Origin of the sequence: Streptomyces luteogriseus, assembly GCF_014205055.1 — a bacterium.
GTDB lineage: Bacteria > Actinomycetota > Actinomycetes > Streptomycetales > Streptomycetaceae > Streptomyces > Streptomyces luteogriseus.
The window spans coordinates 2,453,987-2,509,214 of the sequence record NZ_JACHMS010000001.1 but is presented as its reverse complement, the minus strand read 5'-3'; the positions used below and the strand labels follow the sequence as shown (position 1 = coordinate 2,509,214).

General features: G+C 70.5%; 61 protein-coding genes, 1 pseudogene and 1 riboswitch (2 of these 63 cut by a window edge). Of the genes and pseudogenes, 38 read left to right on the top strand and 24 right to left on the bottom strand.

Annotated features, from left to right (window positions below; genetic code table 11):
- Positions 1-597: the 5' portion of a methyltransferase domain-containing protein gene (locus BJ965_RS10885; RefSeq protein ID WP_184908478.1), read on the bottom strand. Its footprint begins 258 nt before the window's first position; the window shows 597 of its 855 coding nt (coding positions 1-597); it begins with the start codon at positions 595-597; the stop codon falls past the left edge of the window.
- Between the two features lie 199 nt (positions 598-796).
- Here BJ965_RS10885 and BJ965_RS10880 point away from each other — a divergent pair.
- The 18 genes and pseudogenes from BJ965_RS10880 (at position 797) to BJ965_RS10795 (ending at position 15,106) form a co-directional block, all read left to right on the top strand.
- Positions 797-1,858 (top strand): annotated as a pseudogene (locus BJ965_RS10880) (His/Gly/Thr/Pro-type tRNA ligase C-terminal domain-containing protein).
- 292 nt (positions 1,859-2,150) lie between these two features.
- Positions 2,151-2,753, top strand: a complete 603-nt coding sequence (locus BJ965_RS10875; RefSeq protein WP_184908477.1) for a hypothetical protein — start codon at positions 2,151-2,153, stop codon at positions 2,751-2,753.
- 295 nt (positions 2,754-3,048) lie between these two features.
- Positions 3,049-3,465 carry a 30S ribosomal protein S16 gene (rpsP, locus tag BJ965_RS10870; RefSeq protein ID WP_030852064.1) on the top strand — a complete coding sequence of 139 codons (417 nt, stop codon included), beginning with the start codon at positions 3,049-3,051 and terminating at the stop codon, positions 3,463-3,465.
- Positions 3,466-3,467: 2 nt separating this feature from the next.
- Positions 3,468-3,707: an RNA-binding protein gene (locus BJ965_RS10865; RefSeq protein WP_031107040.1), complete on the top strand. Its 240-nt coding sequence runs from the start codon at positions 3,468-3,470 to the stop codon at positions 3,705-3,707.
- 82 nt (positions 3,708-3,789) lie between these two features.
- Entirely contained in the window at positions 3,790-4,350 is a 561-nt protein-coding gene (rimM, locus tag BJ965_RS10860; protein WP_184908476.1) for a ribosome maturation factor RimM, read from the top strand.
- The gene (trmD, locus tag BJ965_RS10855; RefSeq protein WP_030852070.1) at positions 4,350-5,183 is read left to right on the top strand and encodes a tRNA (guanosine(37)-N1)-methyltransferase TrmD; all 834 of its coding nucleotides are present in this window, start codon (positions 4,350-4,352) and stop codon (positions 5,181-5,183) included. Before rimM ends, trmD begins: the two co-directional genes overlap by 1 nt.
- Before the next feature lie 134 nt (positions 5,184-5,317).
- Positions 5,318-5,668, top strand: a complete 351-nt coding sequence (rplS, locus tag BJ965_RS10850; RefSeq protein WP_030852073.1) for a 50S ribosomal protein L19 — start codon at positions 5,318-5,320, stop codon at positions 5,666-5,668.
- Positions 5,669-5,713: 45 nt separating this feature from the next.
- The gene (gene lepB / locus BJ965_RS10845; RefSeq protein ID WP_184908475.1) at positions 5,714-6,439 is read left to right on the top strand and encodes a signal peptidase I; all 726 of its coding nucleotides are present in this window, start codon (positions 5,714-5,716) and stop codon (positions 6,437-6,439) included.
- On the top strand, positions 6,432-7,526 hold the full coding sequence (gene lepB, locus BJ965_RS10840) for a signal peptidase I (RefSeq protein WP_184908474.1): 1,095 nt from the start codon (positions 6,432-6,434) through the stop codon (positions 7,524-7,526). The genes lepB (BJ965_RS10845) and lepB (BJ965_RS10840) overlap by 8 nt, the downstream gene beginning before the upstream one ends.
- The gene (gene lepB / locus BJ965_RS10835) at positions 7,414-8,376 is read left to right on the top strand and encodes a signal peptidase I (protein ID WP_184908473.1); all 963 of its coding nucleotides are present in this window, start codon (positions 7,414-7,416) and stop codon (positions 8,374-8,376) included. Before lepB (BJ965_RS10840) ends, lepB (BJ965_RS10835) begins: the two co-directional genes overlap by 113 nt.
- 51 nt (positions 8,377-8,427) lie before the next feature.
- Positions 8,428-9,207 carry a signal peptidase I gene (lepB, locus tag BJ965_RS10830; protein ID WP_184908472.1) on the top strand — a complete coding sequence of 260 codons (780 nt, stop codon included), beginning with the start codon at positions 8,428-8,430 and terminating at the stop codon, positions 9,205-9,207.
- A complete protein-coding gene (locus BJ965_RS10825) occupies positions 9,197-9,721 on the top strand; it encodes an NUDIX hydrolase (RefSeq protein WP_184908471.1) in 525 nt (174 codons plus the stop codon). The genes lepB (BJ965_RS10830) and BJ965_RS10825 overlap by 11 nt, the downstream gene beginning before the upstream one ends.
- Before the next feature lie 56 nt (positions 9,722-9,777).
- Complete coding sequence (locus tag BJ965_RS10820) at positions 9,778-10,086, top strand: DUF2469 domain-containing protein (RefSeq protein ID WP_003993268.1); 309 nt, start codon at positions 9,778-9,780, stop codon at positions 10,084-10,086.
- A 76-nt stretch (positions 10,087-10,162) separates the two neighbouring features.
- Entirely contained in the window at positions 10,163-10,564 is a 402-nt protein-coding gene (locus BJ965_RS10815; protein ID WP_184908470.1) for a YraN family protein, read from the top strand.
- Positions 10,565-12,187: a YifB family Mg chelatase-like AAA ATPase gene (locus BJ965_RS10810; RefSeq protein ID WP_184908469.1), complete on the top strand. Its 1,623-nt coding sequence runs from the start codon at positions 10,565-10,567 to the stop codon at positions 12,185-12,187.
- Positions 12,184-13,344 carry a DNA-processing protein DprA gene (gene dprA / locus BJ965_RS10805; RefSeq protein WP_184908468.1) on the top strand — a complete coding sequence of 387 codons (1,161 nt, stop codon included), beginning with the start codon at positions 12,184-12,186 and terminating at the stop codon, positions 13,342-13,344. Before BJ965_RS10810 ends, dprA begins: the two co-directional genes overlap by 4 nt.
- A 268-nt stretch (positions 13,345-13,612) precedes the next feature.
- Positions 13,613-14,455, top strand: coding sequence for an RNA polymerase sigma factor WhiG (whiG, locus tag BJ965_RS10800; RefSeq protein ID WP_030852111.1), 843 nt, complete (start codon positions 13,613-13,615; stop codon positions 14,453-14,455).
- A 93-nt stretch (positions 14,456-14,548) separates the two neighbouring features.
- Positions 14,549-15,106: a TetR/AcrR family transcriptional regulator gene (locus BJ965_RS10795; protein WP_184917051.1), complete on the top strand. Its 558-nt coding sequence runs from the start codon at positions 14,549-14,551 to the stop codon at positions 15,104-15,106.
- 504 nt (positions 15,107-15,610) lie between these two features.
- Here the strand turns inward: BJ965_RS10795 and BJ965_RS10790 are convergent.
- Entirely contained in the window at positions 15,611-16,210 is a 600-nt protein-coding gene (locus tag BJ965_RS10790; protein ID WP_184908467.1) for a M23 family metallopeptidase, read from the bottom strand.
- Between the two features lie 273 nt (positions 16,211-16,483).
- Here BJ965_RS10790 and rpsB point away from each other — a divergent pair, with 273 nt between their 5' ends.
- The 6 genes from rpsB to BJ965_RS10760 all read left to right on the top strand — a co-directional run bounded on the left by rpsB (position 16,484) and on the right by BJ965_RS10760 (position 21,835).
- Positions 16,484-17,461 (top strand): 30S ribosomal protein S2, encoded by a 978-nt coding sequence (gene rpsB, locus BJ965_RS10785; RefSeq protein ID WP_184908466.1) that lies wholly within the window; start codon positions 16,484-16,486, stop codon positions 17,459-17,461.
- Positions 17,462-17,634: 173 nt separating this feature from the next.
- Positions 17,635-18,471: a translation elongation factor Ts gene (tsf, locus tag BJ965_RS10780; protein ID WP_031103424.1), complete on the top strand. Its 837-nt coding sequence runs from the start codon at positions 17,635-17,637 to the stop codon at positions 18,469-18,471.
- 185 nt (positions 18,472-18,656) lie between these two features.
- On the top strand, positions 18,657-19,415 hold the full coding sequence (gene pyrH / locus BJ965_RS10775) for a UMP kinase (protein WP_030852122.1): 759 nt from the start codon (positions 18,657-18,659) through the stop codon (positions 19,413-19,415).
- Positions 19,416-19,581: 166 nt separating this feature from the next.
- Positions 19,582-20,139 (top strand): ribosome recycling factor, encoded by a 558-nt coding sequence (gene frr / locus BJ965_RS10770; protein ID WP_006136598.1) that lies wholly within the window; start codon positions 19,582-19,584, stop codon positions 20,137-20,139.
- Entirely contained in the window at positions 20,139-21,266 is a 1,128-nt protein-coding gene (locus tag BJ965_RS10765) for a phosphatidate cytidylyltransferase (protein WP_184908465.1), read from the top strand. Before frr ends, BJ965_RS10765 begins: the two co-directional genes overlap by 1 nt.
- Before the next feature lie 119 nt (positions 21,267-21,385).
- Positions 21,386-21,835, top strand: coding sequence for an SRPBCC family protein (locus BJ965_RS10760; protein WP_184908464.1), 450 nt, complete (start codon positions 21,386-21,388; stop codon positions 21,833-21,835).
- Between the two features lie 86 nt (positions 21,836-21,921).
- Here BJ965_RS10760 and BJ965_RS10755 read toward each other — a convergent pair whose 3' ends face one another.
- The 11 genes from BJ965_RS10755 to BJ965_RS10705 form a co-directional block, all read right to left on the bottom strand.
- The gene (locus BJ965_RS10755; protein ID WP_184908463.1) at positions 21,922-22,110 is read right to left on the bottom strand and encodes a hypothetical protein; all 189 of its coding nucleotides are present in this window, start codon (positions 22,108-22,110) and stop codon (positions 21,922-21,924) included.
- A gap of 193 nt (positions 22,111-22,303) precedes the next feature.
- Complete coding sequence (locus BJ965_RS10750) at positions 22,304-23,539, bottom strand: tyrosine-type recombinase/integrase (protein ID WP_184908462.1); 1,236 nt, start codon at positions 23,537-23,539, stop codon at positions 22,304-22,306.
- Complete coding sequence (locus BJ965_RS10745) at positions 23,539-23,736, bottom strand: helix-turn-helix transcriptional regulator (protein WP_184908461.1); 198 nt, start codon at positions 23,734-23,736, stop codon at positions 23,539-23,541. The genes BJ965_RS10750 and BJ965_RS10745 overlap by 1 nt, the downstream gene beginning before the upstream one ends.
- Before the next feature lies 1 nt (position 23,737).
- Positions 23,738-25,129 carry a replication initiator protein RepSA gene (gene repSA / locus BJ965_RS10740; RefSeq protein ID WP_313666788.1) on the bottom strand — a complete coding sequence of 464 codons (1,392 nt, stop codon included), beginning with the start codon at positions 25,127-25,129 and terminating at the stop codon, positions 23,738-23,740.
- Positions 25,130-25,136: 7 nt separating this feature from the next.
- Positions 25,137-25,325 carry a hypothetical protein gene (locus BJ965_RS10735; RefSeq protein WP_184908460.1) on the bottom strand — a complete coding sequence of 63 codons (189 nt, stop codon included), beginning with the start codon at positions 25,323-25,325 and terminating at the stop codon, positions 25,137-25,139.
- A 93-nt stretch (positions 25,326-25,418) separates the two neighbouring features.
- Positions 25,419-25,709 carry a SpdD protein gene (locus BJ965_RS10730; protein ID WP_184908459.1) on the bottom strand — a complete coding sequence of 97 codons (291 nt, stop codon included), beginning with the start codon at positions 25,707-25,709 and terminating at the stop codon, positions 25,419-25,421.
- 21 nt (positions 25,710-25,730) lie between these two features.
- Positions 25,731-25,886 (bottom strand): hypothetical protein, encoded by a 156-nt coding sequence (locus BJ965_RS10725; protein WP_184908458.1) that lies wholly within the window; start codon positions 25,884-25,886, stop codon positions 25,731-25,733.
- A 12-nt stretch (positions 25,887-25,898) separates the two neighbouring features.
- Positions 25,899-26,087 carry a mobile element transfer protein gene (locus BJ965_RS10720; protein ID WP_097221057.1) on the bottom strand — a complete coding sequence of 63 codons (189 nt, stop codon included), beginning with the start codon at positions 26,085-26,087 and terminating at the stop codon, positions 25,899-25,901.
- 19 nt (positions 26,088-26,106) lie between these two features.
- A complete protein-coding gene (locus tag BJ965_RS10715) occupies positions 26,107-26,781 on the bottom strand; it encodes a DUF2637 domain-containing protein (RefSeq protein ID WP_184908457.1) in 675 nt (224 codons plus the stop codon).
- 23 nt (positions 26,782-26,804) lie between these two features.
- Positions 26,805-28,145: an FtsK/SpoIIIE domain-containing protein gene (locus tag BJ965_RS10710; protein ID WP_184908456.1), complete on the bottom strand. Its 1,341-nt coding sequence runs from the start codon at positions 28,143-28,145 to the stop codon at positions 26,805-26,807.
- 2 nt (positions 28,146-28,147) lie between these two features.
- Complete coding sequence (locus tag BJ965_RS10705) at positions 28,148-28,477, bottom strand: SCO3933 family regulatory protein (RefSeq protein WP_097221062.1); 330 nt, start codon at positions 28,475-28,477, stop codon at positions 28,148-28,150.
- Between the two features lie 162 nt (positions 28,478-28,639).
- Here BJ965_RS10705 and BJ965_RS10700 point away from each other — a divergent pair, with 162 nt between their 5' ends.
- Complete coding sequence (locus BJ965_RS10700; RefSeq protein WP_184908455.1) at positions 28,640-29,431, top strand: GntR family transcriptional regulator; 792 nt, start codon at positions 28,640-28,642, stop codon at positions 29,429-29,431.
- On the top strand, positions 29,431-30,099 hold the full coding sequence (locus tag BJ965_RS10695; protein ID WP_184908454.1) for a YdcF family protein: 669 nt from the start codon (positions 29,431-29,433) through the stop codon (positions 30,097-30,099). Before BJ965_RS10700 ends, BJ965_RS10695 begins: the two co-directional genes overlap by 1 nt.
- 540 nt (positions 30,100-30,639) lie before the next feature.
- Here BJ965_RS10695 and BJ965_RS10690 read toward each other — a convergent pair.
- Complete coding sequence (locus tag BJ965_RS10690) at positions 30,640-31,374, bottom strand: hypothetical protein (protein WP_184908453.1); 735 nt, start codon at positions 31,372-31,374, stop codon at positions 30,640-30,642.
- Between the two features lie 214 nt (positions 31,375-31,588).
- Between BJ965_RS10690 and rlmN the strand changes: the two genes are divergently transcribed.
- From rlmN to BJ965_RS10665, 5 genes are all read left to right on the top strand, one after another.
- A complete protein-coding gene (gene rlmN / locus BJ965_RS10685; protein WP_031103416.1) occupies positions 31,589-32,695 on the top strand; it encodes a 23S rRNA (adenine(2503)-C(2))-methyltransferase RlmN in 1,107 nt (368 codons plus the stop codon).
- A gap of 53 nt (positions 32,696-32,748) precedes the next feature.
- Positions 32,749-32,855, top strand: a riboswitch (TPP riboswitch).
- A 76-nt stretch (positions 32,856-32,931) separates the two neighbouring features.
- Entirely contained in the window at positions 32,932-34,017 is a 1,086-nt protein-coding gene (locus tag BJ965_RS10680) for a thiamine ABC transporter substrate-binding protein (protein ID WP_184908452.1), read from the top strand.
- 38 nt (positions 34,018-34,055) lie between these two features.
- Entirely contained in the window at positions 34,056-35,657 is a 1,602-nt protein-coding gene (locus BJ965_RS10675; protein ID WP_184917045.1) for an ABC transporter permease, read from the top strand.
- Complete coding sequence (locus tag BJ965_RS10670) at positions 35,657-36,676, top strand: ABC transporter ATP-binding protein (protein WP_184908451.1); 1,020 nt, start codon at positions 35,657-35,659, stop codon at positions 36,674-36,676. The genes BJ965_RS10675 and BJ965_RS10670 overlap by 1 nt, the downstream gene beginning before the upstream one ends.
- Positions 36,677-36,701: 25 nt before the next feature.
- On the top strand, positions 36,702-37,502 hold the full coding sequence (locus tag BJ965_RS10665; protein WP_184908450.1) for a maleylpyruvate isomerase family mycothiol-dependent enzyme: 801 nt from the start codon (positions 36,702-36,704) through the stop codon (positions 37,500-37,502).
- Positions 37,503-37,639: 137 nt separating this feature from the next.
- Here BJ965_RS10665 and BJ965_RS10660 read toward each other — a convergent pair whose 3' ends face one another.
- The 7 genes from BJ965_RS10660 to BJ965_RS10630 all read right to left on the bottom strand — a co-directional run bounded on the left by BJ965_RS10660 (position 37,640) and on the right by BJ965_RS10630 (position 44,693).
- A complete protein-coding gene (locus tag BJ965_RS10660) occupies positions 37,640-38,329 on the bottom strand; it encodes an LAETG motif-containing sortase-dependent surface protein (RefSeq protein WP_184908449.1) in 690 nt (229 codons plus the stop codon).
- A 146-nt stretch (positions 38,330-38,475) separates the two neighbouring features.
- Positions 38,476-39,597, bottom strand: coding sequence for an LOG family protein (locus tag BJ965_RS10655; protein WP_184908448.1), 1,122 nt, complete (start codon positions 39,595-39,597; stop codon positions 38,476-38,478).
- 24 nt (positions 39,598-39,621) lie between these two features.
- Positions 39,622-40,029 carry a VOC family protein gene (locus BJ965_RS10650; protein WP_184908447.1) on the bottom strand — a complete coding sequence of 136 codons (408 nt, stop codon included), beginning with the start codon at positions 40,027-40,029 and terminating at the stop codon, positions 39,622-39,624.
- Positions 40,030-40,164: 135 nt separating this feature from the next.
- Positions 40,165-41,835, bottom strand: coding sequence for a hypothetical protein (locus BJ965_RS10645; RefSeq protein ID WP_184908446.1), 1,671 nt, complete (start codon positions 41,833-41,835; stop codon positions 40,165-40,167).
- The gene (locus tag BJ965_RS10640) at positions 41,817-42,566 is read right to left on the bottom strand and encodes an ABC transporter ATP-binding protein (protein WP_184908445.1); all 750 of its coding nucleotides are present in this window, start codon (positions 42,564-42,566) and stop codon (positions 41,817-41,819) included. Before BJ965_RS10640 ends, BJ965_RS10645 begins: the two co-directional genes overlap by 19 nt.
- A gap of 206 nt (positions 42,567-42,772) precedes the next feature.
- Positions 42,773-44,134 (bottom strand): aspartate aminotransferase family protein, encoded by a 1,362-nt coding sequence (locus tag BJ965_RS10635; protein WP_184908444.1) that lies wholly within the window; start codon positions 44,132-44,134, stop codon positions 42,773-42,775.
- A 19-nt stretch (positions 44,135-44,153) separates the two neighbouring features.
- The gene (locus BJ965_RS10630; protein ID WP_184908443.1) at positions 44,154-44,693 is read right to left on the bottom strand and encodes an Lrp/AsnC family transcriptional regulator; all 540 of its coding nucleotides are present in this window, start codon (positions 44,691-44,693) and stop codon (positions 44,154-44,156) included.
- A 164-nt stretch (positions 44,694-44,857) separates the two neighbouring features.
- Between BJ965_RS10630 and BJ965_RS10625 the strand changes: the two genes are divergently transcribed.
- The 3 genes from BJ965_RS10625 to BJ965_RS10615 all read left to right on the top strand — a co-directional run bounded on the left by BJ965_RS10625 (position 44,858) and on the right by BJ965_RS10615 (position 48,721).
- On the top strand, positions 44,858-46,297 hold the full coding sequence (locus tag BJ965_RS10625; RefSeq protein WP_184908442.1) for a gamma-aminobutyraldehyde dehydrogenase: 1,440 nt from the start codon (positions 44,858-44,860) through the stop codon (positions 46,295-46,297).
- 107 nt (positions 46,298-46,404) lie between these two features.
- The gene (locus tag BJ965_RS10620; RefSeq protein ID WP_184908441.1) at positions 46,405-46,929 is read left to right on the top strand and encodes a hypothetical protein; all 525 of its coding nucleotides are present in this window, start codon (positions 46,405-46,407) and stop codon (positions 46,927-46,929) included.
- 127 nt (positions 46,930-47,056) lie between these two features.
- Positions 47,057-48,721 carry an RNA polymerase sigma factor gene (locus tag BJ965_RS10615; RefSeq protein WP_184908440.1) on the top strand — a complete coding sequence of 555 codons (1,665 nt, stop codon included), beginning with the start codon at positions 47,057-47,059 and terminating at the stop codon, positions 48,719-48,721.
- Here the strand turns inward: BJ965_RS10615 and BJ965_RS10610 are convergent.
- Positions 48,666-49,391 carry a glycerophosphodiester phosphodiesterase gene (locus tag BJ965_RS10610; RefSeq protein WP_313666786.1) on the bottom strand — a complete coding sequence of 242 codons (726 nt, stop codon included), beginning with the start codon at positions 49,389-49,391 and terminating at the stop codon, positions 48,666-48,668. The genes BJ965_RS10615 and BJ965_RS10610 overlap by 56 nt on opposite strands.
- A complete protein-coding gene (locus BJ965_RS10605) occupies positions 49,388-50,485 on the bottom strand; it encodes an adenosine deaminase (RefSeq protein ID WP_246546648.1) in 1,098 nt (365 codons plus the stop codon). The genes BJ965_RS10610 and BJ965_RS10605 overlap by 4 nt, the downstream gene beginning before the upstream one ends.
- A 202-nt stretch (positions 50,486-50,687) precedes the next feature.
- Here BJ965_RS10605 and BJ965_RS10600 point away from each other — a divergent pair, with 202 nt between their 5' ends.
- Complete coding sequence (locus BJ965_RS10600) at positions 50,688-51,332, top strand: DUF4190 domain-containing protein (RefSeq protein WP_184908438.1); 645 nt, start codon at positions 50,688-50,690, stop codon at positions 51,330-51,332.
- A gap of 68 nt (positions 51,333-51,400) precedes the next feature.
- The gene (locus tag BJ965_RS10595) at positions 51,401-51,865 is read left to right on the top strand and encodes a DUF4190 domain-containing protein (RefSeq protein ID WP_030852235.1); all 465 of its coding nucleotides are present in this window, start codon (positions 51,401-51,403) and stop codon (positions 51,863-51,865) included.
- 51 nt (positions 51,866-51,916) lie between these two features.
- On the opposite strand, the gene BJ965_RS10590 is transcribed toward BJ965_RS10595, so the two are convergent.
- Complete coding sequence (locus BJ965_RS10590; protein WP_184908437.1) at positions 51,917-52,492, bottom strand: NADAR family protein; 576 nt, start codon at positions 52,490-52,492, stop codon at positions 51,917-51,919.
- A gap of 199 nt (positions 52,493-52,691) precedes the next feature.
- Here BJ965_RS10590 and BJ965_RS10585 point away from each other — a divergent pair, with 199 nt between their 5' ends.
- Together BJ965_RS10585 and BJ965_RS10580 are read left to right on the top strand one after the other, a co-directional pair.
- On the top strand, positions 52,692-54,227 hold the full coding sequence (locus tag BJ965_RS10585; RefSeq protein ID WP_184908436.1) for a gamma-aminobutyraldehyde dehydrogenase: 1,536 nt from the start codon (positions 52,692-52,694) through the stop codon (positions 54,225-54,227).
- 56 nt (positions 54,228-54,283) lie between these two features.
- On the top strand, positions 54,284-55,228 hold the 5' portion of the coding sequence (locus tag BJ965_RS10580; RefSeq protein WP_184908435.1) for a polyamine ABC transporter substrate-binding protein. 303 nt of this gene lie beyond the right edge of the window; only the first 945 of its 1,248 coding nucleotides appear in the window; its start codon is at positions 54,284-54,286; its stop codon lies off the right edge, out of view.

Below are 55,228 nucleotides of genomic sequence, written 5' to 3'. Positions count from 1 at the left end.
GTCGCGGCAGGCCGGACGCCAGCTGCCCGTGTGGCGCAGCGGCTCCGCCAGCTTCGCGGCCACCCGCATCACGGACGCCGTGGCACACCGCTCCGGCGGACCCCAGCCGGCCAGCACCACGGCCGCGCCGCGCCGGGCCAGCGGTGCCGCCTCCGCGAGCAGCCCGCCCAGCCCCTCCGAGTCGCCCGCGAGGCACCCGATCGGCTCGAACGCGGTCACCAGGGTGTACCCCGGAGCGCCCGGCACCGCGGTGTCCCGGGGCGTTCCGTCGACCAGCCGGATGTCCGGCCGCGCACGCGTACCCGGCGTTTCGGGCAGCAGCCGCTCCCGCGCCAGGGTCATTCTTTCGGGGGAGACGTCGACACCGGTGACCGCCGCTCCCCGGGCGGCGGCCATCAGCAGGGAGAGTCCGGAACCGCAGCCGAGGCCGAGCAGCCGCGTGGCGGGACCCACTTCCAGTCGCTCGTAGACGGCCTCGTAGAGCGGTACGAGCATCCGCTCCTGGATCTCGGACCAGTCACGCGCGCGTGCACGCAGGTCCACGCGGGGTACGGAACCCGCGTGAGGCAGGTGCTGCCGCACGAGCGTAGGTGTCATAAGTAAGCGCCCCAATCCGCCGAGAGTTGCCTCTTGCCCGATTCCATGGCCCCCGTGACAGTGCGCTCGCACTACCCCCGTATGCCAGGAAACTCCCCCCTCGACCTGTCGTCCAGTGGAATGGGGCAGGGGTTGTGAGATGTCATGTGCCTATGGCGAGATTTCACATTCCGGCAACCCGGGCCCGTACGATCCCGCCATGGCCAGGGCACCCGTTCTCACCTCCCGGGCGGACGATTTCCCGCGCTGGTACCAGGACTTGATCACCAAGGCGGAGCTCGCCGACAACGGTCCGGTGTGCGGCACCATGGTCATCCGCCCGTACGGGTACGGGCTGTGGGAGGGGATGCAGGCGGAGATGGACGCCCGCATCTAGGAGACGGGCACCCGGAACGCGTACTTCCCGCTGCTGATCCCCGAGTCGTACCTCGCCAGGGAGGCCGACCACGTCGAGGGGTTCGCGCCCGAGCTGGCCGTGGTCACCCACAGCGGCGGCAAGGAACTCGAAGAGCCTGCGGTGGTCCGTCCCACCTCCGAGATGATCGTCACAGAACTTCGCGAAGGCCTTCTCCACCCGGTACCTGTCCAGGGACGGCCGACAGGAGCTGGTCTGGCAGACCTCCTGGGGCTCCACCACCCGCATGATCGGCGCCCTGGTGATGATGCACGGCGACGACGGTCTGCGTGTCCCGCCCCGGCTGGCGCAGATCCAGGCGGTCGTGCTCGCGATCAAGGGTGAGGAACCGGTTCTGGCCATGGTCCGCGAGCTCGGCGACCGGCTCGAGGCGGCCGGTGTCCGTGTCCACGTCGACGACCGCACCGACATCCCGTTCGGCCGCCGCGCGGTCGACTGGGAGCTCAAGGGCGTGCCCGTCCGGATCGAGATCGGCCCGCGGGACCTGGAGAAAGGCACCGCGATGCTGGCCCGCCGCATCCCGGGCGGCAAGGAGCCGGTCTCCCTGGACTCCCTGGTGTGTCGCTGTTGCCCGAGGTCCTGGAGGAGGACCAGGCGCTGCTGCTGAGGCAGTCGCGCGAGCGCCGCGAGTCCCGTACGGCCGAGGTCTCCACGTTCGAGGAGGCCGTCGAGGCGGCCTCCGCCGGCGGCTGGGCGCGCATCCCCTGGGCCACGCTCGGCGAGGAGGGCGAGTCCAGGCTCGCCGATCACGCGGTGACCGTACGGTGTCTGGTCGCCGAGGACGGGTCGGTGCCGGACGCCGACGACGCACCCGGTAACGTCGCGGTCGTCGCACGCGCTTACTGAGGTGGGGCATGCGCTTACCGGGGTGGGGCAGGCGCTTGCCGTGTGGGGCGCGAGGCGACCGAAACACCTCTTGCGCATCAGCGGACCCTTGGCATCCCGGCGCGCAGACAGGGCCTACGCGCCGGGGCGTACGCGGAGCTACGCACCACCTTGTGGTGAGCTGTGAGGCTTATCCGCAGATCGGCGCACCCGCCCTCGTCGGGACGCATCAGAGGCAACTGACGGGTACGTGCAAATTATTTGGGATGGCCCGGAATCGGAACACTGGGGCACCCCGGCTCGTTGTCATTACGTGAGCACGACACAGACACCACCTGTACTCGCCGCAGAGCTGGCACAGGCGTGGGCCGACATTCAGCGGTACCACCCCGAGCTGCCCGACCTTGCCGCGCCAGAGTCCCTGATCGGGGAGTCGTCGTCCGCGTGCGGTCACGAGCTCTCCTTCGAGCGACTGCTCCATGAGGCAGTCCATGGCATCGCCGCCTCGCGCGGCGTCCGCGACACCTCCCGTGCCGGCCGCTACCACAACCGCAGATTCCTCGCGATCGCCGAGGAGCTGGGCCTGGACCACCCCGAGGAACCGCATCCCAGCAGCGGCTTCTCCCTGGTCACGCTCACCCCCGAGGCGAAGCGGCGCTACCGCCCGACGATGGAGCGTCTCCAGCGCGCCCTGAAGGCGCACACCGCCGCGACCTCCTCCGACACCTCCCGCACCTTCCGGGGACCGGCCGCCCGGCACGGCTCCTCCGGCGGCGGCGTACGCGTCAAGGCCGTGTGCGACTGCGGCCGCAACGTCCGCGTCGTCCCGTCGGTCCTCGCCCAGGCCCCCATCGTCTGCGGCGGCTGCGGCAAGCCGTTCCGGATCCCGGACGTCGTGGGAGCGGCAGCGAGCTGACGCCCCGCACCGGCATCTCGTGGCTGCCGGTCCATGGCGCAGGGCTCGGGCCGTGACGCGCATTCGGTGTGCCCCACCTCTACGCCGGGTGCGCTCTCGGCATGCCCGCACGGCCGCCCGGGGCCCCGGCCCGGGGCAACCGCGGGGTGTGGCACAATGGCTAGCTGTACTCGACAGTCGCACAGGAACCCTCTCGCCTCCGGCTGACGCGTCCATCGGGCACTCGGGTACCGCAAATCCCCACGCGGCATTTCCGCCGTGCCCAACCACGTCAAAACCAGGAGAACCCACTCCCGTGGCAGTCAAGATCAAGCTGAAGCGTCTGGGCAAGATCCGTTCGCCTCACTACCGCATCGTCGTCGCCGACTCCCGTACCCGCCGTGACGGCCGGGCCATCGAGGAGATCGGCAAGTACCACCCGACGTACAACCCGTCGGTCATCGAGGTCGACGCCGAGCGTGTGGCGTACTGGCTCGGTGTCGGCGCCCAGCCGACCGAGCCCGTGATGGCCATCCTCAAGAAGACCGGCGACTGGCAGAAGTTCAAGGGCGAGCCCGCCCCGGCTCCGCTGCTGACGCAGCCCGAGAAGGCCGCGCGTCCGTCGTTCGAGGCCATCGGCGGCGACGACGAGGGCAAGGGTGAGGCGATCACCCAGAAGAAGAAGGCCGAGAAGAAGGACGAGGCCGCCGAGTCCGCTTCGACCGAGGCCTGAGCATGCTCGAGGAGGCTCTCGAGCACCTCGTGAAGGGCATCGTCGACAACCCTGACGATGTGCAGGTCGCCTCGCGCAACCTGCGCCGCGGGCAAGTGCTCGAGGTCCGGGTCCACCCGGACGACCTCGGCAAGGTGATCGGCCGCAACGGCCGCACCGCACGCGCCCTGCGCACCGTCGTGGGCGCCATCGGCGGTCGCGGCATCCGCGTCGATCTCGTCGACGTGGACCACGTCCGCTGACGCTTATCGCGCAACCGGCTCGGGCCGGGGAAGGCCTGAGGGCCGTCCCCGGCCCGCAGTCGTATGACAGGAGATTGCACACGTGCAGCTGGTAGTCGCACGGATCGGCCGTGCCCATGGCATCAAGGGTGAGGTCACCGTCGAGGTACGCACTGACGAGCCGGAGCTGAGGCTGGGCCCCGGCGCCGTCCTCACCACCGATCCCGCCGGCGCGGGACCGCTCACCATCGAGACGGGCCGCGTCCACAGCGGCCGCCTCCTGCTGCGCTTCGAGGGCGTCAGCGACCGCAGCGCCGCCGAGGCCCTGCGCAACACCCTCCTGATCGCCGAGATCGACCCGGAGGAAATGCCCGAGGGCGAGGACGAGTACTACGACCACCAGCTCATGGACCTCGACGTGGTCACCGCGGACGGCACCGAGGTCGGCCGGATCACGGAGATCTCCCACCTGCCCTCGCAGGACCTGTTCATCGTCGAGCGCCCCGACGGCAGCGAGGTGCTGATCCCCTTCGTCGAGGAGATCGTCACCGAGATCGACCTCGAGGAGCAGAAGGCCGTCATCAACCCGCCGCCCGGCCTGATCGACGACCGCGCCGAGATCGCCTCCAGCCGGGAAGACGCCCCCGGTCAGGAAGAGTCGTGATGCGCCTCGACGTCGTCACGATCTTCCCCGAGTACCTGGAACCGCTGAACGTCTCCCTCGTCGGCAAGGCACGCGCGCGTGGCCAGCTGAACGTGCACGTCCACGACCTGCGTTCCTGGACCTACGACCGGCACAACACCGTCGACGACACCCCGTACGGCGGCGGCCCCGGCATGGTCATGAAGACCGACCCGTGGGGTGACGCACTGGACTCCGTCCTGGCCGACGGCTACGAGACCGGCTCCCGGGCGCCCGCCCTCATCGTCCCCACCCCCAGCGGCCGTCCCTTCACCCAGGAGCTCGCCGTCCAGCTCTCCGAGCGGCCCTGGCTGATCTTCACCCCGGCCCGCTACGAGGGCATCGACCGTCGTGTCGTCGACGAGTACGCGACCCGGATGCCGGTCTACGAGGTGTCCATCGGCGACTACGTCCTGGCCGGCGGCGAGGCGGCCGTCCTCGTCGTCACGGAGGCCGTGGCGCGGCTGCTGCCCGGCGTCCTGGGCAACGCCGAGTCCCACCGGGACGACTCCTTCGCGCCCGGCGCCATGGCGAGCCTGCTGGAGGGGCCCGTCTACACCAAGCCGCCCGAGTGGCGCGGCCGGGACATCCCCGACGTGCTGCTCAGCGGGCACCACGGCAAGATCGCCCGCTGGCGCCGCGACGAGGCCCTGAAGCGCACCACCGCCCACCGGCCCGACCTCATCGAGCGCTGCGACCCCAAGGCCTTCGACAAGAAGGACCGCGAGATGCTCTCCATCCTGGGCTGGGCACCCGACCCGGCGGGGGAGCCGTACGGCCGATTTTGGCGCAGGACCGACGGCGTGGAAGAATAGCGAGCTGTTGTGCGTCCGTCCGGCGTGCGCCCCTGCCACAGGGGGAGACGACGTCCGCCCCGACCCGCACACCCCTGATCCGAAACACCTAGTTTCCGTTGATGACCTGTGGCATCAGCGAGGAAAGCAGACTCATGTCTCACCTGCTCGACACCGTCGACTCCGCGTCGCTGCGCAGCGACGTCCCCGCCTTCCGCCCGGGCGACACCGTCAACGTCCACGTCCGCGTCATCGAGGGCAACCGCTCCCGTGTGCAGCAGTTCAAGGGCGTTGTGATCCGCCGCCAGGGCTCCGGCGTGCGCGAGACCTTCACGGTCCGCAAGGTCTCCTTCTCCGTCGGCGTCGAGCGCACCTTCCCGGTGCACACCCCGATCGTGGAGAAGATCGAGCTCGTCACCAAGGGTGACGTCCGCCGCGCCAAGCTGTACTACCTGCGCGAGCTCCGCGGCAAGGCCGCGAAGATCAAGGAGAAGCGCGAGAACTGAGCGCCTTCCGGGGTTCACGTCGGGGCCGGATAGCATCTGGCTCCGATGGACACCGAAGCACAGCAGACGGAGCGCGACCGCTCCTCCCGCCCTTCCGGCTCCGAGGGAACGACCTCGGAACCCGCAGGGCCGGAGGACCGGTCGCGTTTCGCGTTGGTGTCGCGGGTCAGCGCCTGGGTCCCGGGCGGCCGGATCACCCTCACCCTGCTGGTCTGCCTGATGTTCCTGCTGTTGCTCAGCACGTTCGTGGTGCGCCCGTTCCAGATCCCCAGCGGATCCATGGAGCAGGCATTGAGGATCGGGGACCGGGTTCTCGTAAATAAGGTGGCATACCGTTTCGGTGCCGCGCCGCAGCGGGGAGACATCGTCGTGTTCGACGGAACCGGGTACTTCGGGCACGCGGACTACGTCAAACGCGTTGTCGGCGTGGGGGGAGACCACGTGGTCTGCTGTGACAGGGAGGGGAGGATCCAGGTGAACGGCCGGCCGGTCGACGAGTCGGGCTTCCTGTATCCCGGCGACAGCCCGTCCACGGTGCCCTTCGACGTCGTCGTGCCCGGCGGCACCCTGTTCGTCCTCGGCGACCATCGCAGCGACTCCAGCGACTCCCGTGACCATCTCGGCTCGCCGGGCGGCGGCATGATCCCCGTCGGCGACGTGATCGGCCGCGCCGACTGGATCATCTGGCCGTTCGGCCACGCCACCCGGCTGCACCGCCCCGACGCCTACGCGCGCGTGCCGGCCGCCGGAAGGGCGGGCGCCCATGGGTAACCGTGGCAAACCGCGCGGCGTCCCTGCGGGCCCCGCGGAGAATCTGCTGCCCACCGGCGCCCGGCGCGCCGCCGGGCCGTCCGGCGGTGGCCGTACGCGTGCCGAGCGCCGCAAGCTCCAGCGCAGGGTCAAGCGGCGCCGCAGGCGCAGCGCCGTCAAGGAGATACCGCTCCTCGTGGGCGTCGCCGTCCTGATAGCGCTGGTACTGAAGACGTTCCTCGTCCAGGCGTTCGTCATCCCGTCCGGCTCCATGGAGCAGACGATCCAGATCGGCGACCGCGTCCTGGTCGACAAGCTCACCCCGTGGTTCGGCTCGAAGCCGCAGCGCGGGGACGTCGTCGTCTTCAAGGATCCCGGCGGCTGGCTCCAGGACGAGCAGCCCACCACGCAGAAGGCCGACCCGGTCGTCATCAAGCAGGTCAAGGAAGGGCTCACCTTCATCGGCCTGCTGCCGTCGGAGAACGAGAAGGACCTCATCAAGCGGGTCGTCGGCGTCGGCGGCGACCGCGTCAAGTGCTGCGACACGCAGGGGCGCGTGACCGTCAACGGCGTCCCGCTGGTCGAGGACTACCTCTATCCCGGCGCCGCGCCCTCCGACACGCCGTTCGACATCACGGTCCCCCAGGGGCGGCTGTGGGTGATGGGCGACCACCGGAACAACTCCGCGGACTCCCGCGCCCACCAGGACACCGACTACGGGGGCACGGTCTCCGAGGACGAGGTGGTGGGCCGTGCCATGGTCATCGCCTGGCCCTTCGGACACTGGAACATGCTGGAGGAACCGAATACGTACGCCTCCGTGTCCGACTCGGCCCCCGGGTCGACCGCAGCTCCCGAACTGTCGCATAGGGTTGCCTCCTACGATTCGAACGAGACGATCCAGCTCCCGACCCCTGCGGAACTCCCGCTCGTTATGGGAGTGGTGGGCCTGCGCCGTGTATGGGGCAGGCAGCGGCACAGAGTGAGGAGTTGGCGTGGGGGATGTGGCGGTTGGCGCACGGTCCGGACACGACGGCGAGGAGCATCGCGGACGCCCCGCGGAATCCGCCGTCCCGGCCGCGGACAGCGCCGTGACCTCCGGGAGTGACTCCGGGGCGGCCGAGGACGACGGGGTGACGGGCGAGCACACGACAACCGGGGACCAGGGACCGGGCGGCACGGCCCGGACCCCGAAGAAGCCGCGCTCCTTCTGGAAGGAGCTGCCGATCCTGATCGGTATCGCGCTGGTGCTGGCGCTGCTGATCAAGACCTTCCTGGTGCAGGCCTTCTCCATCCCCTCCGACTCGATGCAGAACACCCTCCAGCAGGGTGACCGTGTCCTGGTCGACAAGCTCACTCCCTGGTTCGGCTCCGAGCCCGAGCGCGGCGAGGTCGTCGTCTTCCACGACCCGGACAACTGGCTGGCCGGCGAGCCGACCACGGACCCGAACGCGCTGCAGACGTTCCTCAGCTGGATCGGCCTCATGCCGTCCGCGGAGGAGAAGGACCTCATCAAGCGCGTCGTCGGCGTCGGCGGCGACACCATCGAGTGCAAGAACACCGGCCCGCTCACGGTCAACGGCAAGGCACTGAACGAGCAGTCGTACGTCTACGCCGGCAACACGCCGTGCAGCCAGGACGACCAGGGCGGCCAGTTCAAGGTGAAGGTCCCCGAGGGCTACATCTGGGTCATGGGCGACCACCGGCAGAACTCGCGGGACTCCCGCTACAACCAGGCCGACAAGAACCACGGCATGGTCCCGGTGAAGGACGTCGTCGGCCGCGCCGTCGTCGTCGCCTGGCCGATCAACCGCTGGAGCACCCTGCCGGTGCCGGACACCTTCGACCAGCCCGGGCTGAACGCCCAGCCGGCCGCCGCGGGCCTGCCCGCCGCGCCGCAGGGCCTGGCACTGGCCGGTGTGGTGCCGGTGGTGTGGTGGCGTCGCCGGAAGCAGTGATCCCGACCATGGGCTGACCCCGGCCGGTACCCCCGGGTAGGGTGCGGACCCATGGGTGGCGAGAGCATGACGCACACGGCCCCGCGCAGCGGCGGCCCGAGCACCGGCCCGGTGGGCAGCCGGACCGGACAGCGGTTGTCCGGTCTGGCCGTCGCACTGGGCCTCGTGCTGTTCCTGGGCGGATTCGCCTGGGGAGCGGTGGTCTACCGGCCGTACACCGTGCCCACCAGCTCGATGACCCCGACGATCGACGCCGGCGACCGGATCCTGGCGCAGCGCGTCGACGGCGGCGAGGTGCGCCGCGGTGACGTCGTCGTCTTCAAGGACGCGACGTGGGCCAACGCGCCGATGGTCAAGCGCGTGGTCGCCATCGGCGGCGACACGGTCTCCTGCTGCCAGGACGGCAAGCTGGAGGTCAACGGCAAGGAGATCGACGAAACGTACCTGCCCCAGGGCACGCCGGCCGAGATGAGCAATTTCCCGACCGTGACCGTCCCCAAGGGCCGGCTGTTCCTGCTCGGTGACGAGCGCGGCAACTCCGTGGACTCCACCGCCCACCTGACCGACGCCGCCAGCGGCACGGTCGCGCGCTCCGCCGTGGACGCCCGTGTCGACTCCGTCGTGTGGCCGATGAAGGGCATGCTGGAGCGCCCCACCGGCTTCGAGCCGCTCGGCGCCCTCTCCTCGCCCGGCCCGCTGCGGACGATCACCCTCCTGGTGATCGCCGGCGCCGTACTCGTCCTGGGCGGAGGCGCCTACGGACCCGTCGCCAAGCGCACCGGCGCCGCCCGGGCCCGCCGGGAGAGCGGGGAGCCCGCAGGTGTCGGCTGAGGCCGTCGGAGCGGGCCAGGACACCCACGAAGGCGGGTTGCGCAAGGTCGCCCGGGTCGTGCTGCTCGACCCGCAGGACCGCATCCTGTTGCTGCACGGGCACGAACCGGACGATCCGGCCGACGACTGGTGGTTCACCCCCGGCGGGGGCGTGGAGGGCGACGAGACCCGTGAACAGGCCGCCCTGAGGGAACTCGCCGAGGAGACGGGCATCACCGAGGTCGAGCTCGGCCCGGTGATGTGGCGACGGAGGTGCTCCTTCCCGTTCGCCGGCCGCCGCTGGGACCAGGACGAGTGGTACTACCTGGCCCGTACGGACCGCACGGCGGTGGCCGCCACGGGGCTGACCGAGCTGGAACGGCGCAGTGTCGCCGGAGCGCGCTGGTGGACGTGTCCGGAACTGAGCCGGGCACATGAGACGGTGTATCCGACCAGACTCGCCGGGCTGCTGCGCACGCTGCTCGACGAAGGTCCCCCGGCCAGGCCAGTGATCCTTGACCCGGAAATCGTCTAGGGGCTCACGGGACTGGCGCACAATGGGGGGATCGCACGGCTGAAGGGGAACATGCCATGAGCGCCGAGGACCTCGAGAAGTACGAGACCGAGATGGAGCTGAAGCTCTACCGGGAGTACCGCGATGTCGTCGGTCTGTTCAAATACGTGATCGAGACCGAGCGGCGCTTCTACCTGACCAACGACTACGAGATGCAGGTGCACTCGGTCCAGGGTGAGGTTTTCTTCGAGGTGTCCATGGCGGACGCCTGGGTGTGGGACATGTACCGGCCGGCGCGGTTCGTGAAGCAGGTCCGCGTGCTCACGTTCAAGGACGTGAACATCGAGGAGCTGAACAAGAGCGACCTGGAGCTGCCGAGCGGCTGAGGTTCCTCGAGTGGGTGACGGAGTTGTCCACAATCGCTGAGCCACCCACCAAGATCCACTTCTTGGGGGTCGGTGCGTGATCGTTGGCGCCGGAGGTGGTGCCGACATGGCCGCACAGCTGGCACGCAGTGCCATGGGGAAGTACGGGGAGAGCCTGGCCGCACGACGGCTGGCCGAGGCCGGTCTGACGGTCCTGGAGCGCAACTGGCGCTCCGGCCGGACCGGCGAGATCGACATCGTGGCCAGGGACGGGGACGTCCTGGTCGTCTGCGAGGTGAAGACCCGCAGGGAAGGCCCCTTCGAGCATCCTATGGCGGCCGTGACCCCGCAGAAGGCGGAGCGGCTGCGGGACCTGGCCGAGCGGTGGATCCAGACCCACGGGGGCGCGCCGCCCGGCGGGGTCCGCATCGACGTGGTCGGGGTGCTGCTGCCGGCCCGCGGCGCCGCCGTGGTCGAGCACGTGCGGGGGGTGGCCTGAATGGCATTCGCCCGTACGTGTTCGGTGGCCCTGGTCGGCGTCGAGGGCGTGGTCGTCGAGGTGCAGGCCGATCTCGAACCCGGCGTCGCGGCCTTCACGCTGGTGGGGCTGCCCGACAAGAGCCTCACGGAGAGCAAGGACCGGGTGCGCGCCGCGGTCGTCAACTCGGGCGCGGCCTGGCCCCAGAAGAAGCTCACGGTCGGCCTGAGCCCCGCCTCGGTGCCGAAGTCCGGCAGCGGCTTCGATCTGGCCGTCGCGGCGGCGGTGCTCGGCGCGGCGGAGCGGATCGACCCGCGCGTTCTCGCCGACATCGTGATGATCGGCGAACTGGGACTGGACGGGCGGGTGCGGCCCGTGCGGGGGGTGCTGCCGGCGGTGCTGGCGGCCGCCGACGCGGGATACGAGCAGGTGGTGGTGCCTGAGTGCGCCGCCGCCGAGGCGTCCCTGGTGCCCGGGGTGTCGGTACTGGGCGTCCGCAGCCTGCGGCAGTTGATCGCCATCCTGGCCGACGAACCCGTGCCCGACGAGGAACAGGACGACCAGGGCCGCCCGGACCCGCTCCTCGCCGGGTTGCGCGTGCCGGGGACCGGCGCGGCCACGGGCATGCACAGCGCTGGGACCGCCCACGACCACGGCCATGACCTTGCGGACGTCGTCGGACAGACCTCGGCGCGCACCGCCGTGGAGGTGGCCGCGGCGGGCGGGCACCACCTCTTCCTCGAAGGGCCGCCCGGCGCCGGCAAGACGATGCTCGCCGAACGGCTGCCGGCCATCCTGCCCCGGCTCGGCCGGCAGGAGTCGCTGGAGGTCACCGCGGTCCACTCGGTGGCGGGCCTGCTGCCCCCGGGCAAGCCACTGATCGACGTCGCCCCCTACTGCGCGCCGCACCACTCGGCGACGATGCAGGCCCTCGTCGGCGGCGGCCAGGGCATCGCGCGGCCGGGGGCGGTGTCGCTGTCCCATCGCGGGGTGCTGTTCCTCGACGAGACGCCGGAATTCAACAGCCAGGCCCTGGACGCCCTGCGCCAGCCGCTGGAGGCGGGGCATGTCGTGATCGCGCGCAGTGCGGGCGTCGTGCGCTTCCCGGCGAAGTTCCTCATGGTGCTCGCGGCCAACCCCTGTCCGTGCGGCCGGTTCTCGCGGCGGGACGACCTGTGCGAGTGCCCGCCCTCGGTGATCCGCCGCTACCAGGCCAGGCTCTCCGGCCCGCTGCTGGACCGGGTCGACCTGCGCGTCGAGGTGGATCGCATCACCCGCACCGAGCTGACCGCCCTCGGCGCCAGGGGCGAGTCGACCGCGACGGTCGCCGACCGGGTGCGGGCGGCCCGGGAGCGGTCCGTGGAGCGTCTCGCGGGCACCCCCTGGTGCACGAACAGCGAGGTGCCCGGCCGCGAGCTGCGCAGCCGCTGGTACGCCGTGCCCGGCGCGATGGACGAGGCCGAGCGGAACCTGGAGCGGGGCGTCCTGACCGCCCGCGGCCTCGATCGCGTCCTGCGCGTGGCCTGGACCGTCGCCGATCTCGTCGGCCACGACCGGCCCGACGCCACGGACGTCGCCCTCGCGCTCCAGCTGCGCACCGGTGTGCCGCGCGGCGTCCCCATGGCCATCGGGGCGCTGACATGAGCGTCGTCGGGGAACCGGACGACGAGCTGCTCGGCCGGGTGCTTCTCACCCGGGTCCTCGAGCCCGGTGACGACGTCGGCGGCCGGTGGGTGCGGGAGTTCGGGACCGGGGAAGTGGTGCGGCGGTTACGGGAGGGCGGGCCCGCCCTCCCGGGGGCGAGCGGGAAGCGGTGGGCCGGGCTCCTGGCCAGGGCGGAGGCCGCCCGGCCGGGCCGCGATCTGGCAGCCGCCCGGGATGCCGGGGTGCGGTTCGTCTCTCCCGGGGACGCGGAGTGGCCGGGGCAGCTCGACGATCTCGGGGATGCCCGGCCCCTGGGGCTGTGGGTGCGCGGCCGGCCCAGTCTGCGGATGTGGGCGCTGAAGTCGGTCGCCGTGGTCGGCGCCCGGGCCTGCACCGAGTACGGAGCCCACATGGCCGCGACCCTCGCCGCCGGCCTCGCCGAGCAGGGCTGGGTCGTGGTCTCCGGCGGTGCCTACGGGGTCGACGGCGCCGCCCACCGCGGAGCGCTCGGAGCCGGCGGCGCCACCGTCGCGGTCCTCGCCTGCGGCGTCGACCGGCCCTACCCCCGCGGCCACACCCAGCTGATCAGCAGGATCGCCGAACAAGGACTGGTGATCGGCGAGTTGCCACCCGGCGACCATCCGACGCCGAGCCGGTTCATCCTGCGCAACAGAGTGATCGCAGCCCTCACCCGCGGCACGGTGGTCGTCGAGGCCGCCCACCGCAGCGGCTCCCTGGTCACCGCCCGGGCGGCACAGCGCCTCGGCCGGCACACGATGGGCGTGCCCGGCCCGGCCACCAGCGGGCTCTCCGCCGGAGTGCACGATCTGCTGCGCGGGGAGGCCGCCCTGGTCACCGACGTCGCGGACGTCGTCGAACTGGTCGGTGACATCGGGGAGCTGGCCCCCGACCGGCGCGGCCCGGTCCTGCCCCGTGACCTGCTGGAACCGGCCGCACGGCAGGTGCTCGCCGCACTGCCGGGACGCGGGGTGGCCCGGCCCGATGAGATCGCGCGATCCGCACAGACCGCACAGGACGACGCGATCGCGAGACTGTACGAACTCCGAGCACTCGGTTACGTCGAACGACACGGCGACGGCTGGAAGTTGACACGCCAGGCGGTGATGTCGGTCCGCGACGGTCGCGGGCCGTGTTGACCGTGTGTGTTCGGCCGTCCGGGGGAACCCCGACAGCCCTTGGAATGCGGGAAGTTGGGGCCATCCGGTGATCACACGGAGCGACCGCGACCCCCCGCCGGGACGTCCTCGGGAACGTATCTGCGCCCGCCTTGGCCTCCGCTCTTCGCACACCGCGACACCACAGTCACGCTACGCTCACGAGGATCCCGACACGGACAGGCAACTCGACATCAGACAGACAGCCCACCCCAGCAGCACTCCGCAGCAGAACGGCACAAGGCGACGAATGCCCCAGCACACCTCCGGGTCCGACCGGGCGGCGATCCCCCCAGCCGCCCGTGACGGTGGCAGCGTGCGGCCGCCCGCTCCCTCGACGCTCGACGAGCTGTGGCGGTCGTACAAGGCGACGGGGGACGAGCGGCTGCGGGAGCAGCTGATCCTGCACTACTCGCCGCTCGTGAAGTACGTCGCGGGACGGGTCAGTGTGGGCCTGCCGTCCAACGTCGAGCAGGCGGACTTCGTCTCCTCCGGGGTGTTCGGGCTGATCGACGCGATCGAGAAGTTCGACGTCGACCGGGAGATCAAGTTCGAGACGTACGCGATCACCCGGATCCGCGGCGCGATGATCGACGAACTGCGGGCGCTGGACTGGATCCCCCGCTCGGTACGGCAGAAGGCGCGCAACGTGGAGCGCGCCTACGCCACGCTGGAGGCCCGGCTGCGACGGACCCCGACCGAAGGCGAAGTGGCCTCCGAGATGGGCATCGCCGTCGAGGAACTGCACGCGGTGTTCAGCCAGTTGTCGCTGGCCAACGTGGTGGCCCTGGAGGAACTGCTGCACGGGGGCGGCGAGGGCGGCGACGGACTCAGCGTCATGGACACGCTGGAGGACACCGCGGCCGACAATCCCGTCGAGGTCGCCGAGGACCGGGAGCTGCGGAGGTTCCTGGCGCGGGCGATCAACACGCTGCCGGACCGGGAGAAGACCGTGGTCACGCTGTACTACTACGAGGGCCTCACCCTGGCCGAGATCGGGAACGTGCTGGGCGTGACCGAGAGCCGGGTCAGCCAGATCCACACCAAGTCGGTGCTGCAGCTGAGAGCGAAACTGGCGAGCTTCGGCCGCTGACCTGCCCGAATGTCGTCGGACCGGCAGCAACCACTCCCGCACGGCGGGACGCGTCCGTAGAGTGTTGACGTGCCAAGGATTCGAGCGGCCTCCGTGGCCGAGCACCGGTCGATGCAGCGAGCCGCCCTGCTGGACGCGGCTCGTTCCTTGTTGTCCGAGGGCGGTACGGAGGCGCTGACCTTCCCGGCCCTCGCCGAGCGGACGGGCCTCGCGCGCTCGTCCGTCTACGAGTACTTCCGGTCCCGCGCGGCCGTGGTCGAGGAGCTGTGCGAGGTCGACTTCCCGGTCTGGGCGGCGGACGTGTCGGCGGCGATGGAGCAGGCCGAGACGGCCGAGGCCAAGGTCGAGGCGTATGTGCGGCAGCAGCTGGAGCTGGTCGGCGACCGGCGGCACCGGGCCGTGGTCGCGATCTCCGCGAGTGAACTCGACGCGGGGGCGCGGGAGAAGATCCGGGCGGCGCACGGTGGGCTGGTCGCGCTGATCGTCGAGGCGCTGGGCGAGCTGGGGCACGAGCAGCCCCGCCTGGCGGCGATGCTGGTTCAGGGTGTGGTGGACGCGGCCGTGCGCAGGATCGAGCTCGGAGCCGCGGAGGAGCCCGGGGCGATCACGGATGCGGCGGTGTCGATGGCGCTGCGGGGTGTGCGGGGCTGAGGGCCTGCGCTGCGGGGCTTGCGAGCTGAGGGCCCGACCCTGCCGGCCGCGGGCTGAGGCCCGACGCGCTGCCGGTGTGCGGGCTGATGGTCCTGAGGTCGACGCCGGTGCGTTTCGCGGCCCGGCAGAGTGGGGCCCCGCCGCCCGGGCGGCACGCCAGGCCCGTCGGCTGAGCCGGCGGCACGCCCCACCCGTCGGCTGCGCCGGCGGCCCGCCGCACTCGCCGGTTGCCCAGGGGCACGCCACGCTCGCGGCTACGTCAGCCGGATTCGCCGACTGCGCGGGCGACCAGTCAACCCCGCCGACTACGGCAGAGCGCGCCGGATTCGCCGACTGCGCGGGCGACCAGTCAACCCCGCCGACTACGGCAGAGCGCGCCGCACTCGCCGACCACGCCGGCGACCAGCCAACCCCGCCGACTACGGCAGAGCGCGCCGCACTCGCCGACCACGCCGGCGACCAGCCAACCCCGCCGACTACGGCAGAGTGCGCCGCACTCGCCGGTTACGCCAGCGGCAGCAGTCTCGACGGCCCCCTGTGCAGGAGCCACGGCGGTAGGAGCGACAGCGGGTTCAGGTAGCCCTCGCCGCGGCGCAGGCCCCAGTGGACGCACGGGGCCGAGCAGTGCGAGCCGCCCGCCTGCACCGACCCGATCACCTCGCCCGGTTCCACCTCCTGACCCTCCTCGACCGCGGCCGTCACCGGCTCGTACGTCGTGCGCAGCGGTGGATCGCCCGTCCCCGTGAGGTCCACCGAGACGACCCCCCTGCCGGCCACCGAGCCCGCGAAGGCGACCCGGCCCGGGGCCACCGTTCGAACCGGTGTGCCCGCCGGTGCCGCCAGGTCCACGCCCCGGTGGCCCGGGCCGTAGACCGTCGCCGGGGGCTCCCAGCCCCGCAGGACCCGTGGGCGCAAGCCGACGGGCCAGGTGCGGCCGATGGCCGGCACGGTGGCCGGAAGGCCGGGGTCGGCCAGGGGCGCACCCGGCGCGCCCCGCGCACCCGCCGCGAACAGCGGTGGCGGCGGAGCCAGCAGGGCCGTCGCCGTGACGATCAGCAGCAGGATCAGGCGCGCGCAGACACGCACACATCGGTTCGCTCGCATACGGAAAGCGTTCCGGAGTACCGGCGTCGCCGCTCGCGGCTGTGGGCGGGCGCCCGCTTGTGGACAACGGCGTCACCCGGCACCCCACGGGTCCCGTACACTTCTGGTGGCGACCCGAGTCATCGGGTCGACTTCGCACGCCCCGATACGAACCCCGGCAACGGGCCCGTATCAGCGCCCCTCGGTCCCTCGTGGAACGGCGCGCAGTGGGCGTCAGGCGCGGAAGCCGTCCGGCATCCGCGGCACAACCGAGAAATTCAAGGAGATACGGCCATGGCCGTCGTCACGATGCGGGAGCTGCTGGAGAGCGGCGTCCACTTCGGTCACCAGACCCGTCGTTGGAACCCGAAGATGAAGCGCTTCATCTTCACGGAGCGCAACGGCATCTACATCATCGACCTGCTCCAGTCGCTGTCGTACATCGACCGCGCCTTCGAGTTCGTCAAGGAGACCGTCGCCCACGGCGGCACGGTCATGTTCGTCGGCACGAAGAAGCAGGCGCAGGAGGCCATCGCCGAGCAGGCCACCCGCGTCGGCATGCCCTACGTCAACCAGCGCTGGCTGGGCGGCATGCTCACCAACTTCTCGACCGTCTACAAGCGTCTGCAGCGCCTCAAGGAGCTCGAGCAGATCGACTTCGAGGACGTCGCCGCGTCCGGTCTGACCAAGAAGGAGCTTCTCGTGCTCTCGCGCGAGAAGGCCAAGCTGGAGAAGACCCTCGGTGGTATCCGCGAGATGCAGAAGGTGCCCAGCGCCGTCTGGATCGTGGACACCAAGAAGGAGCACATCGCCGTTGGTGAGGCCCGGAAGCTGAACATCCCGGTCGTCGCGATCCTCGACACCAACTGCGACCCCGACGAGGTCGACTACAAGATCCCGGGCAACGACGACGCGATCCGCTCCGTCACCCTGCTCACCCGTGTGATCGCGGACGCGGTCGCCGAGGGCCTCATCTCCCGCTCCGGTGTCGCCACCGAGGGCAAGGGCGACAAGGCCGCGGGCGAGCCGCTGGCCGCCTGGGAGCGCGACCTGCTCGAGGGTGAGAAGAAGGCCGACGAGGCCGCCCCGGCCGCTGAGGCCCCCGCCGCCGAGGCCGCTCCGGCCGCCGAGGCCGCTCCGGCCACCGAGGCTGCTCCGGCTGCCGAGGCCACCGAGGCTGCTCCGGCTGCCGAGGCCACCGAGGCTGCTCCGGCTGCCGAGGCCGAGAAGCCGGCCGAGGGCGAGAAGCCGGCCGAGGCCGAGCAGGCCTGACCCGTCAGTCCGAGTTGACGGCGGGAGCGGCCGCACTCACCAGCGCCTTCGGCGCGGTGACGTCCGCTCCCGCCGTTGACCCGTAGGTCAGCGGAAGGACAGCGCCTTCCGGCTCCATGGGGCGCATCCGCAGATCTTCGATCTTCCAGACTTCGAGAGAGATTCACAGACTCATGGCGAACTACACCGCCGCCGACGTCAAGAAGCTCCGTGAGCTCACGGGCGCCGGCATGATGGACTGCAAGAAGGCGCTGGACGAGGCCGAGGGCAACGTCGAGAAGGCCGTCGAGGCGCTCCGCATCAAGGGCCAGAAGGGCGTCGCCAAGCGCGAGGGCCGCTCCGCCGAGAACGGCGCCGTCGTCTCGATCATCGCCGACGACAACTCCTCCGGTGTCCTGGTCGAGCTGAAGTGCGAGACGGACTTCGTCGCCAAGGGTGACAAGTTCCAGGCCGTGGCCAAGACCATCGCCGAGCACGTCGCCAAGACCTCCCCGGCCGACCTCGAGGCCCTGCTCGCCTCCGAGATCGAGGCCGGCAAGACCGTCCAGGCGTTCGTCGACGAGGCCAACGCCAACCTGGGCGAGAAGATCGTCCTGGACCGCTTCGCGCAGTACGCCGACGGCTTCGTGACGGCGTACATGCACCGCACGATGCCCGACCTGCCCCCGCAGATCGGTGTCCTCGTCGAGCTGGACAAGCCGAACGCGGAGATCGCCAAGGGCGTCGCCCAGCACATCGCCGCCTTCGCGCCGAAGTACCTCTCCAAGGAGGACGTGCCGGCCGAGGTCGTCGAGTCCGAGCGCCGCGTCGCCGAGGAGACCACCCGCGCCGAGGGCAAGCCCGAGGCCGCCCTGCCGAAGATCGTCGAGGGTCGCCTCAACGGCTTCTTCAAGGACGCCACGCTGCTCGGCCAGCCGTACGCGCTCGACAACAAGAAGTCGGTCCAGAAGGTTCTGGACGAGGCCGGTGTCACCCTGAAGCGCTTTACGCGCATCAAGGTCGGCATCTGAGTCCGTACCGCGCTCGACGCCCGACCCCGATAGGGTCGACAGCAGTCGTCCGCGTACGCCGTCACATGGGTGGCGGACGACAGCAGATCTGACGAGGAGGCCATTGCCGTATGGGATGCGAAACACGCCCCCACCGGCAATGGCCTTCTTGGTATGTGCAACACGTGAAAGAGGCGGGATCCCCCATGACCACCAAGGCCCAGAAGAGCGACGACGGCAAAGTGCGCGGCCGGTTTCTGCTGAAGCTGTCCGGAGAGGCCTTCTCCGGTGGCGGCGGCCTTGGCGTCGACCCCGACGTGGTGCACAAGATCGCCCGCGAGATCGCGGCCGTCGTACGCGATGGCGCGGAGATCGCGATCGTCATCGGCGGTGGCAACTTCTTCCGCGGCGCCGAACTCCAGCAGCGCGGCATGGACCGGGCCCGCTCCGACTACATGGGCATGCTCGGCACCGTCATGAACTGCCTCGCCCTCCAGGACTTCCTGGAGAAGGTCGGCGTGGACTGCCGGGTGCAGACCGCCATCACCATGGGCCAGGTCGCCGAGCCGTACATCCCGCTGCGCGCCGTACGGCACCTGGAGAAGGGCCGCGTGGTCATCTTCGGAGCCGGAATGGGCATGCCGTACTTCTCCACCGACACCACCGCCGCCCAGCGCGCCCTGGAGATCGACGCCGAGGCGTTGCTGATGGGCAAGAACGGCGTGGACGGGGTCTACGACTCCGACCCCAAGACCAACCCGGACGCGGTGAAGTTCGACCACCTCGGCTACGGCGAGGTCATCACGCGCGATCTGAAGGTCGCCGACGCCACCGCCGTGACGCTGTGCCGCGACAACAAGCTCCCGATCGTGGTCTTCGAGCTGCTGGCCGAGGGCAACATCGGACGCGCCGTCAAGGGTGAGAAGATCGGCACGCTGGTGGGGGACCCCGGCAGCCGGGACTGACACCCCGGGAACAACCCCGTCCGGGGGACGGACGGGACGGAGCCGGGCCGGGGGATGGACAATGTCCTGCCGGTCGGGAACCGTGCAGGAAGAAGACGCGACGCAGCCGGCCGCCGCCCCACATGGAACCGCAGCCGGGCCTACTCAAGACACGCAGGAGCAAGTGGTGATCGAAGAGACCCTCCTCGAGGCCGAGGAGAAGATGGAGAAGGCCGTCGTGGTCGCCAAGGAGGACTTCGCCGCGATCCGCACCGGTCGTGCGCACCCGGCGATGTTCAACAAGATCGTGGCCGACTACTACGGCGCGCCGACGCCGATCAACCAGCTGGCCTCGTTCTCCGTGCCCGAGCCGCGTATGGCCGTGGTGACCCCCTTCGACAAGAGCGCGCTGCGCAACATCGAGCAGGCGATCCGCGACTCCGACCTGGGCGTCAACCCGAGCAACGACGGCAACATCATCCGGGTGGTGTTCCCCGAGCTCACCGAGGAGCGCCGCCGCGAGTACATCAAGGTCGCCAAGGGCAAGGGCGAGGACGCGAAGATCTCGATCCGCTCCGTGCGCCGCAAGGCCAAGGAAGCCATCGACAAGCTGATCAAGGACGGCGAGGTCGGCGAGGACGAGGGCCGCCGTGCGGAGAAGGAGCTCGACGACACCACCGCGAAGTACGTCGCGCAGGTGGACGAGCTCCTGAAGCACAAGGAAGCGGAGCTGCTCGAGGTCTGATGAACGACTCTTCCTGGGGGGCGCCGCCACAGGCCGGGTACTGGGGGCCCACCGACCAAGGGCATGGTCACGGGCACGTCCAGGGCCAGGCCCACGGGCACGTCCAAGGGGCCGCTCCGGCGGGTCCCGCATACGATGCGTATGAAGCGCCTCAGACTCGCCCCATGCCCATCGTGCCCGACGTGACCGACTTCGGCGGAAACCAGGATGACGACCGGGGGGCTGCTCGGCTGAGCGGCGCCCCGGTCCGAAACGACACGAATCCGGAGCCCATGCCCGACGCCTCGCAGCCGGCGCCCAAGCCGCCGAAGAAGAGCGCGGGTCGCGACCTGAGTGCCGCGATAGGGGTCGGTGTCGGGCTCGGTGCGGTGATCGTCGCGTCGCTGTTCGTCGTCAAGGCCGTGTTCGTGGGTGTCGTCGCCGTGGCCGTGGTGGTGGGCCTGTGGGAGCTGACCAAACGGCTGGAGGAGCGCAAGGACATCCGCGCGCCCCTCGTGCCGCTCGCGCTCGGCGGTGCCGCGATGGTCGTCGCCGGGTACGTCCGGGGCGCCGAGGGCGCGTGGGTGGCGATGGCGCTCACGGCACTGGCCGTCCTGGTCTGGCGCATGACCGAACCGCCCGAGGGCTACCTCAGGGACGTCACGGCGGGCGTCTTCGCGGCGTTCTACGTGCCGTTCCTGGCGACCTTCGTCGCGATGATGCTGACCGCGGACGACGGGCCGCAGCGGGTGCTCACCTTCCTGCTGCTCACGGTCGTCAGCGACACCGGGGCATACGCCGTCGGCTGGCGGTTCGGTCGGCACAAGCTCGCCCCGCGCATCAGCCCCGGCAAGACCCGCGAGGGCCTGCTGGGTGCGGTCTCCTTCGCCATGGTCGCGGGGGCGCTGTGCATGCAGTTCCTCATCGACGACGGGGCCTGGTGGCAGGGCCTGGTGCTGGGCCTCGCGGTCGCGGTCACCGCCACGCTCGGCGACCTCGGTGAATCCATGATCAAGCGGGACCTCGGCATCAAGGACATGGGCACGCTGCTGCCGGGCCACGGCGGCATCATGGACCGGCTCGACTCGCTGTTGCCCACGGCTCCGGTGGTGTGGTTGCTGCTCGTGCTGTTCGTGGGATCCGGCTGACCCGGCCGGCTTCGTCGGCGAGCCCCTGCCCCGCCGGGCAGGGGCTCGCTGTCGTCCCGGGGCGACGCCCGGGGGCCTGAAGTGGGACGATTCAGATGTACCTCCCAAAGGAGGCCATCATGGCCATCATCCGAGAGAGCATCGATGTGGACCGCCGTCCCGAGGAGGTCTACCAGTACGTCATGGACGCTCCGCGCATGCCGGAGTGGCAGCTGAGCGCCGTGTCCGCGGAGCGCCTCGACGAAGGGCCCGTCGGCGTCGGCACCCAGGTCCGGGTATCCCGTCACGTCGGCCGCCGCGTCATGCCGATGACCATGGAGGTCACCGAGTACGACCCGCCGCACAGCTGGACCATGCGCGGAATCGACGGCCCGGTCCGGGCGAAGGTGCACGGCGAGGTCGAGCCCTACGACGAGGGCCGCCGCTCCCACGTGACGATCGACATCGACTTCGAGGGCCACGGCATGGGCAAGGTCCTGGTCCCGCTCGTCGTACGCCCCCAGGTCCGCAAGGAACTCCCGCGCAACGAACAGCTCCTCAAGGACCGGCTGGAACACACGGGCGAGTAGGACGTCCCGCTCCCCGGCAGCGCCGACCGCGTCCCGCACCGCCGCCGGGAGCGCAGGCCGACAGTGGCCACGTCGCTTCCGGACGCCTAGTCGTCCCCGCTGCTCTGCTGTGAGCGAGGGCTCCGGCTCGCGCTGCGGGACAATTCGCTCCCGAGCAGCGTCGCCCTGGCCACCCCACGTGCCCAGCGCGGGGCGTCGCCCCTGGCCGCCCAGAAGACGCAGACACAGCCGCCGACGAGGAGCAGGACGACGACCGACAGTACGAGCACGAGCATGCTCAGTCCCCATTTCGTGTGATGATCCGCGCCATCCTCGCAGGCTCCGAGTCACCCGATTGGATCTGCGACACTGGTACGGCCATGCCTAAGCCCGGAGAACTGATGTGATCCAGGCGCGAAGAAGCCCCCTACCAGCGATGTTGTCGCCAGTAGGGGGCCGTCTTGTGTCCCGTGGGCCGTCCCTGGGCCGTCAGGGCTCCTGGGCCGTGCCGAAGACACTGTCCAGGGCCCGGCGGGCACGCTCGCTGCTGCTGGGCATCAGGTGGGCGTACACGCGCAGCGTCATCGCCGGATCGGAGTGCCCGAGGTATTCGCTCACGGCCTTGATGCTCTCGCCCGCGTCCAGGAGGACCGAGGCGTAGAAGTGGCGCAGCGCGTGCATTCCGTGGTGCCGGGCGGAAGCGTACGGCTTGCCGGGTTCGGGCGTTGGGATGATGCCGGCCGCCGCAAGGGCGGGCTTCCACTCCTGGATGTTGAAGTTGCTGCGCCAGACGATTCCGTCGGCCGTGTTGGTGAAGATCAGGCGCCGTTCGGTGAGCGGGCCGTCAGGCCTGGCCCACGGCAGCTTGATGCTCACGGGCGGGTGGTTCTTCATGTGCTGCCGCAGAGCGGAGGCCACCGAGGACGGCAGCGGTACGTCCCGCTCTTTGTTGCCCTTGGGCGGGGCGAAGACCGCGACGCCCCGGATCAGCTTGACCTGAGCGGTGACCCGAAGGGTGTCGCTGTCGAGCTGCAAGGTGTCTTCGGCCAGACCGATGATCTCGCCCTGCCGGAGGCCGCAGCCGCTGCCGACGTCGACCATGGCTCGGTAGCGCTCGGGTAGGGCGTCGCGGACCGCACGCACCTGGGACGGGAGCCAGGGCACGACGCGGGAGGAGGAGACAGCGGGCGGGCGGACGGACGCAGCCGAGCACGGGTTCCGCGCGAGGTGGCCGTCATCCACGGCGGCCGACAGCACCGCGCGGACGTTGGCGTAGATGTTGCGAGCGTAGGTGCCGCCTATCGAGTCGTTCTCCAGGTCGCGAACGAACTCGCGGATGTGGACCGGGCGGAAGGACCCGAGCGGACGCGCCCCGATACGAGGGAAGGCGTGCAGCCGGAGACGGGTTTCCGCTCCGATGCGTGTGTTCAGGTCGGTCGTCTGCCCTGCGATCCAGCGTTCCGCGTACTGCTGGAAGGTCGTCCGGGCAGCCCTGGGATCGACGTACTGACCACGGGACATGTCGGCAGCAGTCTCGGACAGCCACTCTTCCGCCCGGCGCTTCTGACGGTCTGGGAAGGATCGGCTCTTCTCGGTGCCGTCCGGGCCGACGTACCGGGCCCGGTAGCGGAGACCGTTGCCGTAGCGGTCGGTCTTGACCCTCATCGGCTTGCCGTTCGGACCCGGCTCGGTTTTGTACCAGCGGTCTTGGATGTGCCCAGCCATCAGGCAGCCTCCCCGATCTGGGAATCCACCCAGGCCCGTACGTCATTCGGGTCGAAGCGCAGGTGCCGGCCGACACGGAAGCCGCGGGGACCGGTGCGCTTGCGGCGCCACTGGTAGACCGTCTCGACGCTGGGCAGCTCGAACATCTCGACCAGGTCCTCGGGCGTCAGGAAGCGGGTCGGCAGAGCGGAGGCCATGTCACCACTCCCTTTCGTCGGTGAGCTGGCCGGGTAGTTCCTCGCGGGCGGTCTCTCGGTTGTGCTGGATGTCGCGACGGATGTTGGCGGCGAGCCAGGATTCGCCGAGGGTGTGGCCATGACCGGCATAGGTCCAGTGAGCGAGGACAAGAGTGGTTGCCTCTGGGGTGTCGTCGGGGTCGGGGAGGCCGAGGGCTTCGCGTTGCTGGGCGGCGCGGTAGTCGGCGCGGACCTGTCGCAGGGCGCCGAGGGTGGTGGAGTAGCGGCGGGACTTGGTGGAGAAGTGGCCGCGGAAGCCGAGCATGTGGGCCCAGTCCCGCAGCTTTCGGTCCGGGTAGAGCGCGTGGAGGTCGAGGCAGGCCGCGATCAACCGAGCGGGGTGGTCCGGGACTTCGAGGAGGACCAGGGCCTCTTTGTTGCCGATGCGGCGATCCACGGTGCCGGTGGTCTCAGCGGCCTTGGTGGCGTACTTGGCGACGTAGGAGGCGACGGCCTGTTCAGTGATGTCTTCGCCGTTTCCGAAGGCTCCGATGGGCTGTACGTCGAGTTGGGTGCCCCAGCGAAGGGTGCGCGCGGGCTGCTCTCCGGCGGGCGGTACGTCGACCGCGACGCGGTTAGCGGCGGCGTGGATGGCGTCGGTGAGCAGGTCGAGGGTGGCCCAGGGCGGAGGCGGGGAGTCGGGGCCCTCCGGCCCGTCGAAGCGGATCACGGCGTGGAAATGCACTGCCCCGCGCTTCTGGTACTCCGCGACCTTGCCGAAGGAGACGCGGGATTGTTCGTGGGCAGCTTTCTGGGTCAGGCCAGCGCGGCGGGCGATCTCTCGGCGCAGGTAGATCGTGAAGTAGCGCCACAGCTCGGAAGCGTGGTTGTTCCACAGCACCGCGCCCGCGTAGTCGTACGTGGCCGGATCCAGGGCCGTGCCGAGTTCAGGCGCGTCCTCCTGGTGGCGGATGCCGCAGGCGCACGGCCGGTTGCCGGGCCGGTTGTGGACCCGGCCGAACGACGGCGCGGTGAGCGTTGCGAAGACTCGCGGGTGATCGCGGATCGTTTCCGGAGTTCCCTTGGCCGGGTCCCCGACCAGCCCAGCTCGGATCAGGTGGTAGGTGTCGCCCGCGTACGTCCAGGCGCAGGACGGGCAGCGCGAGGCTCGGCGGTTGCCGCAGGCGACCCGGAGACGGCCTCCGGGCTCAGCCTCGGTGGAGTAGGAATGCAGCACCTGCCCGGTGAACGCATCGCGGGTGACGGTGGAGCCTTGCAGGTGGATCGGGTCGGAGCAGCCGCCGGTACGGCGGATCTGGTCTTGGATGCGGTCGAAGCCATCGGACCCGGCCACCCTCAGTACGTCGGCGAGGGTGGCCGGGTCCAGGCCCGCCATGGTGGCGGTGTCGGTCACGTACGTTTCACCTCCCGACGCGGTGGAGCGCAGGCGCCGTGGCGGGGGCGGTGTGGCCGGTGCCCTTGCAGGCCGGGCAGGTGACGCGGAGTGTGGCGCGGGTGCCGTCGCGGTGGCGGGCTCCGGTGGTGATCACAGCAGCGGCGAAGCCGTCGCAGACGTGGCAGACGCGCTTGGTCGGGGCGTGCTGGTGCATGATGAGGCTTCCCTTTCGGGTCCGTTGGATCTGGAAGTGGTGCAGGCGCCCGGAGCGGCGGAAGTTTGGCGACCGAGGCCGCTCCGGGGGCCGTCAGCGCTGCTTGTCGAGGTCCTTGAGCAGCAGGCGCAGGACGACGGCGACCACGGCGACCGAGATGCCGGTGATGGCCACGGCCAGGAGCATCGAGACCAGGACGGCGCCGACGACCAGGACCACGGCACCACCGCCCGCGGCGAGGGCGAGCGCGCTGCCCGGGGTGAGCTGGACGGTCGGCCGGTTCGAGGCCGGGACGACCGGAGTCGGGGCGGGGGCGGTGGGCGCCGGCATGTTGGCGGCGACGGCCGGAGCGGTGTCCTGGGTCGGGTACTTCGGGGTGAACACGGGCGGTTGTCCCTTCGTGGGTTACTTGACGACCGCGCCGACGGCGGGGCCGAGGATGCTGTCCGCGACGAGGTAGCCGCCGAGGAGGAGCACGGCGACCAGCCACCACGGCGGGCGGATGAGCTTGATGCCGAGGAAGCCGACGACGAGCAGCGCGAGCCAGAGCGGAACGTCCATGGCGGTCTCCTGTCAGGCCTTGCAGCGGTGGGTGCGGGCGGCGAGCTCGGCAGCGGCGCGGCTGGTGTAGTCGGCGGAGAAGCCGCAGCCGGGGGCGGTGCAGGCAGCCGTGTGCATGTCGCGGCCCCGGGCGTCGTAGTACGTGGCGACCTGGACAGGGCCGATGCGGAGGCGGTCGCGGAAGCGGCGGTAAGCGCTCACGGGTGTTTCTCCTTCCTGGTCAGGTGAGTTGGAGTTCGGCGGTGATCGCGTCGGTCATCGGGGTGGGCAGGCCGAGCCGGGCGGACAGGTCAGCCGCGGGCATCGGTGAGCCGGTGGAGGCCCGGTGTGCGTCAGCGATCTTCCGGGCGTGGTCGAGCAGGGCGACCGGGACCGCTGGTGTGCTGGTAGGTGGCTTCGGCGGTGCGGCCGTCAGCTCCGGTGCCGGTACGGGAGCCGTCTCGGGAACAGGGTCGGGTTCGTCGGTGCGGTGCATCTCGACTTCCGGCGCGGCGGGTTCGTCGTTCACCAGCTGCTCGGGCGGAGCGGTCGTTTCGGTGGGCGAGTGCACCAGGAGCGTTCCGCCCAGGAACGCCAGGGCGGGCCAGCCAGCGACGAGGATGCACAGCCAGGCGGGCACGGCGTCGAGGTCAAGGAGCCCGGCGGTGGCGACGTTGGCGCCGAGCGAGGCGAACAGCGCGATGACGAACCAGATCCAGGCCGCGCGGTCCCGGCGGGCCGTGCGCAGCCGACGCCAGGCAGCGACAAGCAGCAAGTCCACGGAGACGGGATAGGCCCAGGCTTTCCAGCCGGTCTGTCCGGCGGCTGCGGCCAGGTCGTGCAGGTGGGCGAAGGACAGTGCACCGGCGATGACGGCCTGGACCAATACCGCGTCCGGACGGATCGAGCGAGGCATGGAGGACACCTCCCTTCGGGGGGTCAGTCGGTGACCGGCCGGGCCTTGACCAGCGAGGGACCAACGGCCGGCATATCGGCGGGCACGTAGGGGCGAAAGGGTTCGAGAGTGGGGAAGTCCGGGACCAGGTGAGCGAAGGCCCGGCAGACCGCCGCCACCTCGTCGCGAGACGTGTCCGGGGTACGGATCTTCGACCAGCCACCGGAGGCGTCCGCCGCGACCGCCGTCCCAGGGCGTTCCATCGGGATGAGGCTGGCGACCGCGACAGCGTCGGGGGCCACGTCGTTCAGACCCATCTCGGCGGTCTGCTTGTCGTTGACCCGGTGCACCACCCGGCCGGTGAGCTGGGCACGGAGCATGGTGGCGCCCTTGCCCAGGTCGGAACCAAAGCGCTGTCCGCAGATCTCCAGGTAGATGCCGACGGCGCGGGCCATCTGCGCCAGTCGGATCAGCGCGGTGACGATTCGCTCGCGGCGTTCCTCATCCTTCTTGGAGGAGATCAGGAACAGCTCTGCCACCTCGTCCACCAGGACGACGACCGGCACCGGCCGGAGCTCGGCGGGTAGCTCCCACAAGTCGGAGACGCCGTGCCCCTTCAGCACGTCGAAGCGGCTTTCCATCTCCGCCACCAAGACAGCCAGCAGCGAGGCGGATTCGTCCGGAGTGGTGGCCAGTGCCGACAGGCGAGGCCCGTAGGCGGTCTGTTCCACCCCGCGCTTGCAGTCGATGCCGACCAGAGCCACCGGCAGTTGGGCGAGCCCCTTGATCAGGTTGCGCTGATACATCGACTTGCCAGAATGGTTCGCGCCCAGGGTGAGCGCCATCGGCGCCTTCCGGTAGTCCCGCTCGAAGGCGGTCCCGTCCTCCCGCAGTGCGACCGGCACGACCATGTCGTGGGGACGTGCCTTACGCGGCATCCGCACCCGGCGCAGCACGTCATAGCCGGTCATGCGCAGCTCTACGTATCCCGGCTTGGTCTCCACCACGGTCACCGAGTGCACGCCCCAGGCGTGGCGCAGCCGTTCCGAGGTGGCGATCAGGTCGGCGGGTTCCAGACCGGCCGGGAGCCGCAGGGTGACCCGCAGGCCGGTCGAGGTGCCGCGTACCCGGCGGATCTTCGGCGGGACCGGCTGCACCTCGCGGCGGGCAACGTTGCGCGTCATGAACGCCCGCAGACCCGAGGGCTGCACCGTCAGCCCGCACACGTCCATGGTCGAGCGGTACGAGAGGAGGAAGCGGCCCCAGGTGACCGGCATGCCGACCAGCGCCCAGTACACGCGCGGGGCGCGTACCTTCGCGTAGCCGAGACCACCGGCACCCGCTACGGCTCCCGTGGCCTCCAGCCATATCGACAGGTCCGTCATGATCAGGCCGCCGGGGTGATCGCGACCGCGCGGAACGAGATGCCGTGGCGCTTCTGGCCGTTGAACTCGTTCTCCCAGTCACGGGCCTTCAAGCCGATCACCTTCACCGGCAGCCCCGGCGCCAGGCCCTCCGGGATACCCGTCTCCGGGATCGTGACCTGGTAGAGGTTGCCCTCCCCCTCGTCCGAGACCAGCAGGCCCACGGTCGACAGGCCCGCACCGGTCTCCCGGTCCACGGCGCGCTCTCCGGTCTTCTGGTTGACAAGCTTCGGCGTCGGGGCGGTGGCCACGAACACAACGGCGGTGGAAACGTCGATCTTGAACGACGGCATGAAGCACTCCCTGAGTCGATGCGTTTGGAGCAGCCCAAAGAAGACCCTCCGGCTCGCAGTCCTAGGACTGCGAGCGACTGAGGAAACAGTGGCACGCAGTCCCAGGACTGTCAACAGTCCTGGGACTGTGTTTGACTGGTTCTCGAAGAGAGGAGTCACGCGATGACGCCCAAGTGGCGAGAGCTGGCGGACAAGCTGGCTGAGCAGATCAAGAGGGGCGAGTACGCACCAGGCCAGCACCTTCCGCAGATCAGGGAGCTAGTCGCAGAGGGTGTGGGCTCAAAGTCCACCGTCCATGCGGCTTACAAGGCTCTTGAGGCCGAGGGCCTGGTGACCTCGTCTCGGGGGCACGGCACCGTCGTACGGCAACAGGTTCCGCTGAAGCGGCTCGGCGTCGCCCGGTACGACAAGGCCAAGTGGCGCGACGGCGACGAGGTCGCGTTCATCGCGGACCGCGTGGCCTCCGGGCGCAGCTATCGCCGGAACGAGCAGTCCCAGACGGTCAGCCTCATCGAAGCCCCGCCAGCAGTCGCAGCCGCGCACGGCCTGCCTGAAGGAGCAGAGGTGTACGCGCGAGCTCGATTGGTGAAGGAAGGCGACCAGCCGACGCACACCCTGACCAGCTACTACCGACCCGAGCATGTCGAGGGCACCAGGCTGGTGGACCCGACACCGGGACCGGCCGGCAAAGGCGGCGGCTTTCGGGTGCTGTACGACGCCGGGTACGAGATCGACCACATGAAGGAGCGGCTCTTCGCCCGGGCCCCCACGTCCGACGAGGCGAAGCTCCTGCAACTACCGCCGGGTGAACCGGTCGTCGAGCTGCATCGGACGACCTACACGGCATCTGGCACAGTGGTCGAGTTCGCCATCGGTGTTCACGCGGCTTCGCGCTTCGCCTGGGAATACGACTTCAAGGTTCCGGACTCAGCGAAGGGCGAGAAGGGGCAGTAATGATCTCGACACAGGCACGGGCCGACGCACGACGCCTGTGGGACTACCACCAGATGGGCCACACCCCGCGGCCGTGCTCTGTCGCGATCGGCCTGGGCAGCCACGACCTGGGTGTGGCCGATACGGCAGTCGATCTGTACAAGCGCGGCATGGCTCCACTGCTTGTGTTCACGGGATCTACCAGCCCCACGACGCGAGAACGCATGCCGAGGGGTGAGGCAGTCCACTACCGCGAGCGGGCTCTTGAACTCGGCGTTCCCAGCTCCGCGGTGCTCGTAGAACAGCACGCTCGCAACACCGGCGAGAACATCCGCTTGTCCAAAGCTCTGCTCGAGGAGGCCGGAGTGGAGGTGTCCTCCGTGCTCCTGATCAGCAAACCGTATGAGGAGAGGCGCTCGTACGCGACGGCGCGCAAGCTCTGGCCGGAGGTCGAGGTGGTTAGCGCCTCGACCCCGATGACGTTCGACAACTACGTCGATTCCATCGGGGATGAACGGCTAGTCATCGACATGCTTGTGGGCGCGCTTCAGCGCTTGCTGATCTACCCGGAGCAAGGGTTCATGATCAGTCAGCCGGTGCCGGAGGACGTACGTCAGGCGTTCGAGCGGCTCTGCCGCGAAGGCTTCACCAGTCGGCTCCTCACCACCAGTGGCAAGGCTTCCACCTGACATCAACTCGGCGCCAGGCAGGCACTCACGCCGCGAGGGATGCCCCTACCCCGACCGGCCACGCCCGAGCTGTTACGAGTTTCTCTACCTCATCAAGCCCCGGCTGCGCTCCGCTCCGCCGGGCGCGCTTCCCGGCTCCGCTCCGGGCGCCGCTCCTGCCTTCGGCTCGCTCCGCCCGGGCTGCGCCGACGCGCGCCCGCATGTGAAACAGGCCGGGCCATGAGTCGAGATCCGCGAGCGCGGCAACGCTCAAAGCATGCCTCCGGCGGGGGCGCTCAGGCTCCGAGATGGCGGGGGCGCCGTTCGCGAGTGCCGGCCGATCGGTGGCGTGCGCGGGGAGCTCCCATCCCGTCTGCCGTCGACCCAGGCAGAGCCGAGCAGACGCGGCCCCTGGCGTCCAGGTCGTTCGTACAGTGGCGCGCTCCACCTGGACGCCAGGGACCACGCCCGCTCCACGGTGTGTGGGTCGACGGCAGACGGGATGGGAGCTGGGGTGAGTGGTGGGGAAGGCAGGTGGGCAAACGAACGCGATGGGCAGCGTCATAGCAATTGCCGAAATGCATGCCTCAGAAAATCATGCGCCCACTCGGCGCCAGCGACGTTAGCTTCGAGCAGGTAACGCCCGTCCCCATTTTCAACCGGAGTCATTTCCCCCTTTCCGGCACCGTAGCGAGCCGTCTCGGTTTTAAGTTTGGACCACCCTGAACGCTCCGAATCAGAGATAAGATCACGGGTTACATCGCCTGAGATCCTGATCTGAAGCGGTCTGTAGGTGTATGTAATGTCGCCGTGGAATTCGCCAAGGTAATCGACATTTTCCATCGGTTGCAAGAGCGGGGAGGTGCCCCGTAAGAACCACCAGGTCACCTCGGCGTAGTCCTCGCAGTTATCCAGGCTCGGTGGCTCAGCTCCGTCATGCTCAACCGCGTTACGCAGCTGCCTCATGCGATGCAGCATCCGCCGACGAATGACTCCCCAGTGGTCCAGGAGACCGAGAGGACCGAGCTGCTTGAACTCCGGGTACTGCTTAAACCCGTATAGCCGATCTAAGTGTTCTAGACGGGTTTGCATGGATCTCTTGAGCGCCAATATGGCGTCAATCCTGTCGTACGCGTTCTGGTGATTCTTGATTCGGTAATCAGCGTGAGCATGCGAGAACTCTGCGAGGTTCTTGAGGGTGATTTCATCTGACGTCATACCTGACCGCCCAGACCCACCCACTTCGCAGCCCGGAAGTGCGGGATCAATCCACCATGGTTGCAACTGTCGCGCCATGATTCACAGGATAGGCATAACGCCAGGCGTGTAGGCAGGGAATTTATCGGTTTCGCCGACTTGCATCCCGGACCCAACGAGGCAAGAGACCTCGGCTGGGCCGTCCCTGGGCCGTGCGAGGCCGACCAACGCTGACAGCCGACGCCCACGGGTGACCACCCCCACCCCACTCTGGCCTGGGCAACCGGAGTTGATCTGCCACACTGGATGGGTTATGCCTGCACCCGGAGAACTCACTTTCGTAGCCCCCCGCGGAGCCAAGAAGCCGCCGCGGCATCTCGCCGATCTCACTCCTGCCGAGCGCAAGGAGGCCGTAGCCGCTGTCGGGGAGAAGCCGTTTCGTGCCAAGCAGCTCTCGCAGCACTACTTCGCGCGGTACGCGCATGATCCGGAGCAGTGGACGGACATTCCGGCCGGTGCCCGGGGGAAGCTGCGGGAGGCGCTGCTGCCCGAGCTGATGACCGTCGTGCGGCACCTGTCGACCGACCAGGGCACCACGCGCAAGACGCTGTGGCGGCTGTTCGACGGGACGCTCGTCGAGTCCGTGCTGATGCGCTACCCGGACCGGGTGACCATGTGCATCAGCTCGCAGGCGGGATGCGGCATGAACTGCCCGTTCTGTGCGACCGGGCAGGCGGGGCTGGACCGGAATCTGTCCACCGCCGAGATCGTGCACCAGATCGTGGACGGCATGCGGGCGCTGCGGGACGGGGAGGTGCCCGGAGGACCGGCTCGGCTCAGCAACATCGTCTTCATGGGCATGGGCGAGCCGCTCGCCAACTACAACCGCGTCGCCGGTGCCATCCGGCGGCTCACCGACCCCGAGCCCGACGGGGTGGGCCTCTCGCAGCGCGGCATCACCGTCTCCACCGTCGGCCTCGTCCCGGCCATCCACCGGTTCTCCGACGAGGGCTTCAAGTGCCGCCTCGCCATCTCGCTGCATGCCCCCGACGACGAGCTGCGCGACACCCTCGTGCCGGTGAACACGCGCTGGAAGGTCCGCGAGGTGCTGGACGCCGGCTTCGAGTACAGCGCCAAGTCGGGGCGGCGGCTGTCCATCGAGTACGCGCTGATCCGGGACATCAACGACCAGGCCTGGCGTGGTGACCGGCTCGGCCGGATGCTCAAGGGCAGGCCCGTGCACGTCAACCTCATCCCGCTGAACCCCACGCCGGGGTCGAAGTGGACCGCCTCCCGGCCCGAGGACGAGAAGGCGTTCGTGGAGGCCATCGCCGCCCATGGTGTGCCGGTGACGATCCGGGACACCCGTGGTCAGGAGATCGACGGGGCGTGTGGTCAGCTCGCGGCCACCGAACGGTAGTCTGACCGTCGTAAGCACATCTTCATATCGGCAACCTCGTATTCGACATCTGCATATTCCGACAGGGGAGCGCCACAGCGCTGAGAGTGCGGCACACGGCCGCAGACCCTCCGAACCTGGCCCAGGTCATTCTGGGTAGGGAGATCGGTCACCACTCGAGCTGTTGCGCCCTGCCCGGGACCCCGGAAGTCCCGGGCAGGGCCGCGTCTTCTCCTGGTCACTCCAGGAGGAATCCAGTGAGCACCACCAAGAAGCGACTGACGGCTGTCGTCGTCGGGCTCGGCATGGCCGGCACGCTCGCCGCGTGCGGATCGTCCGACGGCGGTCAGGGGTCCGGCGACTCCAAGACCGTGACGCTCGTCAGCCACGACTCGTGGGCCGTGTCCAAGGACGTCATCGCGGCCTTCGAGAAGCAGTCCGGCTACAAGGTCGACGTCCTGAAGGACGGCGACGCCGGGCAGGCCGTGAACAAGGCCATCCTGACCAAGGACAACCCGCAGGGCGACGTCTTCTTCGGCGTCGACAACACCCTGCTCTCGAGGGCCCTCGACAACGGCCTGTTCCAGCCGTACGAGCCGAAGGGCTCCGACACGATCAAGGCCGAGTACCGCGTCGACGGGGACCGGCACCGGGTCACGCCCATCGACACCGGCGACATCTGCGTCAACTACGACAAGAAGTACTTCGCCGACCGCGATCTGGAGCCGCCGAAGAGCTTCGACGATCTGGTCAAGCCCCAGTACAAGAACCTGCTGGTCACCGAGAACGCCTCCGCCTCCTCACCCGGCCTCGGCTTCCTGCTCGGCACCGCCGCCGAGTACGGGGACAACGGCTGGGAGGGCTACTGGAAGAAGCTCAAGGCCAACGGTGTGAAGGTCGTCGACGGCTGGGAGCAGGCCTACAACGAGGAGTTCTCCGGCTCCAGCAGCGGCAAGAAGGCCAAGGGCGACCGGCCGCTCGTGGTGTCGTACGCCTCCTCGCCGCCCGCCGAGGTGCTGTACACCAAGCCGAAGCCCACCACCGCCCCGACCGGGGTCGCCGAGGGCACCTGCTTCCGGCAGGTCGAGTACGCCGGGCTGCTCGGCAACGCCAGGAACAGCAAGGGTGGCAAGGCCCTCCTCGACTTCCTCATCGGCAAGAGGTTCCAGGAGGACATGCCGCTCAACATGTTCGTTTACCCGGTGACCGAGGGCGCCCAGGTGCCGCCGGACTTCGTGAAGTACGGGCCGCAGGTGAAGGACCCCGAGACCATGGACCCGGCGAAGATCGCCGACCACCGTGACCAGTGGGTCAAGTCGTGGACCTCACTCGTACTGAAGTAGCCGCCCGGCGGCGGGGCGCGGCGGCGCGGTTCGGTCTGCTGGCCGCGCCCGTCGTGTTCTTCGCGGTCTTCTTCGCCTACCCCGTCGCCGCGATCGTCGCGCGCGGCCTCAAGACCGACGGGGCGTGGCATTTCGGGCGGATCGGGGAGGTGCTCGCGCAGTCCGACGTCCGGCACGTCCTGTGGTTCACCACCTGGCAGGCGCTGGTCTCCACCGCGCTCACCCTGCTCGTCGCGCTCCCCGGCGCGTACGTCTTCGCGCGCTTCGACTTCCCGGGCAAGCAGGTCCTGCGGGCGGTCGTCACCGTCCCGTTCGTGCTGCCGACGGTCGTCGTCGGTACGGCGTTCCTGGCGATGGTCGGCCGGGGCGGGCTGCTCGACGAGCTGTGGGGCGTACGCCTGGACACCACGGTGTGGGCGATCCTGCTCGCGCATGTCTTCTTCAACTACGCGGTCGTCGTCCGGACCGTCGGCGGGCTCTGGGCGCAGCTCGACCCGCGGCAGGAGGAGGCCGCGCGGATGCTCGGGGCGTCCCAGCTGAAGGCCTGGCGGCAGGTCACCCTGCCCGCCCTCGGCCCGGCCGTGGCCGCCGCCGCACTCATGGTCTTCCTGTTCACCTTCACCTCCTTCGGTGTCGTGCAGATCCTCGGCGGGCCCACGTTCTCCACCCTGGAGGTGGAGATCTACCGGCAGACCTCGGAGATCTTCGATCTGTCCACCGCGGCCGTGCTGACGCTGATCCAGTTCGCGGCGGTGGGCGCGATCCTCGCGGTGCACGCCTGGACCGTGCGGCGGCGGGAGACCGCGCTGCGGCTGGTGGACGCGTCCGTGACCGCGCGCCGGCCACGCGGAGCGGGGCAGTGGACGCTGCTGGGCGGCGTGCTCCTCACCATCGCCGTGCTGCTGGTGCTGCCGCTGGCCGTGCTGGTGCAGCGGTCCCTGGACGCGCCGGGCCTCGGCTACTACCGGGCGCTGACCAGCGAGGACGGGGGAGTGTTCCTGGTCCCGCCGATCGAGGCGATCGGCAACTCCCTGTCGTACGCCGTCGCCGCCACCCTCATCGCCGTGCTGATCGGCGGGCTCGCCGCGGTGGCGCTCACCCGCCGGGACGCCGGGCGGCTCGTGCGCGGCTTCGACGCGCTGCTGATGCTGCCGCTCGGGGTGTCCGCGGTGACCGTCGGCTTCGGGTTCCTGATCTCCCTCGACGAGCCGCCGCTGGATCTGCGGTCCTCGTGGATCCTGGTGCCGCTCGCACAGGCGCTGGTGGGTGTGCCGTTCGTCGTCCGGACCATGCTGCCCGTGCTGCGGGCGGTGGACGTGCGGCTGCGGGAGGCGGCCTCGGTGCTCGGTGCCTCGCCCTGGCGGGTGTGGCGGGAGGTGGACCTGCCGATGGTGCGGCGGGCGCTGCTGATCGCGGCCGGGTTCGCCTTCGCCGTGTCGCTCGGGGAGTTCGGGGCGACGGTGTTCATCGCACGGCCCGACCGGCCGACGCTGCCGGTGGCCGTCGCCCGGCTGCTCGGTCGGCCCGGTGACCTCAACTACGGCCAGGCGATGGCCCTTTCGACGATTCTGATGGTGGTGTGCGCTGTGGCCCTGCTGGTGCTGGAGAGGCTGCGCACGGACCGGACGGGGGAGTTCTGATGCTGTTGGCCCTGCGGGACGCGACGGTCCGTTTCGGCGGCCGGGCTGTACTGGACGCCGTCGATCTGGAGGTCGCCGAGCACGAGATCGTGTGCGTGCTCGGACCCAGCGGCAGCGGCAAGTCGACCCTGCTGCGGGCGGTGGCCGGCCTGCAACCCCTGAACTCCGGGAGGGTGATGCTCGACGGGCGCGACCAGGCGGGCCTGCCGGCGCACCGGCGCGGTATCGGGCTGATGTTCCAGGACCACCAGCTGTTCCCGCAGCGGGACGTGGGCGGCAACGTGGCCTTCGGGTTGCGGATGCACGGCGAGCCGAAGCGGCGACAGGCCGAGCGGGTGCGGGAGTTGCTGGACCTCGTGGGGCTGCCGGGCGCGGGCCGACGGGCCGTCGCCGCGTTGTCCGGCGGGGAGCAGCAGCGGGTGGCGCTGGCCCGGGCCCTCGCGCCGAGCCCCCGGCTGCTGATGCTGGACGAGCCGCTGGGACAGCTCGACCGGTCGCTGCGGGAGCGGCTGGTCGTCGAACTGAAGCAACTGTTCAGGCGGTTGGGCACGACCGTGCTCGCCGTGACGCATGACCAGGGGGAGGCCTTCGCGCTGGCCGACCGGGTCGTGGTGATGCGGGACGGGCGGATCGCCCAGTCCGGTACGCCCCTCGAGGTGTGGCAGCGGCCCGCCGACGCGTTCGTCGCCCGCTTCCTGGGCTTCGAGAACGTGGTCGAGGCGACGGTGGGGACCGAGGCAGCGGACACGCCGTGGGGCAAGGTGCCGGTGCCGGAGGACGCACCGCAGGGCACCCGGACCCTGCTGGTGCGGCCCGCCGGGGTGCGCCTGGTGCCCGCCGACGTGGGCCTGCGCTGCACCGTGGCCGCGCGCACCTTCAGGGGCACCCATGTCACCGTGCACCTCCAGCCCCCGGACGCCCCGCGCCTGGAGGCGGCCTGTGTGCTGCGGGACGCGCCGGAGACCGGGGACGAGGTCGGAGTGGAGTTCGACGCGGCCGAAATCGTGGTGCTCGGCTGATCGTCCGCCGCCTAGGGTGCGGGGTATGACGCCGCTACTCGCGCACGACCGTTACTGCGACGAAATCGCCCACCAGGTCGGCCTGTTGAGGTCCGTGGTGACCTCCGGTGCCGACCTGTCGGGCACGGTGCCGACCTGCCCGGAGTGGTCCCTGGAGGACCTCGTACGGCACATGGGCGGTGCCCTGCGCTGGGTGGAGCTCATGGTGCGCACCCGGGCCGAGGAGGAGGTGCCGGAGGAGCGGGTGCCGGGTGCGGCCGGGCCCGGGGCGCGGGGGGACGCGGCCGCGCTGGACGCATGGCTGGCGGAGAGCGGAGAGCAACTCGTCGCCGCACTGCGGGAGGCCGGGCCGGACACGAAGGTGTGGGGCTGGGCCGGAATACTCAACGCCGGGTTCTGGGCCCGCAGGGTGACGCACGAGATCACCGTGCACCGCGCGGACGCCACGCTCGCGGCCGGGCTGCCCTACGAGGTCGCGCCCGAGGTGGCCGCCGACGCGCTCGACGAGTGGCTGCAGATCGTGGAGTACGTGCAGCGGACGGTGCCGCACGACGCGGCGGGGGAACTGCGCGGCCCCGGCCGCAGCATCCACCTGCACGCCACCGACACCGGGCCGGAGGTGAACGCCGAGTGGCTCGTCGAACTCACCGAGGACGGCGTCGCCTGGCGCCGGGGTCACGAGAAGGCCACCGTGGCCCTGCGCGGGCCGCTCACCTCCGTCCTGCTGGCGTTCTACCGCCGGCTGCCGCTGGACGCACCGGAGCTGGAGGTGCTGGGCGAGCGCCAGTTGCTGGAGTTCTGGCTGGAGCGGGCGACGTTCGGCTGAGACGGGGCCATGGCCCGCCCCTTGGTGGAGGAGGGGCTGAGGCGAGCGTGGCCCGCCCCCCTGGTGGGGGAGGGGCTGAGACGGGACGTGGCCCGCCCCCTGGTGGGGGACGGGCCACGGCACGCTGTGCGCGGGTGTCAGCTGTCGCTGTTCGCCCCGCGGCGGCGCATGCCGAAGAACACCGCGCCGCCACCGACGACGACCAGGGCCGCCGCGATGCCGGCGATGAGGCCGGTGTTGGAGTTGGCGCCGGTCTCGGCGAGGTTGGAGTCACCGGCCGGGGCGGGGGCGTTGGCAGCCGGCGAGGTGCTCTGGCTCTCCGACGGCTCCGGGGCGGGGGTCTCGGTCTCCTCCGCCGGCTTGGACGGGGAGGCCGACGGGGTCGGCGTCGCCGGGGGAGTCGAAGCCGGGGGCTCCTCCTCCTTCTTGCAGGCCGTGGCCGGGGTGACGAGGTTCGGCTTGATGTCCGCGTCCACGTAGCGGGCGGCCTTGACGTGGATGCGGTACTCGGCGTTCGGCTCCCAGTCCTCGGTGAAGGTGATGGTGGTGCCTTCGCGCGAGCCCTTGACCACCTGCGTGCCGACCTTCTTCGCGTCGGCGCCGTTGTTCTGCAGGTACACGGTGACCGTGGCCGGGATGCCGGCGGGGTCGACATCGGTGACGGAGATGACGCCCTTGTCACCATCGCACTTCGCCTCGGCGGAGAACTCGCTGATGTCGCAGGCGAGCGCGTTGCCCGCGGTACCGAGCGCGAGCGCGGCCGAGGCGGAGACGACACCGAGGACGCGCACGGCACGTGCGCGGCGGGATACGGACAGAACTGCCACGTTTGTCCTTTACAGGATTGCTAAAGCGGGGGGCTGAGGCAGTGTTGACTGGACATCAGCACTACCGTGAGGCTCACAGGTCTATAAGCGCCGCATAAGTAGTGTCAACGCATATGCAGGTTGCAAGCACTTGCTTTGCCTTCTTATTAACCGCCGAGACGTTTCAGGGCCTCCGGCGCCTCCTCGATCCGGTCAACCAGCGCGATCCGGGCCTCCATCGAGCGCCCCGCGGCCAGCGACCGGAGCAGCGGCCACGCGGGCAGCTTCTCCGTCCAGTGCACGCGGTTCACCAGCACCATCGGCGTCGGCTCGCCGCGCGACCCGTAGTAGTTGGGCGTGGCGTTGTCGAAGATCTCCTGTACGGTCCCGGCGGCGCCCGGCAGGAACACCACACCCGCGTTGGACCGGGCCAGCAGGCCGTCCTCGCGGGTGGCGTTGGCGAAGTACTTGGCGATGTGGGAGGCGAAGGCGTTCGGCGGCTCGTGGCCGTAGAACCAGGTCGGGATGCCCACCGAGCGGCCGCCCTGCGGCCAGCGGGTGCGTATCTCGAAGGCGGCCGAGGCCCACTGGGTGATCGACGGCGAGAAGTGCGGTGTCTTGCCCAGGAGTTCGAGCGACTCGGTGAGCATCTCCTCGCCGAAGGGAGCGGCGTACGCGCCGAGGTTGGCCGCCTCCATGGCGCCCGGGCCGCCGCCGGTGGCGATGGTGAAGCCGGCGCGCGCCAGCTCGCGGCCGAGCCGTGCGGCACCGGCGTACTCCTCGGTGCCTCGGGCCATCGCGTGGCCGCCCATGACCCCCACGACCCGGGCACCGGACAGGAGTTCGTCGAGCGCGTCCGATACGGAGTCGTCGTGGACCGAACGGAGCATGGACGCGTAGATGTCGCGGTCCGCCTTCGTGCGCTGGAACCAGGCGTAGGCGAGGGCGTCGGGCGTGGCCTCGTAGCCGTCGGCCAGGGACGCGAAGAGTTCGTCCGGGGAGTAGACCAGGCCGCGGAACGGGTCGAACGGCAGGCCCGGGACCGGCGGGAAGACCAGGGCGCCGTCGGCCCGGACCTTCGCGTCCGCGTCCCCGCGCATCGCGCAGCCGAGGAAGACCGCGCCCGCCGTGTCCGTGGTGAGCAGTTCGCGCGTACGGTCCGTCAGGTCGACGGCCTGGACGCGGTGTCCGGCGAGGGTGCCGCGCGCCGAGACGGTCGCGTCGAACTCCTCGAGGGTCTCTATCTCACGGTCGTCATGGTGGGCCGCATGGGCGGGCATCGTCTGCACCCGCCCATGCTAGGCCGCACACCGTCAGCCCTGGACGGCCGCGGGGTCCATCCACACGACCTCGAAGGTGTGGCCGTCCACGTCGTCGAAGGCACGGCCGTACATGAAGCCGTGGTCCTGGGTCTCGCCCGAGACGGAACCTCCCGCAGCGACCGCCTTCTCGACCAGTTCGTCGACCTTCTCGCGGCTCTCGGAGCTCAGCGCGATCAGCACCTCGCTGCTCTTCCTCGAGTCCGCGATGTCCTTCTTCGTGAACTGGGCGTACTTCTCCTTGGTGTGCACCATCACCACGATGGACTCGCTGATCACCACCGAGGCCGTCGTGTCGTCACTGAACTGCTCGTTGATCGTGAAGCCCAGCTCCGTGAAGAACTTCTTCGAGGCGCCGAGGTCGCCGGTGCACAGGTTCACGAAGATCATCTGCTGGTACATGCGAGGTCTCTCCCATCAAGTCCGTGTGGTTACGCGGGATAGACCGGGGGCCGGTCCGGAACTCATCGCCGTGCGGAGATTTTTCTCGTACGAGTTTTCCAGCGGGCGGAGCGAGGGCAGCGACAGCCGCCGGGCTCAGCGCGCCAGGGGCAGCGCAGCCAGTTCCGCGACCGTCAGGGCGAGCGGACCGAACAGGGCGAGCAGCACGGCGGCGCGCAGGGCGGCGGCGCTGCGCAGCACCGTGGCGGGGGCGCCGAGGCGCAGCAGTGCGGCGGTGGTCTCCGCCCGGGCCTGCCGGGCCTCGACGGCCGCGGTGAAGAGCGTGGCCGTCGTGCAGCCGGTCACCAGGAGCACGCCGAGGGTGGTGAGCGGGCCGAGCGAGAGACCGTCCGGGCCGTGCAGCAGCGCCATGGCCCACGCGGCGGACCCGACCGCGCTGACGACGCCCAGGGGACGTCCGATACGGACGGCCTCCGCCATGAGGATGCGGCCGGCCAGGAGCCGCAGGGCGCCGGGGCGGGCCCACTGCAGCAGCCGTCCGCACAGATGGGTCAGGCCGGGACCGGCCAAGGCCAGGCCGACGGCGGCGAGCGCCCAGCCCGCCATCACGCCCGGGGAGGCGCCGGAGAAGGAGAGGTCGGGGGGCGTCGGGGCGGTACGGCTCGTGTAGCTCACCACGGCGAGGCCCGCGGCCAGCACGGTGATCCCCCAGGGGAGACCGGAGGGGGCCGCGATGGTGTCCGGCAGGGCCGCTTCGCGGGCCGTGGAGTCGTCGGCGGGGCCGGACTCCGTGCCGCCCGGGCCCGGATGCCGGGTCAGGGCCCCTGCGGGGCTGATGGCTCCGGCCGCGTCCGGCGCCGCCGCGCGCGGGCTGAGCCACTGACCGGGATCGCCGGCCGGGCCGTGCGCGCCCGCCGCTGCCGGCGGGGCCGGGTAAGGGGCTGAGGGGAGCCCGGTCGATTCCCCTGCGCCCGTCTCCGGGGCGCCCGGCTGAGCCGCGCCGTCGAGCACGCGGCCGGGCAGCCTCGCCGGCGGGTCGGCGACCGCGCTCACGGCGCCGCCGGATCCCGCCAGCGCCGCCGGTGCGGACCCACTGGTCCGGGCCGCGGGCGGGCCGCTCGTCGCGGCGGGCTCGGCATCATTCGTCGCGGCGGGCCCGGTGCCGCGGCGGTTCGCGGGCCGGACGATCTGCCGGCCGAACCGGCCGTACGCGCCGAAGGTATCGCGGGTGCTGGTGCGCCGGTACGCGCCGAAACGGCCGTACTGCCGGGCCGTCCGGGGCGCGGCAGTCCTCGTCTCGCGCGGACGCAGGGCCAGGGCCACCGCCACCGACGCGCCGACGGGCACGAGCGCCAGCAGGGTCAGGGCGCCCGGCAGCGGCAGGGGGTGGTCCGCGGCGAGGGCCTCGGCGGCGGCACCGTCGAAGGGCATGCCCGTCAGGTCGCCCCGCAGATGCAGGAAGACGAGCAGGGCCAGCATCGCGCCCAGCGTGCAGGACAGGGCCGTCGTCGTCGCCGAGACGGCCATCATGCGCACCGGGCCGAGGCCGATCGCCGAGAGGCCCGCGCGGGGCTTGGTGCCCGGGTCGGTACGGGCCACGGCGACCGCGAGGTACACCGTGGCGGCCAGCGGGGCCGCGCACCAGGCCAGCCGCAGCAGTGCGGTGCCGGGGGTGCCGGGGTGGCCCAGCGCCCAGCCCAGGGCGCAGAGCAGCAGGAAGGCCGTGCCCGCCGAGGCCGCCGCGACCATCAGGCGGCGCAGCTGGACGGCGGGGTGGGCGCCGCGGGTCAGACGGAGAGCGAGCACGCGGCCCGGCCTTCCGGCTCGCGGGGCTCGGCGACCGGCGGCAGGTGCACCGTCTGCACGCGCCGCCCGTCCAGCAGCGACACCGTGCGGTCGGCGAGGGCCGCGGTCTCCGCGTCATGGGTGGCCAGGACGACGGTGATGCGGTGGGAGCGGGCCGCGGTGGTGAGGGTGCGCAGCACATGGGCGCGGTCGGCGCGGTGCAAGGGCGCGGTGGGTTCGTCGGCGAACAGGACCGACGGCGCGGGGGCGAGGGCGCGGGCGATGCAGACCCGCTGGCGCTCGGCCTGCACCAGCTGGTGCGGCCGTTTGCGGGCGCTGTCGCCGATGTCCAGGCGCTCCAGCCACTCCAGGGCCGCGGTCTTGGCGCGGCGCCGGCTGGTGCCGCGCAGCATCAGCGGCAGGGCGGCGTTCTCCCAGGCGTTGAGCTCCGGGACCAGGGAGGGGGTCGGGTCGATCCAGCCGAAGCGGTCGCGGCGCAGCCGCTCGCGGGTGAGGGGGCCCATGGTGTGCACGGGCACGCTGTTGAACCAGACCTCGCCGCGCCGCACGGGCACCAGGCCGGACAGGCACCGCAGCAGGGTCGTCTTGCCGCTGCCGCGCGGGCCGCTCAGGGCGAGGATCTCGCCCTCGCGCACGCCGAGCGAGACGCCGCAGAGCGCGGGCGAACCGTCGTCGTGCTGGAAGTGCAGGGCGCGTGCCCAGAGCACGTCGTTGTCCGGCGGGGCCTCCATGCGCGTACACCTCGGTTCAGATCCGTAGTTCCCGTGCCATCCCCCGTGCGGGGGAACGAAGGCAGGGCCGATCGGTCACTGGGCACGCTAGGCAGAAGGCGGCGGGCCGCCGGACAGCACGCGGCCCCGGGCCGCCGTTTCTCACTCGAACGGGCGGCACCGGGGCCGGTGTTGATCATCCAGGCAGACGATCTGAGCGACGGGCGTCAGAGCTTCGTCCACGCCTCCGTGAGGGTGGCGCGCAGGATCTGCTCGATCTCGTCGAAGGTCGACTGGTCGGAGATCAGCGGCGGGGCGAGCTGGACGACCGGGTCGCCACGGTCGTCGGCGCGGCAGTACAGGCCGTTGTCGTACAGCGCCTTGGAGAGGAAGCCGTACAGGACGCGCTCGGTCTCCTCGTCGTTGAAGGACTCCTTGGTGTGCTTGTCCTTCACGAGCTCGATGCCGTAGAAGAAGCCGTTGCCGCGGACGTCGCCGACGATCGGCAGGTCGTGGAGCTTCTCCAGGGTGGCGCGGAAGTTGCCCTCGTTGTCCAGGACGTGCTGGTTGAGGTTCTCGCGCTCGAACAGGTCGAGGTTGGCCAGGCCCACGGCCGCGGAGACCGGGTGGCCGCCGAAGGTGTAGCCGTGCAGGAAGGTGTTGTCGCCCTTGTAGAACGGCTCGGCCAGGCGGTCGGAGATGATGCAGGCGCCGATCGGGGAGTAGCCCGAGGTCATGCCCTTGGCACAGGTGATCATGTCCGGCACGTAGTCGAACTTGTCGCAGGCGAAGTAGGTGCCCAGTCGGCCGAAGGCGCAGATGACCTCGTCGGAGACGAGCAGCACGTCGTACTGGTCGCAGATCTCGCGGACCCGCTGGAAGTAGCCGGGCGGGGGCGGGAAGCAGCCGCCCGCGTTCTGTACCGGCTCCAGGAAGACCGCGGCGACCGTGTCCGGGCCCTCGAAGAGGATCTGCTGCTCGATCTGGTCGGCGGCCCAGCGGCCGTAGGCCTCGGGGTCGTCGCCGTGGATCGGGGCGCGGTAGATGTTGGTGTTGGGGACCTTGTGGGCGCCCGGGACCAGCGGCTCGAAGGGGGCCTTCAGAGCCGGCAGGCCGGTGATGGACAGGGCGCCCTGCGGGGTGCCGTGGTAGGCGACAGCACGGGAGATGACCTTGTGCTTGGTGGGCTTGCCGACCAGCTTGAAGTACTGCTTGGCGAGCTTCCAGGCGGTCTCCACCGCCTCACCGCCGCCGGTGGTGAAGAAGACCTTGTTCAGGTCGCCCGGGGCGTGGTGCGCGAGGCGCTCGGCCAGCTCGACGGCCTTGGGGTGGGCGTAGGACCACACCGGGAAGAACGCGAGCTCCTGCGCCTGCTTGAAGGCGGTCTCGGCGAGTTCGACCCGGCCGTGCCCGGCCTGCACCACGAAGAGGCCGGCGAGGCCGTCCAGGTAGCGCTTGCCCTTGTCGTCGTAGATGTACGTGCCCTCGCCCCGGACGATGGTGGGAACGGGGGACTTCTCGTACGACGACATGCGCGTGAAGTGCATCCACAGGTGGTCGTACGCGGTCTGGGAGAGGTCCTTGCTCACGGCTATCGGGTCCTCACGATTATCGGGTTCCCCACATGTAGGTCTGCTTCTTGAGCTTGAGGTAGACGAAGCTCTCGGTGGAGCGCACTCCGGGCACCGCCCGTATGCGTTTGTTGATGACCTCCAGAAGGTGGTCGTCGTCCTCGCAGACGATCTCCACCATCAGGTCGAAGGAGCCCGCGGTCATCACCACGTACTCGCATTCGGACATGGCCGACAGCGCGTCCGCGACCGACTCCACGTCGCCCTCGACGTTGACGCCGACCATCGCCTGTCTGCGGAAGCCCACGGTGAGCGGGTCCGTGACGGCGACGATCTGCATCACGCCCTGGTCGAGCAGCTTCTGGACGCGCTGGCGCACGGCCGCCTCCGACAGGCCCACGGCCTTGCCGATGGCGGCGTACGGCCGGCGGCCGTCCTCCTGGAGCTGCTCGATGATGGCGAGGGAGACGGCGTCCAGCTGCGGCGAGCTGCCGTTCCTGGACTCGCGGGAGGGCTCGCGGGACTCCCGCGTGCCCTTCTGTTCTGCGCTTCGACTGGCCACGAGGTCACTGTGCACGAGGTCTCGGCACTTCCGCAAGCCTGGATCGATGAAATCCGTTGTTTGAGTCCCCTAGTCCTGCGAATTCCGCACGATCGAAGGGAGCGGGGGTGTTGAAAACGTGGGTCGGCCGACTAGGGTGGGTGTCTCAAGTACTGGACATCCGAACTGGAGGGCCGGCAGTGAGCACCGAGCTTCGTCGTCTGCGCAACTACATCGGCGGTGAGTTCCGGGACGCCGCCGATGGACGGACCACCGAGGTGGTCAATCCCGCGACGGGTGAGGCGTACGCGACCGCTCCGCTGTCCGGGCAGGCGGACGTGGACGCGGCGATGGCGGCGGCCGCCGAGGCCTTTCCCGGCTGGCGCGACACCACGCCCGCCGAGCGCCAGAAGGCCCTGCTGAAGATCGCGGACGCCTTCGAGGAGCGCGCCGAGGAGCTGATCGCGGCCGAGGTGGAGAACACGGGCAAGCCCATCGGGCTGACCCGCTCCGAGGAGATCCCGCCGATGGTCGACCAGATCCGCTTCTTCGCGGGCGCGGCGCGGATGCTCGAGGGCCGCTCGGCCGGCGAGTACATGGAGGGCCTGACCTCCATCGTGCGCCGCGAGCCGGTCGGCGTCTGCGCGCAGGTCGCGCCGTGGAACTACCCCATGATGATGGCCGTGTGGAAGTTCGCCCCGGCGATCGCGGCGGGCAACACCGTCGTGCTGAAGCCGTCCGACACCACCCCGGCCTCCACGGTCCTCATGGCCGAGATCATCGGCTCGATCGTCCCCAAGGGCGTCTTCAACGTCATCTGCGGCGACCGCGACACCGGCCGCCTGATGGTCGAGCACGAGACCCCGGCGATGGCCTCCATCACCGGTTCGGTGCGCGCCGGCATCCAGGTCGCCGAGTCCGCCGCCAAGGACGTCAAGCGCGTCCACCTTGAGCTGGGCGGCAAGGCCCCCGTCGTGGTCTTCGAGGACACCGACATCGCCAAGGCCGTCGAGGACATCTCGGTCGCCGGCTACTTCAACGCCGGCCAGGACTGCACCGCCGCCACCCGCGTGCTCGTCCACGAGTCCATCCACGACGAGTTCGTCTCGGCGCTGGCCAAGGCCGCCTCCGAGACGAAGACCGGCCAGCCGGACGACGAGGACGTGCTGTTCGGCCCGCTCAACAACCCCAACCAGCTCAAGCAGGTCGAGGGCTTCATCGACCGGCTGCCCGCGCACGCGCGCGTGGAGGCCGGCGGCAAGCGGGTCGGCGACAAGGGCTACTTCTACGCGCCGACCGTCGTCTCGGGCCTGAAGCAGACCGACGAGATCATCCAGAACGAGGTCTTCGGCCCGGTCATCACCGTGCAGTCCTTCTCCGACGAGCAGCAGGCGGTGGAGTGGGCCAACGGCGTCGAGTACGCACTGGCCTCCTCCGTGTGGACCAAGGACCACGGCCGTGCCATGCGGATGTCCAAGAAGCTCGACTTCGGCTGCGTGTGGATCAACACGCACATCCCGCTGGTCGCCGAGATGCCGCACGGCGGCTTCAAGAAGTCCGGCTACGGCAAGGACCTCTCGGGCTACGGCTTCGACGACTACACGCGGATCAAGCACGTGATGACGTCGCTGGACGCGTAGCCGACCGGCTCGGTCGTGACGGCCCCGGGCGCTGATGCCGCCCGGGGCCGTTCGTCTGCGCGCGGAACTGTTTTTGAACATGTTCAACATGGGCGTAGAGTGCCGCCATGAGCGACAGAGCCGCCTTGCTGAAGGGCATCCGCGCCTGGTTGGTGTTCTTCGTCGTGTGCCTGGTGCTGAGCGGCGCCACGGCCTTTCCCCTCGTGCACGAGCTGCGGTGGACCGAGGACCTGTTGCGCGCGCTCTCCGTGAGTGAGCACCTGCCCGGGCTGACGGACTGGATCGCGCGGGTCCGGGCCGGCCTGGACCAGGCCGACGCCGAATATCCCTTCCTGCTCTACGGCACGGACTGGCTGGCCTTCGCGCACCTGGTGATCGCGGTCGCCTTCTACGGGCCCTACCGCGACCCGGTCCGCAACATCTGGGTCGTCGAGTTCGGGATGATCGCCTGCGCGGGCATCGTCCCGCTCGCCCTGATCTGCGGACCGCTGCGCGGGATCCCCTTCTGGTGGTCGGTGATCGACATGGCCTTCGGCGTGTTCGGCGTGATTCCGCTCCACGTCGTACGGCAGCGGATCAAGCGGCTGGAGGCGCTGACCGCGCCGGTGGCCACCCCGGTGCTCAGCGGTTGAGGAAAACTGTTGTCCCGGGAACCTTCACGCCGTCTCCCCGCATGTGATCCCCCGTACAGACAAGGCCCCCGTCCTGCCTGAGAAAGTGCGTGCGGAACGTACCGATCTCAGCCGTCGAGAGGCCACCGTGGACAGTCAGCACTGGCGGGCCGTCATCACGGCGGCGCAGGCCGGCGACCGGCGGGCGCTGGACGAACTGGTCGAGGGCTGGCTGCCGCTGGTCTACAACATCGTGGGCCGGGCCCTGAACGGGCACGCCGACGTCGACGACGTCGTGCAGGAGACCATGCTGCGCGCGGTCGGAAACCTCGGCTCACTGCGCGACCCGGACAGCTTCCGGTCCTGGCTGGTGGCGATCGCCATGCGGCAGATCCGCGACCGGGCCCGGCGCAGGACCCCGGACCGGCTGGAGGAGGCGGCGGCCTCCGACTTCGCCGAACTGACCGTGCTGCGGCTCCAGCTGGAGGGGCAGCGGCGCGAGGTCGCAGAGGCGGTGCGGTGGCTCGACGACCAGGACCGGCATCTGCTGTCCCTGTGGTGGCTGGAGGTCGCGGGCGAACTGACCCGGCGCGAACTGGCCGCCGCCGTGGGCATCACCCGGCAGCACGCCGCCGTGCGCGTCCAGCGGATGAAGGAGCGCCTGGAGACGGCGCGCGGCATCGTCCGCGCCCTGGACGGCGCCTGCCCCGGCCTGGGGGAGGTGACCGGCCGGTGGAACGGCCGGCCCGACTCGGTGTGGCGCAAGCGGCTGGCCCGGCACCTGCGCGGCTGCCACTACTGCGGCGGCACCCGCGAGACCGTCGTCCCCACCGAACGCCTCCTGATCGGCATCGCCCTCGTCCCGCTGCCCGTCGGCTTCACCCTGTCGCTCGCCCTCGGCGGCAAGACCGCGGCGGCCGCCACCTCGGCCGCCACTTCGGCCGGCTGGTCCGCCAAGCTGCTCGGCGCGCTCACCAAGCCGGCCGTCGCGATGACGGCGGGCGCGACGATCGTCGCGGGCGGCGCCTACGTCGTCACCCAGCCGCCGAATGCCCCGCCGCCCCGGGCCGCGGTCACCCCCACGGCCACAGCCGGCTCCGCACCGCCGCGAACCTCCGCCCCGCCCGCCCCCGCGCCCGCCCCCGCCCCCAAGTCCTCACCGTCGACGACGAAGAAGACCGACCCGTACGGCACGGTCGTCGACGCCGTCGACCGCGCCCCCGACCCGGAAGCCCGGCCCGCAGCCCTGCCGCGCCGCCCCGAGTCCGGGATCACCAGCACCGGCGGTCCGAAGGCCGTCATGCAGCACCGCGGCGACCACGTGACCCTCACCGGCCGGGGCTATGTCCTGGTCCGCTGGCAGATCTCGCCGCACGCCCGGCCCGGCGCGGTGGTCATGCCGACCTGGACCGGCCTGAAAGGCAGGCTGTTCCACGTGGCGTCCGGCGGCTCGCGCCGGATGGACGACCCGCTGCCCGGCGCCCCGAACGGCTACGCCACCGGCATGGGCGGCCCGGACATCGGCTACGCGGTCCTTCCGCCCGGCACCCAGCAGATGTGGCAGAACGAGTACTTCTACCTCGACGGCACCGTCACCCTCACCCAGAACGAACGGGGCTGCGACTACGGGATCGCCGTCTCCCCGTCGAACCGGGACGCGGTGGTGAAGGACGTCAACGAGGGTCCTGCCGACGGCACCATCCGCTACGGCCTCGTCCGCGACACCGGCACGGACAGCGCGCCGGTGCCGCAGTACGTCACGCGCGCGACCCCGGCCGATCCGGCGACGGTGCCGCAGCGCTCGCGCGTGTAGCGCACAGCACGTCGACGCGGTTGGTCGTGATGGAGTCCACGCCCGCCTCCAGCAGTCGGCGCATGGAGCGGCGGGTGTCGGGGGTCCAGACGGACAGCAGGAAGCCGTCGCGGTGCACGCGCTCGGCGAGGGGGCGGTCCACCAGGGAGAAGCGGTAGTTGAGCCAGCGCGGGCGGATCGCCTCCAGCAGTACGGGCCGCGGCGGGGCCAGCGTCGTCCAGGTGAGGGCGATCTCGGCGCCCGGATCCGCCACGCGCACGGCGAGCATGGCGTCGGCGTCCGCGCAGTAGTAGACGCGCTCCGCCGCCCCGGCCTCCTCCACCACTCCCATGATCCGGCGCACCGCCCGCACGCCGGGCGACCCGGGCAGGTCGATCATCACCCGGTGCCCGTCGGTCGCGGCCAGTGCCTCGGCCAGGGCCGGCACCCCGCCGTCGGTCAGCCCGCGCACCTCCTCGAAGGACAGCGCGTTCACCGGCCGTTCGTGCTCCCACAGCCGCTTCAGCGTCGCGTCGTGCAGCAGTACCGGCACACCGTCCCGGGTGAGCCGTACGTCGATCTCCACCGCGTCCGCACCCCCGCGCAGGGCGGAACGCAGCGAGGCCACGGTGTTCTCACGGATGCGATAGGGGTCGCCCCGGTGGGCCACGGCGACCGGGGCGGGCGTCACCGGGCGAGCCACTGCGCGGTGTACGTGTCGATCTCGCCGGTGATCCGCGTCCTGCCCGCGGTGTCCAGGAAGGACGCCTCGACGGCGTTCTTCGCCAGCTCGGCCACGCCCCGCTCGTCGAGGTCGAGGAGCCGGGCGGCGACCGCGTACTCGTTCTCGAGGGTCGTGCCGAACATGGGCGGGTCGTCGGAGTTGACGGTGACGAGGACCCCGGCCCGCACGAACTCCTTGATCGGGTGCTCGTCGAGGGTGCGCACCGCGCGGGTGGCGATGTTGGAGGTCGGGCACACCTCCAGCGGGATCCGATGCTCGGCGAGGTGCGCGAGCAGCTTCGGGTCCTGCGCGGAGCTGGTGCCGTGCCCGATGCGCTCGGCCCGCAGATGGGTCAGCGCGTCCCACACCGTCTGCGGGCCGGTCGTCTCCCCGGCGTGCGGTACGGAGTGCAGACCGGCGGCGATCGCACGGTCGAAGTACGGCTTGAACTGCGGCCGCTCCACACCGACCTCGGGCCCGCCGAGACCGAAGGAGACCAGGCCCTCCGGGCGCAGCCGGTCGTCGGTGGCGAGCCGGGTCGTCTCCTCGGCGGCCTCCAGCCCCGCCTCGCCGGGGATGTCGAAGCACCAGCGCAGCACGGTCCCGAACTCGGCCTCGGCGGCCTTGCGGGCGTCCTCGATCGCGTCCATGAAGGCCCGCTCGTCGATGCCGCGCCGGGTGGACGAGAAGGGCGTGATGGTCAGCTCGGCGTACCGCACCTGCTGCCGGGCCAGGTCCCGGGCCACCTCGTAGGTCAGCAGCCGGACGTCCTCCGGGGTTCGGATCAGATCCACGACCGACAGGTACACGTCGATGAAGTGCGCGAAGTCGGTGAACGTGAAGTAGTCGACCAGCGCCTCGGGATCGGTCGGCACCTTCGAGTCGGGGTGCCGCGCGGCCAGTTCGGAGACGATCCGGGGAGAGGCGGATCCCACGTGGTGGACATGCAGTTCGGCCTTGGGCAGTCCGGCGATGAAGGCCTTCAGATCGCGTGGGGCGCGGGGGTCGACAAGCTGCTCGGTCAAGGGTTCCTCCCCGGAACGGCGCCGCCGTCGGCACAGGGCGGGCGGGGCGCGGGTGATCGGCTGATCGATGACGCGGAATTCATCGTATGCCGCGGTCCGGCGCCCTTCATTTCAGGGGCGCGGGACGCGGTCGACGGGCGGCTCCGCGGGGGTGCGAACAACCCCCGCCCACCCGCGCTGTGGCACGCACCGAACGGCCCCGTAGCATGACCACACGATCGACCCAGGGGGGAACAGGATGACGGACGCGACGCAGCCCGACGGAGGCGGAGGCACCGGCCACGACCCGTGGGCTCCCCCGGAGCACACGCCCTCACTCGACAAGCAGCAGCCCTCCACCGCGGGGCCGCCGTCCGTGCACGACCAGGCCACGGTCACCTCGATGCCGGGCTTCACCCCGCCCACCGGCACGCCCCAGTACGACCCGTCCGGCACCGGCACCGGCGCCGTCCCGCCCCCGCCCGTGGCCCCCACCGGCCCGGGAGCGCCCGGCGGTTACGGCTACCCGGGCTACCCCCAGTCCGGCTACGGCTGGCCCGGCATGCCCCCGGCCCCCCAGAACGGCCTGGGCATCGCCGCGATGGTGCTCGGCATCGTCTCCTGCACCCTCTTCTGCCTCTACGGCGTGGTCTCCCTGGTCACCGGCATCCTCGCCGTCGTCTTCGGCATCAAGGGCCGCAAGCGCGCCGAGGCCGGAGTGGCCACCAACCACGGGCAGGCCCAGGCCGGTCTGATCATGGGCATCATCGGGATCATCCTCGGCATCGCGGTGATCGTCCTGATCGCCGTCGGCATCACGGCCGCGATCAACAGCGACGACTACGACGACGACCCCTACTACGGGACCCTCGGCCCGGTGGCCACCGCGACGTCCCACCGCTGAAACAGGGGCTCTGTGCGGCCGACTTGGCCACTACGATGCCTTGGTCTGACAACGGAGGGGAGACGTCCATGTCCAACACCAATCCGCCCCCGGGTGGTTTCGGCCCGCCCGCCCAGCCGCCGCAGCAGCCGGCCCCGGGATACGGCTATCCGCAGCAGCCCGGCCCGGGCTACGGCTACCCCCAGGGCAGCCCCGGCTACCCGGCGGCGCCGCCCGTGGGCTACCCGCAGGCGCCCGGCTACGGGATGCCCGCGCAGCCGAGCAACGGCATGGGCACCACGGGACTGGTGCTGGGCATCATCGGCGTGGTGTGCAGCGTGACGTTCATCATGTGGTTCTTCGGCGTCATCCTGGGCATTCTCGCGATCATCTTCGGCGCCATCGGCCGCGGCCGGGCCACCCGCGGTGAGGCCACGAACAAGGGCGCGGCGACCGCGGGCCTGGTCTGCGGCATCATCGCCACCGTGATCCTGCCGCTGCTGGGCTTCCTGCTGTTCGCCAGCATCATGGGCGGGCTCGGCGCGGCTTCCTGAACGGAGCTCCCGGAGGTCACCAGGGGCCGGTCCCGAGGACCGGCCCCTCGCTCATATCTCTGTCGTCCGCAGCCGCTCCCGCGCCTCCATCAGCGCGAAGCCCAGCAGATTCGGCCCCCGCCACCGCTGCGGATCGGCCGCCGCTTCGTCGTCCGCGGCCAGACCGATGCCCCACACCCGGTCCACGGGGCTGGCCTCCACCAACACCCGGTCGCCGGTGCCCAGCAGATACCCCAGCAGCTCTGGATGCGCGCCGAACTTGTGGACGCTGCCCTCCACGACGATCCGGAACCGCTCCCGCGCCCACACCGTCTCGTCGAACCCGCGCACCAGCCGCCCGGCCTTCTTGGCCTCGGCGGGGTGCCCGGCGGCCAGCACGGCACGCTCCGCCGCCGCGTCCCCGAAGAGCCGGGCCTTGCCGGCCATCATCCAGTGCTCGGCCGTCGCGTAGGCCACGCCGTCCACCGTGAACGGCGCCGGCCACCACTGGCTCAGACAGCTCGCCCCGATCCGGCCGTCCGGCCGCGGCCGGTGCCCCCAGAAGTGCAGGTACCTGATCCTGGCCCCCTCGCCGACCGCCCTGATCAGGGCCTCCTGCGAGCCGACCGCCCCCGTGATCCTCTCCATGCACGCGAGTTTGGCACGCACCACGGACACAGCGTCCTGCCTTTTCGCGGCGAACTCGACACCTGGTCGACAGATTCCGTCGCGTAACCAAAAATCAACAACGGAATCACTTGTTGGAGTGGCATACCTCTGTCAGGATCGGCACTCAAATCGAGCCTGAGCCACGCCGGCCCCATCAGGGGACACGGAGGAGAGCGACATGCACAACCCGGGCATTGCCACCCCGGACCGATTTCCGGCCGAGGAGCGCTTCGCGGAGGGCGCGCAGTACATCGCGGGGCGCCTGACCAGGGGCACCTCCGGCCGCACCCACGCGGTCGTCGACCCGGCGTCGGGCGAGGAGGTCCTCACCTACGAACTGGCGGGCACGGCCGATGTCGACCGGGCCGTCGCCGCCGCCCGCGCGGCCTTCCCCGGCTGGGCGGGAGCCACCCCGGGCGAGCGGTCCGACGCCCTGCACCGGTTCGCCGCGGTCCTGGCCGACCGGGCCGAGGACTTCGCCCGCGCCGAGTCGCTCCAGTGCGGCAAGCCGCTGAAGCTGACCCGGGAGTTCGACGTCCCCGGCACCATCGACAACGCCGCCTTCTTCGCCGGTGCCGCACGGCATCTCCAGGGGCAGTCCGCCGGCGAGTACTCCGGCGACCACACCTCGTACGTCCGGCGCGAGCCCATCGGGGTCGTCGGGTCGATCGCACCCTGGAACTACCCCCTCCAGATGGCCGCCTGGAAGATCCTCCCGGCGATCGCCGCGGGCAACACCATCGTCCTGAAGCCCGCCGAGCTCACCCCGCTGACCTCGTTGCTCTTCGCCCAGGCGGCCACGGACGCCGGGATCCCGGACGGTGTGATCAACATCGTCACGGGCACCGGCAGGGTGGCCGGCGAGCACCTCGTCGGTCACCCCGACGTGGCCATGACCTCCTTCACCGGCTCCACCGCCGTCGGCAAGCGCGTCGCCGAGGTCGCCACCGCCTCCGTCAAGCGCCTGCACCTGGAGCTCGGCGGCAAGGCACCCTTCGTGGTCTTCGACGACGCCGATCTGGAGGCCGCCGCCCACGGCGCGGTCGCCGGCTCCCTGATCAACACCGGGCAGGACTGCACGGCCGCCACGCGCGCGTACGTGCAGCGGCCGCTGTACGACGCATTCGTGGAGCGGACCGCGGCGCTCATGGAGACGGTCCGGCTCGGCGACCCGTTCGCCGCCCGCACCGACCTCGGCCCGCTGATCTCCCATGCGCAGCGGGACCGGGTCGCCGGATTCGTGGACCGGGCGCGGGCCTACGCGCGCGTGGTGACCGGCGGCGAGGCGCCCGAGGGGGAGCTCGCCAAGGGCGCCTACTACCGGCCCACCCTGATCGCCGACGCGGCCCAGGACAGCGAGGTCGTCCAGTCGGAGATCTTCGGACCCGTCCTGGTCGTGCTGCCGTTCGACACCGACGACGAGGGCCTCGCGCTCGCCAACGACACCCCGTACGGCCTGGCCGCCTCCGCCTGGAGCCGGGACGTGTACCGGGCGAACCGGGCCACGCGTGAGATCAAGGCCGGCTGCGTCTGGATCAACGACCACATTCCGATCATCAGCGAGATGCCGCACGGCGGCTACAAGTCCTCCGGCTACGGCAAGGACATGTCCGCGTACTCGTTCGAGGAGTACACCCAGATCAAACACGTCATGTTCGACAACACCGCGGTGGCCGCGAAGGACTGGCACCGCACCGTGTTCGGGGATCGATAGCCGTTTGCAGGCCGCCTGACCAACGGCCGTCCACCCTCCGAAAGGGCACCACGCGCATGGAGCAGTACGAGCCCGACCGCCTGTCCGCGGCCCAAGTGGCCGCCGTGCGGCGCAGTTTCAGGAACGGCAGGGCCGCCCTCACACGGCGGTCCCTGCTGCGCGCCTCCGCGGGCGGGGCGCTCGCGGCCGGCGGACTGGGGACGCTGAGCGCCTGCGGCATCCCGGCGGCCGGCCAGTCGAAGGGCGGCGTCCCGGCAGAGGACCACTCGGCCAAGGAGAAGACGGTGAACTTCTCCAACTGGACCGAGTACATGGACGTCGACGACAGCGAAAAGCACCACCCGACCCTGGATCAGTTCGCACGGCGGACCGGCATCAAGGTCAAGTACACCGAGGACATCAACGACAACAACGAGTTCTTCGGCAAGATCAAGCCGCAGCTCGCCGCGGGCCAGGACACCGGCCGCGACCTGATCGTCCTCACCGACTGGCTGGCCGCCCGCCTCATCCGCCTCGGCTGGGTGCAGAAGCTCGACCCGAGCAACCTGCCCAACGCCTACGCCAACCTGTCGGCCCAGTTCCGCAGCCCCGACTGGGACCCGGGCCGCGCCTACTCGTACGTCTGGCAGGGCATCTCGACCGTCATCGCGTACAACAAGAAGGCCCTCGACGGCGTCGAGGTGAAGTCGGTGTCCGACCTGCTGGACAACCCCAAGCTCAAGGGCCGGGTCGGTTTCCTGTCGGAGATGCGCGACAGCATCGGCATGACGCTGCTCGACATGGGCAAGGACCCGGCCGACTTCACCGCCGACGACTACGACGCGGCCATCGCCCGTCTGCAGAAGGCCGTCGACAAGGGCCAGATCCGCCGCTTCACCGGCAACGACTACACCTCGGACCTGACCAGCGGAGACTTCGCGGCCTGTGTCGCCTGGGCCGGTGACGTCGTCCAGCTCAAGGCGGACAGCCCCGACATCGACTTCCTCATCCCGGACAGCGGC

Coding starts and splice junctions, on each gene's coding strand:
- rpsB (WP_184908466.1), top strand. CDS start 16,484: ATGGCCGTCGTCACGATGCGGGAGCTGCTGGAGAGCGGCGTCCACTTC.
- BJ965_RS10620 (WP_184908441.1), top strand. CDS start 46,405: ATGAGCGACAGAGCCGCCTTGCTGAAGGGCATCCGCGCCTGGTTGGTG.
- lepB (WP_184908475.1), top strand. CDS start 5,714: ATGGACACCGAAGCACAGCAGACGGAGCGCGACCGCTCCTCCCGCCCT.
- BJ965_RS10865 (WP_031107040.1), top strand. CDS start 3,468: ATGCTCGAGGAGGCTCTCGAGCACCTCGTGAAGGGCATCGTCGACAAC.
- BJ965_RS10750 (WP_184908462.1), bottom strand. CDS start 23,539: ATGGCTGGGCACATCCAAGACCGCTGGTACAAAACCGAGCCGGGTCCG.
- BJ965_RS10715 (WP_184908457.1), bottom strand. CDS start 26,781: ATGCCTCGCTCGATCCGTCCGGACGCGGTATTGGTCCAGGCCGTCATC.
- rlmN (WP_031103416.1), top strand. CDS start 31,589: ATGCCTGCACCCGGAGAACTCACTTTCGTAGCCCCCCGCGGAGCCAAG.
- BJ965_RS10810 (WP_184908469.1), top strand. CDS start 10,565: ATGGCATTCGCCCGTACGTGTTCGGTGGCCCTGGTCGGCGTCGAGGGC.
- BJ965_RS10665 (WP_184908450.1), top strand. CDS start 36,702: ATGACGCCGCTACTCGCGCACGACCGTTACTGCGACGAAATCGCCCAC.
- BJ965_RS10595 (WP_030852235.1), top strand. CDS start 51,401: ATGTCCAACACCAATCCGCCCCCGGGTGGTTTCGGCCCGCCCGCCCAG.
- BJ965_RS10600 (WP_184908438.1), top strand. CDS start 50,688: ATGACGGACGCGACGCAGCCCGACGGAGGCGGAGGCACCGGCCACGAC.
- BJ965_RS10690 (WP_184908453.1), bottom strand. CDS start 31,374: ATGGCGCGACAGTTGCAACCATGGTGGATTGATCCCGCACTTCCGGGC.
- BJ965_RS10590 (WP_184908437.1), bottom strand. CDS start 52,492: ATGGAGAGGATCACGGGGGCGGTCGGCTCGCAGGAGGCCCTGATCAGG.
- lepB (WP_184908472.1), top strand. CDS start 8,428: ATGGGTGGCGAGAGCATGACGCACACGGCCCCGCGCAGCGGCGGCCCG.
- lepB (WP_184908474.1), top strand. CDS start 6,432: ATGGGTAACCGTGGCAAACCGCGCGGCGTCCCTGCGGGCCCCGCGGAG.
- BJ965_RS10755 (WP_184908463.1), bottom strand. CDS start 22,110: ATGCTCGTGCTCGTACTGTCGGTCGTCGTCCTGCTCCTCGTCGGCGGC.
- BJ965_RS10585 (WP_184908436.1), top strand. CDS start 52,692: ATGCACAACCCGGGCATTGCCACCCCGGACCGATTTCCGGCCGAGGAG.
- BJ965_RS10695 (WP_184908454.1), top strand. CDS start 29,431: ATGATCTCGACACAGGCACGGGCCGACGCACGACGCCTGTGGGACTAC.
- pyrH (WP_030852122.1), top strand. CDS start 18,657: ATGACCACCAAGGCCCAGAAGAGCGACGACGGCAAAGTGCGCGGCCGG.
- BJ965_RS10790 (WP_184908467.1), bottom strand. CDS start 16,210: ATGCGAGCGAACCGATGTGTGCGTGTCTGCGCGCGCCTGATCCTGCTG.
- BJ965_RS10725 (WP_184908458.1), bottom strand. CDS start 25,886: ATGGACGTTCCGCTCTGGCTCGCGCTGCTCGTCGTCGGCTTCCTCGGC.
- BJ965_RS10670 (WP_184908451.1), top strand. CDS start 35,657: ATGCTGTTGGCCCTGCGGGACGCGACGGTCCGTTTCGGCGGCCGGGCT.
- BJ965_RS10700 (WP_184908455.1), top strand. CDS start 28,640: ATGACGCCCAAGTGGCGAGAGCTGGCGGACAAGCTGGCTGAGCAGATC.
- trmD (WP_030852070.1), top strand. CDS start 4,350: ATGCGCCTCGACGTCGTCACGATCTTCCCCGAGTACCTGGAACCGCTG.
- BJ965_RS10820 (WP_003993268.1), top strand. CDS start 9,778: ATGAGCGCCGAGGACCTCGAGAAGTACGAGACCGAGATGGAGCTGAAG.
- BJ965_RS10640 (WP_184908445.1), bottom strand. CDS start 42,566: ATGGAGGCCCCGCCGGACAACGACGTGCTCTGGGCACGCGCCCTGCAC.
- BJ965_RS10710 (WP_184908456.1), bottom strand. CDS start 28,145: ATGACGGACCTGTCGATATGGCTGGAGGCCACGGGAGCCGTAGCGGGT.
- BJ965_RS10765 (WP_184908465.1), top strand. CDS start 20,139: ATGAACGACTCTTCCTGGGGGGCGCCGCCACAGGCCGGGTACTGGGGG.
- dprA (WP_184908468.1), top strand. CDS start 12,184: ATGAGCGTCGTCGGGGAACCGGACGACGAGCTGCTCGGCCGGGTGCTT.
- BJ965_RS10650 (WP_184908447.1), bottom strand. CDS start 40,029: ATGTACCAGCAGATGATCTTCGTGAACCTGTGCACCGGCGACCTCGGC.
- rplS (WP_030852073.1), top strand. CDS start 5,318: ATGTCTCACCTGCTCGACACCGTCGACTCCGCGTCGCTGCGCAGCGAC.
- BJ965_RS10735 (WP_184908460.1), bottom strand. CDS start 25,325: ATGCACCAGCACGCCCCGACCAAGCGCGTCTGCCACGTCTGCGACGGC.
- BJ965_RS10760 (WP_184908464.1), top strand. CDS start 21,386: ATGGCCATCATCCGAGAGAGCATCGATGTGGACCGCCGTCCCGAGGAG.
- whiG (WP_030852111.1), top strand. CDS start 13,613: ATGCCCCAGCACACCTCCGGGTCCGACCGGGCGGCGATCCCCCCAGCC.
- BJ965_RS10745 (WP_184908461.1), bottom strand. CDS start 23,736: ATGGCCTCCGCTCTGCCGACCCGCTTCCTGACGCCCGAGGACCTGGTC.
- tsf (WP_031103424.1), top strand. CDS start 17,635: ATGGCGAACTACACCGCCGCCGACGTCAAGAAGCTCCGTGAGCTCACG.
- BJ965_RS10705 (WP_097221062.1), bottom strand. CDS start 28,477: ATGCCGTCGTTCAAGATCGACGTTTCCACCGCCGTTGTGTTCGTGGCC.